Annotated in this window: 35 protein-coding genes and 1 tRNA gene (1 of these 36 running past the window's edge); 26 read left to right on the forward strand and 10 right to left on the reverse strand. The window is 47.8% G+C overall.

The genetic code is table 11. The annotated features are described in order from the left end of the window. Positions 1-215 precede the first annotated feature (215 nt). From C7379_RS05295 to C7379_RS05380, 18 genes are all read left to right on the forward strand, one after another. Complete coding sequence (locus tag C7379_RS05295; protein WP_116616337.1) at positions 216-1,523, forward strand: inositol-3-phosphate synthase; 1,308 nt, start codon at positions 216-218, stop codon at positions 1,521-1,523. A gap of 280 nt (positions 1,524-1,803) precedes the next feature. Then, positions 1,804-4,536: a substrate-binding domain-containing protein gene (locus tag C7379_RS05300; RefSeq protein WP_116616403.1), complete on the forward strand. Its 2,733-nt coding sequence runs from the start codon at positions 1,804-1,806 to the stop codon at positions 4,534-4,536. Positions 4,537-4,711: 175 nt separating this feature from the next. Continuing rightward, positions 4,712-7,828 carry a SusC/RagA family TonB-linked outer membrane protein gene (locus C7379_RS05305; protein ID WP_116616338.1) on the forward strand — a complete coding sequence of 1,039 codons (3,117 nt, stop codon included), beginning with the start codon at positions 4,712-4,714 and terminating at the stop codon, positions 7,826-7,828. A 22-nt stretch (positions 7,829-7,850) separates the two neighbouring features. After that, positions 7,851-9,590, forward strand: coding sequence for a RagB/SusD family nutrient uptake outer membrane protein (locus C7379_RS05310; RefSeq protein ID WP_116616339.1), 1,740 nt, complete (start codon positions 7,851-7,853; stop codon positions 9,588-9,590). A 174-nt stretch (positions 9,591-9,764) separates the two neighbouring features. Continuing rightward, positions 9,765-11,483 (forward strand): glycoside hydrolase family 32 protein, encoded by a 1,719-nt coding sequence (locus tag C7379_RS05315; RefSeq protein ID WP_116616404.1) that lies wholly within the window; start codon positions 9,765-9,767, stop codon positions 11,481-11,483. Between the two features lie 29 nt (positions 11,484-11,512). After that, positions 11,513-12,688, forward strand: coding sequence for an MFS transporter (locus tag C7379_RS05320; protein WP_036893791.1), 1,176 nt, complete (start codon positions 11,513-11,515; stop codon positions 12,686-12,688). Between the two features lie 164 nt (positions 12,689-12,852). Further along, positions 12,853-13,737, forward strand: a complete 885-nt coding sequence (locus C7379_RS05325; RefSeq protein WP_116616340.1) for a carbohydrate kinase family protein — start codon at positions 12,853-12,855, stop codon at positions 13,735-13,737. A gap of 1,041 nt (positions 13,738-14,778) precedes the next feature. After that, a complete protein-coding gene (locus tag C7379_RS05330; RefSeq protein WP_116616341.1) occupies positions 14,779-17,862 on the forward strand; it encodes a SusC/RagA family TonB-linked outer membrane protein in 3,084 nt (1,027 codons plus the stop codon). Between the two features lie 20 nt (positions 17,863-17,882). Further along, positions 17,883-19,787, forward strand: coding sequence for a RagB/SusD family nutrient uptake outer membrane protein (locus C7379_RS05335; RefSeq protein WP_165815029.1), 1,905 nt, complete (start codon positions 17,883-17,885; stop codon positions 19,785-19,787). Positions 19,788-20,011: 224 nt separating this feature from the next. Then, on the forward strand, positions 20,012-20,479 hold the full coding sequence (gene rimP / locus C7379_RS05340) for a ribosome assembly cofactor RimP (RefSeq protein ID WP_116616342.1): 468 nt from the start codon (positions 20,012-20,014) through the stop codon (positions 20,477-20,479). A 3-nt stretch (positions 20,480-20,482) separates the two neighbouring features. Then, the gene (gene nusA, locus C7379_RS05345; protein WP_116616343.1) at positions 20,483-21,757 is read left to right on the forward strand and encodes a transcription termination factor NusA; all 1,275 of its coding nucleotides are present in this window, start codon (positions 20,483-20,485) and stop codon (positions 21,755-21,757) included. Positions 21,758-21,934: 177 nt separating this feature from the next. Next, entirely contained in the window at positions 21,935-24,859 is a 2,925-nt protein-coding gene (infB, locus tag C7379_RS05350) for a translation initiation factor IF-2 (RefSeq protein ID WP_116616344.1), read from the forward strand. 199 nt (positions 24,860-25,058) lie between these two features. Continuing rightward, on the forward strand, positions 25,059-26,516 hold the full coding sequence (gene sufB / locus C7379_RS05355) for a Fe-S cluster assembly protein SufB (protein ID WP_116616345.1): 1,458 nt from the start codon (positions 25,059-25,061) through the stop codon (positions 26,514-26,516). A gap of 93 nt (positions 26,517-26,609) precedes the next feature. Beyond that, positions 26,610-27,374, forward strand: a complete 765-nt coding sequence (sufC, locus tag C7379_RS05360; protein WP_116616346.1) for a Fe-S cluster assembly ATPase SufC — start codon at positions 26,610-26,612, stop codon at positions 27,372-27,374. 132 nt (positions 27,375-27,506) lie between these two features. After that, a complete protein-coding gene (gene sufD, locus C7379_RS05365; protein WP_116616406.1) occupies positions 27,507-28,853 on the forward strand; it encodes a Fe-S cluster assembly protein SufD in 1,347 nt (448 codons plus the stop codon). 230 nt (positions 28,854-29,083) lie between these two features. After that, a complete protein-coding gene (locus tag C7379_RS05370; RefSeq protein WP_207773399.1) occupies positions 29,084-30,310 on the forward strand; it encodes an aminotransferase class V-fold PLP-dependent enzyme in 1,227 nt (408 codons plus the stop codon). Positions 30,311-30,336: 26 nt separating this feature from the next. After that, on the forward strand, positions 30,337-31,014 hold the full coding sequence (locus C7379_RS05375; protein ID WP_116616407.1) for a ribonuclease HII: 678 nt from the start codon (positions 30,337-30,339) through the stop codon (positions 31,012-31,014). Then, positions 31,004-31,909 carry a helix-turn-helix transcriptional regulator gene (locus C7379_RS05380; protein WP_116616348.1) on the forward strand — a complete coding sequence of 302 codons (906 nt, stop codon included), beginning with the start codon at positions 31,004-31,006 and terminating at the stop codon, positions 31,907-31,909. Before C7379_RS05375 ends, C7379_RS05380 begins: the two co-directional genes overlap by 11 nt. Before the next feature lie 624 nt (positions 31,910-32,533). Here C7379_RS05380 and recO read toward each other — a convergent pair. After that, positions 32,534-33,259, reverse strand: a complete 726-nt coding sequence (recO, locus tag C7379_RS05385) for a DNA repair protein RecO (protein ID WP_116616349.1) — start codon at positions 33,257-33,259, stop codon at positions 32,534-32,536. A gap of 107 nt (positions 33,260-33,366) precedes the next feature. On the opposite strand from recO, the gene C7379_RS05390 reads away from it, so the two are divergent. The 5 genes from C7379_RS05390 (at position 33,367) to C7379_RS05410 (ending at position 39,383) form a co-directional block, all read left to right on the forward strand. Beyond that, positions 33,367-33,441, forward strand: a tRNA-Glu gene (locus C7379_RS05390). 25 nt (positions 33,442-33,466) lie between these two features. Then, a complete protein-coding gene (gene rpsT, locus C7379_RS05395; RefSeq protein ID WP_116616350.1) occupies positions 33,467-33,721 on the forward strand; it encodes a 30S ribosomal protein S20 in 255 nt (84 codons plus the stop codon). A 282-nt stretch (positions 33,722-34,003) separates the two neighbouring features. Next, on the forward strand, positions 34,004-35,977 hold the full coding sequence (gyrB, locus tag C7379_RS05400; protein ID WP_116616351.1) for a DNA topoisomerase (ATP-hydrolyzing) subunit B: 1,974 nt from the start codon (positions 34,004-34,006) through the stop codon (positions 35,975-35,977). A gap of 134 nt (positions 35,978-36,111) precedes the next feature. Then, positions 36,112-38,460, forward strand: a complete 2,349-nt coding sequence (locus C7379_RS05405) for a glycoside hydrolase family 95 protein (RefSeq protein WP_116616352.1) — start codon at positions 36,112-36,114, stop codon at positions 38,458-38,460. Beyond that, complete coding sequence (locus C7379_RS05410) at positions 38,457-39,383, forward strand: alpha-L-rhamnosidase N-terminal domain-containing protein (protein WP_116616353.1); 927 nt, start codon at positions 38,457-38,459, stop codon at positions 39,381-39,383. The genes C7379_RS05405 and C7379_RS05410 overlap by 4 nt, the downstream gene beginning before the upstream one ends. A 157-nt stretch (positions 39,384-39,540) precedes the next feature. Here C7379_RS05410 and C7379_RS05415 read toward each other — a convergent pair whose 3' ends face one another. The 3 genes from C7379_RS05415 to gpmI are packed head-to-tail and all read right to left on the reverse strand — an operon-like array spanning position 39,541 to position 42,437. Beyond that, a complete protein-coding gene (locus tag C7379_RS05415) occupies positions 39,541-40,164 on the reverse strand; it encodes a DUF3109 family protein (RefSeq protein ID WP_116616354.1) in 624 nt (207 codons plus the stop codon). 38 nt (positions 40,165-40,202) lie between these two features. Further along, positions 40,203-40,865 (reverse strand): uracil-DNA glycosylase, encoded by a 663-nt coding sequence (gene ung / locus C7379_RS05420; RefSeq protein ID WP_116616408.1) that lies wholly within the window; start codon positions 40,863-40,865, stop codon positions 40,203-40,205. A 54-nt stretch (positions 40,866-40,919) separates the two neighbouring features. Next, positions 40,920-42,437: a 2,3-bisphosphoglycerate-independent phosphoglycerate mutase gene (gpmI, locus tag C7379_RS05425; RefSeq protein ID WP_116616355.1), complete on the reverse strand. Its 1,518-nt coding sequence runs from the start codon at positions 42,435-42,437 to the stop codon at positions 40,920-40,922. 91 nt (positions 42,438-42,528) lie between these two features. Between gpmI and C7379_RS05430 the strand changes: the two genes are divergently transcribed. Both C7379_RS05430 and C7379_RS05435 read left to right on the forward strand, forming a co-directional pair. Further along, complete coding sequence (locus C7379_RS05430) at positions 42,529-42,834, forward strand: hypothetical protein (protein WP_133241873.1); 306 nt, start codon at positions 42,529-42,531, stop codon at positions 42,832-42,834. 122 nt (positions 42,835-42,956) lie between these two features. Beyond that, positions 42,957-44,918, forward strand: coding sequence for an LTA synthase family protein (locus C7379_RS05435; protein WP_116616357.1), 1,962 nt, complete (start codon positions 42,957-42,959; stop codon positions 44,916-44,918). A gap of 88 nt (positions 44,919-45,006) precedes the next feature. Here C7379_RS05435 and C7379_RS05440 read toward each other — a convergent pair whose 3' ends face one another. Continuing rightward, entirely contained in the window at positions 45,007-47,196 is a 2,190-nt protein-coding gene (locus C7379_RS05440; protein ID WP_165815030.1) for a M6 family metalloprotease domain-containing protein, read from the reverse strand. A 271-nt stretch (positions 47,197-47,467) separates the two neighbouring features. Between C7379_RS05440 and C7379_RS05445 the strand changes: the two genes are divergently transcribed. After that, positions 47,468-48,595 carry an AAA family ATPase gene (locus C7379_RS05445; protein WP_116616359.1) on the forward strand — a complete coding sequence of 376 codons (1,128 nt, stop codon included), beginning with the start codon at positions 47,468-47,470 and terminating at the stop codon, positions 48,593-48,595. A gap of 452 nt (positions 48,596-49,047) precedes the next feature. Here the strand turns inward: C7379_RS05445 and C7379_RS05450 are convergent, their stop codons facing one another. From C7379_RS05450 to ftsA, 5 genes are all read right to left on the reverse strand, one after another. Beyond that, entirely contained in the window at positions 49,048-50,745 is a 1,698-nt protein-coding gene (locus C7379_RS05450) for a RagB/SusD family nutrient uptake outer membrane protein (RefSeq protein WP_116616360.1), read from the reverse strand. A gap of 28 nt (positions 50,746-50,773) precedes the next feature. Then, complete coding sequence (locus C7379_RS05455; RefSeq protein ID WP_207773400.1) at positions 50,774-53,995, reverse strand: SusC/RagA family TonB-linked outer membrane protein; 3,222 nt, start codon at positions 53,993-53,995, stop codon at positions 50,774-50,776. 1,567 nt (positions 53,996-55,562) lie between these two features. Next, the gene (locus C7379_RS05460) at positions 55,563-56,015 is read right to left on the reverse strand and encodes a GatB/YqeY domain-containing protein (RefSeq protein ID WP_116616362.1); all 453 of its coding nucleotides are present in this window, start codon (positions 56,013-56,015) and stop codon (positions 55,563-55,565) included. Between the two features lie 87 nt (positions 56,016-56,102). Next, positions 56,103-57,446 (reverse strand): cell division protein FtsZ, encoded by a 1,344-nt coding sequence (ftsZ, locus tag C7379_RS05465; protein ID WP_116616409.1) that lies wholly within the window; start codon positions 57,444-57,446, stop codon positions 56,103-56,105. A 25-nt stretch (positions 57,447-57,471) separates the two neighbouring features. Beyond that, positions 57,472-57,671, reverse strand: the 3' portion of a protein-coding gene (gene ftsA, locus C7379_RS05470) for a cell division protein FtsA (RefSeq protein WP_116616363.1). It continues 1,243 nt past the right edge of the window; the window shows 200 of its 1,443 coding nt (coding positions 1,244-1,443); its start codon lies off the right edge, out of view; its stop codon occupies positions 57,472-57,474.

Below are 57,671 nucleotides of genomic sequence, written 5' to 3' on the forward strand. Positions count from 1 at the left end.
GGGGCTTACTTTTGAAAAAATAAACCCCGAAGTCCAATTTTACTGGGCTTCGGGGAGGATATTTATGCTCTTTTGAGTTTTACCGGACAGCAATAATTTTTTTTGTTTTTTAACTTAAAGAGTTATTTATCTCAAATAATTTAGCTAAATTTGCTCAAACTATCATAATTGTTTTAGACTATTAACTATATTTGATTCTAAAAACTATAAATGCAATGAAAAACGAGAATGTGAAACCCGCAGAGGGCAAATTAGGTATCATGGTGGTGGGCTGCGGAGCCGTGGCCACGACTTTTATGACAGGTGTGCTCATGGCTCGCAAGGGATTGGCCAAGCCCATAGGTTCCATGACCCAATACGACAAGATACGTGTGGGCAAGGGAGAAGGCAAGCAATATCTTCATTATGGCGACATAGTGCCCTTGGCTAAGCTCTCTGATATTGTTTTTGGCACATGGGACCCATATCCACAAAACGCCTATCAGGCTGCCATGTACGCTGAGGTGTTGAGAGAAAAGGATATCAACCCCGTTCGTGACGAATTGGAAAAAATAGTGCCCATGCCAGCAGCTTTCGACCACAACTATGCCAAACGTATAGAAGGCGACAATATAATGAAAGGTGCCACGCGCTGGCAGATGGTGGAAAATCTGCGCAAGGATATTCGTCAATTTAAAGAAAAGAATGGCTGCGCGCGCATAGTTGTGATCTGGGCAGCGTCGACAGAAATATATGTTCCTTACGACGAGAAGTGGCACGGCTCTATTGCCAGCCTTGAGAAGGCTATGAAAGATGACGATCGGCAGCATGTGGCTCCATCGATGTGCTATGCCTATGCGGCCTTAAGCGAGGGTGCTCCGTTTGTGATGGGAGCGCCAAACACCACCGTGGATATCCCGGCAATGTGGCAAATGGCCGAAAAGACAAGAATGCCGATAGCTGGCAAGGACTTTAAGACAGGTCAGACACTCGTGAAAAGCGGTTTTGCGCCAATCATTGGCACACGCTGTCTCGGCTTGGACGGATGGTTCTCCACAAATATTCTTGGCAACCGAGACGGTCTTGTGTTAGATGAACCGGAAAATTTCCACACCAAGGAAGTGAGCAAGCTCTCTACTTTGGAAAGCATATTGAGAGCCGAGGATCAACCCGATCTGTATACAGACTATTATCACAAAGTACGCATCAACTACTATCCGCCTCGTAATGATAACAAGGAGGGATGGGACAATATTGACATTTTCGGTTGGATGGGCTATCCCATGCAGATCAAGATCAACTTTCTTTGTCGCGACTCCATACTCGCAGCGCCGTTGTTACTCGACCTGACACTGCTCTGTGACCTTGCTGCCCGTGCTGGACGATATGGCATACAGCGGTTCTTGAGTTTCTTCCTCAAGTGCCCCATGCACGATTTCACAAAAGACGAGCAACCTGTAAACAACCTCTTCCAGCAATACACCATGCTGAAAAACGCCATTAGGGAAATGGGTGGATATGAGGCTGACGAGGAGATAGATTAAGTTTTGTTACTTTCATAATTTTTTTTCATGGGGGAGGTCAAGGCCGTGGGCCGTGACCTCCCTTTTGATTGATGTGACATGGGCGTTAGCGAAGAGCATACGCCATGACCCGTTGGGTGGCTGTGACAAGTGTAATGATCGTATCAAGCAGTGACAGCAATGTGTCCACGACGAAGTTATGGCTTTGACAGGGCTTGTCCGGTTTTGAAAGTTTTTGGTGTGCTGGAATGAATTACCGCACCTTTTTGTTATCTTTGCAAAGATGATAAACCATGAGTCTATGCGAAAGACATCATTTGCCTTATTCCTTATATTGCTACTTATGGGTTGTGAAGACCATCATAAGAAATATGTGATAGGTGTCTCGCAGTGCAGCGAGGACATCTGGCGAGACAAGTTGAACAGGGAGTTGAAAACCGCTGAATACTTTAACGACTCGTTGGAGGTGGTACTCGCCTCTGCTAATGACAACAGCCAAAAACAGATAGCACAAATCAACCATTTCGTGAACGCTGGAGTGGACCTTATCATTGTGGCCCCCAACCAGTACAAGTCCATCACCACTGCCATAGAGAATGCGTATCGAAAAGGCATCCCGGTGATACTTTATGACCGCAAGGTGGACACTGACAAATACACCGCTGCTATTGGTGGCGATAACTATGGCATAGGTAAGGCTATGGGCAATTTTGTGGGACACAGGCTGCATGGTCATGGGCGTGTGGTGGAGATAAGGGGCTTGGAGGGCTCATCGCCTGCCACCGAGCGGCATAAAGGGTTTGTAGACGCGCTCAAAGCATTTGAAGACGTGCGCTTGGTAGCCTCGGAGGCGGGCGACTGGAAAGAAGAGAGCGGCACCAAGGCCATGGACAATATATTGGAAAGAACGCGCCAATTTGACTATGTTTTTGGACATAACGATCGCATGGCTTGGGGGGCATATGTGTCATTGCGCAAGCATGGTGTGGAGAGAATGCCCAAGTTTGTAGGCGTGGACGCTTTGGCCACGGAGGGAGGAGGATTGGAATTGGTGCGTGACGGCTTGTTCGAGGCATCATACGTGTATCCCACCAAAGGCGATGAGGTCATCGCTTTGGCCATGAAGATATTGCGCGGGAAGCCATACAGACGTGAAAATCCGCTCACGACTACCATCGTGACTCGTGAAAACGCAGAATTATTGCTCATGGAAGCCAAGGATATGGCACGACAAAATTCCAATCTCGACTTGATGCACAAGAAGGTAGATGCCTATTTTAACCAATACACCATGCAACGGTGGTTTATTGTGCTGTTAGCAGTGGTCCTGGTTTGTATAATCATTGCCGTTGTCGTGACATACAGGGCGTATTTGGACAAGGCTAAACTCAATGCGAAACTGACTGATAGCAATGCGGAGTTGCAACGGCTGAACGCTGAGGTGAAAGATATGACGCAGGCCCAATTGGCCTTTTTTACCAACGTGAGCCACGAGCTGCGCACGCCCCTCACGCTGATAGCCGATCCGATAGACCGCCTCCTCGAGTCGACCGGCATGCAAGTTAGCACAAGACAAACACTTGAGATGGTGCGCCGCAATGTGCGTGTATTGGCGCAATTGGTTAGCGAGATATTGGATTTTAGAAAGGTGCAGAGTGGCAAGATGGAGTTGCGGCTCGGTCGCTTTGCCATTGCTCGGGAACTGCGCGAGTGGTGTGCCGCTTTTAAGTCGGCTGCCGAGGCCAAAGGTGTCAGGTTGGTTATGGAATGTCATGTGGACGACGAAGAGACCATTATGGCTGATGCGGAGAAGATTAATCATCTCTACATGAACCTGATGAGCAATGCACTGAAATACACATCCGGGGGTGGAAGTGTAACCACAAGAATAAAAAGGCAAGGCGACCATTATATAATATGTGTGGAGGACACGGGCGTCGGCATGGCGAGAGAAGACCTGCCAAACGTCTTTGACAGGTTCTACCAAGCACATGGAACTGTCGGCGGAACGGGCATAGGGCTTGCCTTGGTCAAGGCTTTCGCCGAGTTGCACCAAGGAAAGGTTAGCGTAGAGAGCGAGATGGGCAAGGGAACTCGTTTTGTGGTGAAGTTGCCTGTACGGCAGGCGGGAGCCATCGTAAATGAAAGGACGAGCGTGGGAACAACCACCATGCCTGTTGCGTGGCGTGAAGAAGGGCCAGTTAACGTGGATACCCACTTGGACGACGTGGTATCGGCGGACAAAACAGCCAAACCCGAGATACTTGTCATTGATGACAACGACGACGTACGCTCTTATCTGAAGTCTATATTGAGAGGTCGTTACCATGTGATGGAGTCTGCTAATGGTAAAGATGGTTTGGCCTTGGCTCGAAAAATGGTGCCAGATGTGGTTGTTTGTGACGTGATGATGCCCGTGATGGATGGGTTGGAGGTTACCCGAGCGTTGAAGACGCACACAGAGACGAGTCACATTCCGGTAATTTTGCTCACGGCAAGGACGTTGGATGACCAGATGACTGAAGGCTATAAGACGGGTGCAGACTCGTATATCACTAAGCCGTTCAGTTCCAAAGTGCTTTTGGCTCGTATCGGCAACCTGTTACAAAACCGCGAGCGACTGCGCCAATTGTTTGCCAAAGGCGAGACGGCAGAGTTTGGGCGGGGAATGGAGACCAAAGCTCCCGAAGCGTCTGCGAGACCATTGATGGGCGACAGGGATACCCGTTTCATCGCCAACCTGCGCACTATCATACAAGCGTCGCTGTCAGATCCTGACCTTAACGTTGAACGTATAGGCGAGGAGGTAGGACTGAGCCGGGTGCAACTTTATCGCAAAGTGAAAGCCCTCACGGGTAGATCGCCAGTGGAGCTCTTACGGACGGCCCGACTTCTGCGTGGTAAAAAACTACTCGAGACCACGGGACAAAGCATCTCAGAGGTGGCTTACGCCGTGGGTTTTACGTCGCCTTCTTATTTCACCAAGTGTTTCAAGGATGAGTTTGGCGCGAGTCCGAGTGAACTTATGAGTTGAGGCGCAAAGGCAACAAATAGTTTTCCTCAAGTGCAAAAAATCTTTCATTGAATAACAAAAATGTTACGTGGGTTACGTTTTTGCTATTCAATGAACGATATTTTAATGACGGCTTGACAACGTTGCGCTAATTTTGTGAGCGTTAAACCTAAGTACTAACGTAAACGAACATTCGATGGAAAACCTAAAAAGGACAATCATGAGCCTTGCGCTCATAATGGTTTGCGCGGTCACGAGCGCGCAACAACTCAAGGCTTCGGGCTCTATTGTCGATGAGACAGGCTTGGAGGTAATCGGTGCAACGGTCATGGAGAAAGGTACAAATAACGGTACAGTGACCGACATAGACGGAAAGTTTAAGTTGGAGGTGACTAAGGGGGCAACGCTTGTCATCTCTTATATAGGCTATCGCACAATGGAGTTTCCTGCCGCGGTGGCTATGAAAATCATCCTTAAGGAAGATGCCAACGATCTCAACGAGGTAGTAGTGACGGGTTATACCACCCAACGCAAGGCCGACTTGACCGGGGCGGTATCGGTAGTGAAGACCAATGCCATAAGGACATCGCCCGATGCGGATCCAATGAAAGCGCTTCAGGGACGTGTGGCAGGTGTTACCATCACAGACACAGGGTCGCCTAGCGGTACAGCCACGGTTCGCGTGCGAGGCATAGGTTCTTTCAACTCTTCGCAAGAACCTCTGTATATCGTGGATGGTGTTCCATTAACATCGGCCATGAACACTTTCAACTCAAACGACATCGAAAGCATGCAAGTGCTCAAAGATGCTGCATCGGCCTCTATTTATGGTAGCAGGGCCGCCAATGGCGTGATTATTATCACGACAAAGCAAGGCAAGAAGGGAGACAAAATAAAAGTGGACTTCTCGGCTAACCTCACCGCACAGTTCTACACGCCACAGTCAAAGATGAAACTGTTAGATACCAAGGGATACGCTACGGCTATGGCACAAGCCGCCCTGAACGACGGGATGGATCCTGTGGCTTATGCCGCCAATTATGGTTTAAACCTAAAAGCGGAAAAAGGCGTGGATATTACGGCATGGAATCCTATAGCCAAACGTTATGAAAACTTTACGGTAAATGGTCGCTATGATGGCTATATCAACTCTAAACGTAGTATGGTTTGCTCAGATACTGACTGGATGGGAGAAATCTCGAGAGTGGGTTTCTCGCGCAACTACAATGTATCTCTATCAAGTGCGACGAATAAAACCACTTCCATGTTTTCATTGGGGTATAAGAAAAACGATGGGATCTTGAAATATACCGATTTTCAAAGTATTGCGGCTCGATTGAACAACTCTTATCAAATAAACAAAATGGTGAAGGTAGGAGAGAACTTTACATTGTCGTATAATAAGCAAGTGGATAGTGCACCCATGGAGAACGCACTCAAAATGTCGCCCACAGTACCTGTCTATGAAAAAGATGGGGTGACATTCGCAGGACCTGTGGGTGGTATGAGCGACCGCCAAAACCCTATGCGAGAACTGTATCATAATAAAGACAACCATTTGGACTTTTGGAAACTCTTTGGCAACGCCTACGTGGAAGTTACACCACTGAAAGGTCTCTTGTTCAGATCTAACTTCGGTTTGGATTACACCACGTCGTTTATCAATGCCTTGACGCATACCTATGCTTCTGATATTGTGAACAACAATGTAGCCAAAACAGATCTGGGACAGACTAATAACACCAATTATACATGGTCTAACACGCTCAACTACCTATTTGATTACAACAAAAACCATCATTTTAACGTGCTACTTGGCTCAGAGATCAACAAGCAGAGCTTGGTGGATTTTCACGCCCTTTCCGAAGGGTACGCTTTAGAAACCAAGCACTATATGTGGCCTAATGCAGCCACGGGAGCTGCGCATAATACGGGAGCGAAAGTGGGATATCGTCTTGCGTCGTTCTTCGGAAAGGTAGATTATAACTATAGAGACCTGCTATTGGCTTCGTTCACGTTACGTCATGATGGCAGCTCTCGATTTGGAGAGAGGCACCGTTGGGGCGATTTTCCCGCAGCCACACTCGGTTTTCGCTTTTCTGAACTAATGCACGCGAGATGGATAGACGATTTGAAACTGCGCCTTTCTTGGGGTAAAACTGGTAATCAGGGTATTGACAATAATGCACATTACGGCCTTTACGTAGCCGACTATGGCCTTGATCGCACCACGTCCACGGCTTACGACCTAAGTCTTGCAGGCAGTGGCACGTTCCCGTCGGGCTATAGAGCCATACAAAGGGCTAACGAAAACTTGAAGTGGGAAACCACCACGCAGTATAATATAGGCTTGGACTATATGTTTTTTGATAATGCGCTATATGGCACGGTGGACGCGTATATCAAGAATATCACGGACATGCTCATCAATCCAGCGTATCTGGCGGTGATGGGTGAGGGTGGGGCACAATGGTCCAACGGCCCATCGCTACGCAACTGGGGTATGGAGTTTATGATGGGCTATCGCCAAACCTTGGCTAATGGGTTGGAAATAGACATAAACGGAAATCTCGATTTCTTCCGCAATAGGGTAACACAACTACCATCTTCGACCACAGGCTCTTACGCACACACTACAAAACAAAACTTAGTGGAGGCGCGCAAACCTTATGGATCCATCGTCGGGTATGTTACCAACGGATTGTTCCAAACGAAAGAAGAGGTGCTTGCCTCAGGGCAACCAAATGCTAGACTTGGCGGCTTGAAATATGCGGACTTGGATGGAAACGGGCGAATTACCGAGGCAGACCAAACTTGGATATTCAATCCTGTGCCTGCTTTCTCGTATGGCTTGAACGTAGCCTTGAACTATAAGGGGATAGATTTAAGCATGTTTTGGCAGGGCGTGATGAACCAAGATGTGTACAACAACCAAAAATTCCAAACAGATTTCTGGAGTGTTACGGACGCAGGCTCCAATAAAGGTAACCGAATGCTATCCGCTTGGACCACCGATAACACTACCTCCACCATCCCTGCGCTTACCACCAATAACACGGCCGACGAGGGACGTGTCTCCAATTACTATGTGGAGAATGGCTCATATCTCAAGTTGCGAACTTTGCAGGTAGGATACAGCCTTCCACAAAATATCGTCTCCAAGTGGCGCATGGCAAGTGCTCGAGCTTATATTTCTGGGCAAAATCTGCTGACCGTGAAGAGTAGCAGTCTCACATGCTCAGACCCAGAGAATCCCAACTGGGCTTACCCATTGGCCACATCAGTATCGTTTGGTCTGCAAATTGGTTTCTAACAACTTTTTATCTCTTTCTGAAATGAAAACAAATATATTATCCTCCATATTTGCAATTGCTGTCGCGATGGTGACAATCGGTTGCAACGACTTTCTTGATTACAAACCAACAGCTATCGTAGACGAGGATCTGGCATTCTCAGACCCTGATGGTATGGTGACGTCGGCCTATGCTATCCTGGGCGACGACTGGTACACTTATCCATTTAACCTTTGGCCTTACGGCGATCTGGCCTCCGACGATTGTCTCAAAGGTGGATCGGGTACCACCGACACGGAATATCATGCTGTGGAGGTGTTCAGCGCATTGACACCAACATTGGGACATTTGGACGAGTTATGGTATCGTCTTTACGTAGGTATTAGTCGGTGTAACAGAGCTTTATTATCGTTGGACACCTATGGGAAATCCAAACTCGGTGAGCAAGTCACAGCCCAAAGAATAGGCGAGGTGAAATTCCTAAGGGCGCATCTCTACTACAAACTATTGATGGTTTTTAATAAAATACCTTGGATTGACGAGATGGTCTATAAAGAAGGCACGCAAGAGCAAATAAGAAACGACGCACTCTCCCATAAACAATTGTGGGACAAAGTTATAGCTGATTTCCAGCATGCATACGACGTTTTGCCCGCCAACCAGTATGAGGGTGGGCGAGCCAACAAAGTGGCGGCAGCGGCCTATTTGGCCAAATGCTACCTGAACATAGCATGGGGCAATGGTTACGAGGACAGCACCGGTATAAAATTCATCAACAAAGACTATATGCAGAAGGTGGTAGAATATACAGACGTAGTCAAAAACTCCAACTATGGATACCTCGATGATTATGGCGACATATTTCTTCCTGAGCATAAAAACAGCAAAGAGTCGGTGTTTGCGGTACAACATTCCAATTACGAGGATGACAATACGAAATACGGCAGGGCCAATTGGGCTAACATGTTGAATGGCATGTGGGGCATGTGGTCGTGCGGATGGGATTTTCACAAGCCATCGCAAGATTTGGTCAACGCCTTTAAAACCAAGGACGGGTTACCCTTGTTTGATGATTATAACCGTTCCAACGACCATCCAGTCAACGGTTTCCCAACCGCACAGAAGTGGGACCCGCGCTTGTTCCACACGGTGGGCATGCCCACGTTTCCTTATAAATATGAGCAAAAATATATGCAGACGAAAGCCAATTCACGCACCCCAAACACCTATGGCTACTATTCTTCCCTGAAAGAGGTGCCGCAACGTGGCAAGGGCGAGACATACAACACGCCGTGGCAGGCTTTTGCCATGAATGATTATGTCATTCGATACACAGATGTAATGCTTGACAGGGCCGAGGCACTTATAGAGATTGGGCGTCTCGCTGAGGCCAGAATTATAATTAACCATATACGGCAGCGTGCGGCAAACTCTATCAATAAGCATATCAATTATGCCGCAAACCAGTGCGAGATAGCACTTTACCCTGACAAATATTTCGCCACACAGGCTATGGCCCGTGAATGCTTGAGATGGGAGCGACGTGTGGAGACGGGTATGGAGCACGCGCGTTTCTTTGACCTCAGGCGTTGGGGATTGCTCTCTAAGACACTCAACGAGTATTTCAAGCGTGAGGTAGAAGACAACTACGAGGGGCAAACTTATGCCAAATACTACAGGGATGCACACTTCACGCCGGGTAAGAACGAATATTTCCCGGTACCATACAATCAGCTTTATTACATCCCTGGCCTCTACTCACAGAATAAAGGATATGAATAGGGGTAATAAAGTTGGACCCTATATCCCATTTTGTCGCATGCGTGTCAGGCGTTTAAGACGTGTTTAGCCATAGGCTAAGAGAGCGTTTAAATAGCATGAGAAAATGTCATTGCCATGACAGACATGCTTTGGCCACATTTTTAAAAAAAAGAATGACTCATAAAAACCTATATGATGTTTAGCACACTTAAAACTACGATTGCCACTATGACGTTGATTTGCCTCTGCGTCATAGCTAACGCACAGCCTTTCGAGACTATGTTTCTCGGCTCTACCCACGCCATGCTGCGTGTGAGCGCTACGGCTAAATACCTACTTTTGCCTGTAGAGGAAAGTCAGGAGAACGCACATCTACGCCTCATCAAAGGAGATAGGGTGGTCAGAGAATTCAATTGCAAATTGGCTGTGAGCAAGGTGGACTATGTTGTACCGCTCCCTCTCGATATTCTGGGCTCATCCCAGGGAATACTTGACATCAGCTTTCCCGATAAGAACGCCAGGACAGAGATGGGCAATGACATACCAATAAACGAATACGTTTGCTGGAAACAGGTACGATACACTGACACTTTCGACACCACCAATCGCGAGCGTCATCGCCCAAGATACCACCACACACCTTTGTGGGGATGGATGAACGATCCCAATGGTATGTTTTACAAGGACGGTACGTGGCACCTTTACTTCCAGCACAACCCCTTCGGATCACAGTGGGAGAACATGACTTGGGGTCATTCCATCTCGCGCGATTTGGTGAATTGGACTTTCGAGGGCGACCCTGTGCTTCCTGATGCGTTGGGAACCATCTTTAGTGGCTCGGCTGTTGTTGACAAGGATAACACAGCAGGATTTGGCGCTGGAGCTATTGTGGCCATGTACACATCTGCCGCTCGCAGCCAGACTCAGAGTTTGGCGTACAGCGTTGACAACGGCAAGACGTTCGTCAAATATGCTGGTAATCCCGTGCTCGTTTCCAACACCCCCGACTTTCGCGATCCGCATGTATTTTGGAATGAGGAGATTGGCAAATGGAACATGATCTTGGCCGAGGGGCAGCACATGAAAATATACACTTCGCACAATCTCAAAGAGTGGACTTTCGAGAGTGATTTTGGCGAGGGCTACGGCTGCCACGGCGGCGTGTGGGAATGTCCAGACCTGCTGAATATGGGCGATCGATGGTTGCTCATCTGCAACATCAATCCCGGAGGTCCCTTCGGTGGCTCGGCCACCCAGTATTTCGTGGGCAGTTTTGACGGTCGCAAGTTCGTGTGTGAGGACACTCCGGGCGAGATCAAATGGATGGACTGGGGTAAAGATCACTATGCCACCGTCACTTTCTCCAACGCTCCCGACGGCCGTCATGTGGCCATGCCATGGATGAGCAATTGGCAATATGCAGGGCAAGTACCCACGCGGCAGTATCGATCGGCCAATGGCTTGCCGCGTGATCTCGGCCTGTTCACCTATCGAGGCGAGAGCTATTGCAGTGTGAAACCATCCCCCGAGGTGTTGCGCGCATTTAGGGACAAACCATCGAGAAAGCTTGCCGATGCCTGTCGCATAGACGTGAAGCTGCGCGGAAACGCCACCATCACGCTGTCTAACGCCAAGGGAGAGTGTGTGGTGATGACCTACGACGTAGCCAACGAGACATTCAGCATGGATCGCTCCAAGAGCGGCGATACCGCTTTCTCTGCCGATTTTGCTGTCGTGACCAACGCACCCACGCGAGGACGCATACGCCAACTCCAAATATTTGTGGATAAAAGCAGCATAGAGGTGTTTGACGCAGATGGCAAAATGGCCATGTCTAACATCGTGTTTCCATCGTCTCCCTATACCTCACTTGTAGTCAATGGTGGCAAAGCCCGCGTCTACGAATTGAGATAAATCATCCAAAGTCTCCAAAAACTTAAATCATGAGTAAAACTAATAAAATAGCCTTCATACCCGTGATGCTCTGCTTCTTTGTCATGGGCTTCGTGGATTTAGTGGGCATCGCATCCAATTATGTCAAGTCAGACTTAGGACTGACCGACTCGGTGGCCAATGTACTGCCATCGTTGGTGTTTTTCTGGTTTCTTATTTTCTCCGTACCTACGGGTGTATTGATGAACAAGATAGGGCGCAAGAAAACGGTGCTACTCTCGCTTGTCGTCACTATCGTGTCGTTGCTGCTGCCTATTTTCTCAGCGAGCTTTTACGTCATGCTTGTCGCTTTCTCACTTTTGGGCATAGGCAACGCACTCATGCAAACCTCACTCAACCCTTTGGTGTCCATGCTTATCAGTGGCCATTTGGCCTCGACGCTCACCTTCGGTCAGTTTGTTAAGGCCATCGCTTCGTTCATGGCACCCTACATTGCCATGTGGGGAGCCACTGCCGCCATCCCTTGTTTTGGGCTGTCGTGGCGCGTGCTTTTTCCCATCTATATGGTTGTGGCCATTGTGGCCATGCTGTTGCTGGGGCTTACACCTATAGACGAGGAGCGAGCCGACGAGGGGGCAGATACGGAAAACTCTGTGTTGAGGCTTTTCGCAGACAGCTTTCGTCTTTTGGGCATGCCGATTGTGTTGCTCAGCTTTCTTGGTATCATGTGCCACGTGGGCATTGATGTGGGCACCAATACCACGGCACCAAAGATTTTGATGGAGCGCTTGGGCATGTCGCTCAACGAGGCAGCCTTTGCTACGAGCCTATATTTCATCTTCCGAACCGCAGGTTGTCTCACTGGTAGCTATTTCCTGCGCATTATGTCTATCCGATCGTTCTTTGTCATCAGCGTCTCCATGATGGCGTTGGGCATGGCAGGATTGGGTGTTGGCACAGAGCGATGGGCACTCTATGTTGCCATTGCGCTGCTCGGCTATGGCAACTCCAATGTGTTTTCCATTATCTTTTCTCAGGCTCTTCTCTCGGTGCCCACCAAGAAAAACGCGGTAAGCGGCTTGATGATCATGGGGCTTTTTGGTGGTACTGTTTTCCCGCTGTTCATGGGTTTTGCCAGCGATGCCATCGGTCAGGTTGGCGCAGTAATGGTGATGGCGGTAGGCGTGCTGTATCTGTTGAGTTATATAGGTCGTATCAATAAATAATCTGCTACCATATACCGTTCGATCAATAGCGCGCACACAGTGTATGAAAACATTTTCTGAAATATTACAAACCATATAAATTAAGTTCCGCGCAGGCCTTTAGATTACCATATCGCATTTGCTATCGATGAGGCTCGGAGGCCTCGCGCGGACAATCTATCATTATGAAACAATATATAGTAGGACTTGGAGAGGCGTTGTGGGACATGCTTCCGCAAGGTGCCCAACTTGGCGGTGCGCCAGCAAACTTCGCTTATCATGCTGGTCAGTTTGGTCAAGATGCAATCGCTGTCAGTGCATTGGGTAACGATATCTTGGGCGACGAGACTCTCAGGCAGCTTGATGGCAAAAGACTTGATTACATCATGCCCCGCGTGGGCTATCCCACAGGTACCGTAGGCGTAGAACTTAACGACGATGGTATACCCACTTACGACATTAAAAACAATGTGGCATGGGATAACATACCATTCACGCCCGAGATGCAAGATGTGGCGGCCAATGCCCGGGCCGTGTGTTTTGGTACGTTGGCTCAACGTGATGCGATCTCGCGCGGCACTATTCACAGCTTTTTAGATGCCACGCCAGAGAGTTGCCTTAAGATTTTTGACATTAATCTGCGTGGCAATTTCTATACCAAGGAGATCATTCGAGACAGTCTGAGACGGTGCAACGTGTTGAAAATTAACGATGAAGAATTGGTTATAATCGGTCGCATGTTCGATTATCCCGGGCTTGACATGGAGAACAAATGCTGGCTCATCCTTGGCAAATACGACCTTGATATGCTGGTGCTGACATGTGGCACCAATGGCAGCTATGTCTTCGCGCCCGGTACCAAGAGCTTCAAAGAAACACCGAACGTTAAAGTAGCGGACACTGTTGGGGCTGGCGACTCATTCACGGGCAGTTTCACGGCCGCTATTCTTGCGGGCATGTCCATTGCCGAGGCACACAGTTTGGCCGTGGACGTGAGTGCTTACGTGTGTACGCAAAAGGGCGCAATGCCAACGTTGCCCGCCGAATTGGTGAGTCGCGTGCAAGGTTGATAGTTTGGTTTCTTGACGCTTGCATTTTTCAGCAAGCGGCTATAGAGTATGTCCATAATGGGTTTATGCCCATTATGGACAATCCCCCATGCCTTATAAAAAATATCAAAAAAAACTGACAAAAGGCGGTTTGTGCCTCGCGTATTTGAATTTTTTCTTGCATTAACTCGGAATATTGCGAAAATGGATAGATTTTTGCAACTATCTTGTTGATAGCGTTTTATAGCGTTTTTACGTTATTTTATATCTTTGCGTTCGTTTTTTATTTTCGGATTAAGGTCTAAAGCCGACGCGATTAAGCCTTAAACACGTCTCGTTTAGTTCTTAAACGCAGGGTGTATAGCCTCTAAACGTCACCTGATAAGTGCTCAGACGCGTTGCGATTGAGATATTTGGGGTGTCATTATTTTATTTTTTTTGAAATATTAAGAGGTTTGGCGATTATTGAAGGCTTTGCCTTTCTCTAAAATGACAAGTATGGAAGCACATTTTTTTGTGACTTTAATTTTACACATACACAATCTACGTTGAGAAATAAGACGATATAGTAGCGTTTTTTGCAGCGTGATCGAAAAACGGTTATGGGCATGGCTTGGTTATCGACAATACTGTGTCATGTGGGTAGAGAAGAGTTGGTATGGATATCATGAGGTCGTGGAGACAATTTGTTAAAAATAAATAAAAACAAACATAAATTTTTGCACGAGCCTGTAATTTAAAGAAAATAAATTAATTTTATGTCCTTGTAAGCGGTAGAGAGTATTTCGCTAAAACAAATTAACAAATCATTTCTGTAAGAGGGAGTATAATACATAAGGATTTAGATGCTTCGTTCGCATGTTACTTACATAATAGTGAAGTATCATGCGATATGTTCAAGTCTAAGATCTTGGTAGAGCAAAGATGTGGCGTAGTTACAATCGCGAGATAGATGACGCCTATCATTTTAAAAAAAAACTTGTCTTTACGATGCGCTCCAGTCTCCTTTTTTGTGTATTAAGCACATAGGTTATATTCTTTAAATTTATAAAACATCCATTTATGAACACAAAAAGACTTATTTTGTTTGTCTCGTTTGTATTCTCCATGCTGTCTGTTATGGCACAAAACAAGACCATAACAGGTGAAGTTCGCGGAGAAACGGGCGAAACAATTGTAGGCGCCACGGTCAGATTGAAATCTGACGCTCGGATGGCTACCATCACAGACGTGAATGGTAAGTTTAGCATCAAGGCCAAAGAAGGGGACAAACTCTTGTTCTCATATGTTGGCTATAAAACCACTGAGATGCCTGCTCATGACGGCATGAAGGTGGAGCTTCGCCCTTCTTCGACAGAATTGAATGAGTATGTGGTCACTGCATTTGGAACGGGACAAAAGAAAGTTTCCATCGTTGGGTCTGTGCAGACCATCAGGCCACGTGAGTTGAAGATTCCCACTCCCAACCTTTCGGCGGCGTTCGCCGGCAGAATAGCTGGTATGATAGCTGTGCAACGGTCTGGCGCGCCAAGGTCTGACGGAGCCGACTTTTGGATAAGGGGAATGTCCACGACGAGCCCGGCCACATCGCCGCTAATCATATTGGATGGTGTGCAGATTACCGCGGACGACCTCAACGCGCTCGACCCAGAGGTGATAGCTGAATTTTCGGTACTCAAAGACGCCACGGCCACGGCCCTCTATGGCAGCAGAGGCGCCAATGGCGTGATAATAGTGACTACCAAAACAGGTGAGAACCAAGCTAAACCATCGGTCAGTATTCGTGTGGAGGGGTATGTAAACACGCCTACGAGATTGCCAAAATTTGTGGATGGACCACGTTTTATGGAACTGTTTAACGAGGCGATAGCCAATCTTCCCACTGGTGCCACCCCATATTCGAAAGAGAAAATAGAGGGCACGAGACAAGGGCTCGACCCATACGCGTTTCCAAATGTGAGATGGTATGACGAACTGTTCAGAAACCATACGTTCAACCAAAAGGTAAACATGAACATCAGTGGTGGAGGAAAAAGGCTCAACTACTTCATGTCTGTGACAGTGGACCACCAGACTGGCATGCTTAAAAACGTGAGTCAAAGGTACTATGGATATAACAATCAACTGGATTATTGGCGCTACGCGTTTCAAAACAATATACAAATGAATCTCACGAAGAGCACGACGATAGCGCTCAGGCTAAATACGCAGATAGGCAATTCGAGAGGCCCAAACAGTAATGTGGGTGGTATTTTCAATGCTGTGATAAACTCAAATCCTGTTGATTTTCCTATCAACTATCCGGCAACAGACTATCAAAACTACGTGAGATGGGGTTCCAAAAACTTGGGATGGATGGGAGCGCAAAACCCCATGGCCGACGCCGTAAACGGCTACACCAACAACTTCAGCTCCACTGTTATCGCCAATTTGCAATTGGACCAGGACCTCTCGATGTTGGTTCATGGACTAAAGCTCTCGGCGCTCGCCTCGTTCAAGAACTGGTCGTACACCGACACGGAAAGAATGAGAGACCATAACTTTTTTGAGCTTAGGAGCTACACTAAGAAACCTGACGGCACGTATGACCTGAACCTTCAACCCATAGGCAGGGAGCAGGACACAAGCCTGCGTTCCAATGGGTGGTCACAAGGAAACAGGTCTGTTTATTTCCATGTCATGCTGCTGTGGAATCAAAAGTTTGGCGAGCATGAACTGGGCGCCATGCTCAATTATAACCAAGACGAACTGGCGAGAAACGTGACCGATCGCAACCTGCTCGGCAATCTACCTTATCGTAAACAGGGATTGGCAGGCCGCGTGACTTATGGGTACGCGAACAAATACTTGTTTGAGGCCAACTTTGGATACAATGGCTCCGAGAATTTCGCCAAGGGCAATCGTTTCGGATTTTTCCCCTCTGTGGCTGTGGGATACAATGTTTCAGAAGAGCGTTTTTGGACACCTTTAAAAAGTTACATCTCATTCTTCAAGTTGAGAGCAAGTTACGGATTGGTGGGCAATGACCAAATAGGTGGTACTCGCTTCGCTTACATGTCTAATATTTATATGACCGGCGGTCCGAGCTATACCACGGGCATCAACCAAGACTACTCTAAGTCTGGCCCGAAATACGAGCAATTTGAGAACAAAGGCATTACATGGGAAGTGGGCCAAAAGCTTAATTTGGGATTTGACATGCGTTTGTTCGATGGTTTGTCATTGAGCGCGGACTTCTTCAGGGAGTATCGCAAAAACGTATTCCAACGCCGTGGCGTGGTGCCAAGCTACATGGGCACGCTCCGTACCAAGCTCTATGGCAACCTCGCAGAGGTTAGCAACAAGGGCGTGGACATGTCGCTCGACTATAACAAACAGGTTACGAGGGATTTATATGTAGGACTCCGTGGCACTTTCACTTATACGAAGAACAAGATAGAAAAATGGGATGAGCCTGCGTACCAAGAATATCCACGACAAGCGTATATTGGAGCGTCGCTGCAAACCATATACGGGTATGAGGCCGAGCGGTTGTTCATTGACGAGGCGGACGTGAAAAACAGCCCGTCGCAAAAGGCGTTGTCACCTAACGTGTCGGCTGGTGACATCAAATATAAAGACCAGCCCAACGTGGACGGTAAATGCGACGGCAAGATAGATGGAAACGATGTCGTTCCGTTGGGATATCCTAAAGTGCCGCAAATGGTCTATGGATTTGGAGGAAATGTCAAGTTTAAGAAAATAGATTTTGGAATATTCTTCCAAGGCGTGGCCCAAACGTCAATGTTGCTCAACTATTTTCATCCGTTCGGGTCGTTCAGTAACAGGAACGTGCTAAAATTTATAGACGACGACCACTGGTCACCAGAGAACAAGAACCCATACGCCGCATACCCTCGCTTGACCAAGGACGACATGCCCAATAATACCCAAGCGTCTTCTTATTGGCTTCGTGACGCTTCGTTCCTGAAACTCAAGAATGTGGAGCTGGGCTATTCTTTTAAGCATGTCCGTGTTTACTTGTCGGCCATCAACGTATGTACGTTCTCTAAGTTTAAATTATGGGACCCCGAGATGGGTGGTGGCAATGGGTTGGCTTACCCCACACAAAGGACATTCAATTTAGGTTTGCAAATGAATCTATAATCAAGAAATGGCATAAAGATATGAAAAAGAAATTATTATATTCAGTATGTAGCCTTGTCATGGCGTGTGCGCTGGCAAGTTGTGACTACTTGGACATCGTACCGGATGGTACACCGACGGAGAAAGACGCTTTTGCCAATCAGGGCACCACAGAGGGTTACCTATACAGTTGTTATGGCTTTATTCCCAACAACGGCAACACGCAAAGTGCCATCGATTTCTTGTCTGGAGATGAGGTGGTGACCGCGTTTGAGTCTGACCCTTTCGCCGCGTTCTCGCAGGGAACGTACACGGCCATTAGTCCCCATATGTCTTATTGGGACGAGTTGATGGGTGGCATGCGTTATTGTTACACATTGATTAATAATGTTGATGGCGTGCCAGGTATGAGCAAAAAGATGGCAAGTGACTATAAGGCGCAAGCCAAGTTTCTTGTAGGCTATTTTTACTATCTGCTCATACAGAGCTATGGACCGGTCATAATAGTTAAGGACGTGGAGGATGTCAATGTGCCTATAGACAAATTCAAGGCGCGAGCGCCCATGTCGGAATGTGTGGATTTCGCCGCCAATATGTTGGACGAGGCTGCCATAGATTTGCCTCCCACACGAGATGGAGACGAATATGGACTGGCTACAAGCGTGGCTGCCAAAACTTTAAAAGCCAAATTGCTGGTGATGGCCGCCTCGCCTTTGTTTAACGGCTACGCTCCCCATAAAAACATAAAAAACGCTGACGGTGCTTTTCTGTTCGAGCAAAAGTTTGACCAGTCCAAATGGGACAGGGCGTACGAGGCTTGCCAGGAGGCGGTGAGGATAGCGGAGAAATCTGGCTTTGCGCTTTATAAGGCTGTTCCGGGCACTAATGTGAACGCTCCTGAGCCTGCCGACATGACACAGCGAAGCCTGAGATTTGCTATCATTGACAAGGGAAACTTGAGCGAGACAATATGGGGTAACACCAAGGGACAATCAAATAATGACATACAAGCCAAGTCGGCGCCATACGCCCAAGGTGACAAGGGACGATTTGCGCTTAACGCCATCGCCCCCACGCTTGCCATGATGGAGCGCTTTTACACCGACAAGGGGCTGCCCTTGGACGAGGATCCATCGTTCCCGAGCAGAAACGATTGGTGGAAAGTGGTCGACGCACCAGCTGGTTGCGAGTACGCCGAAGGCAAAGTGCCCGCTTTTGTCTGTCGCCGCGACCCACGAATGTACGCTTGGACAACCTTTGAGAATGGATATTACGAGATAGCTGGCGATAAGCCCGAGGGAAGTAATTATGACAAAAAATACCGTAGGGGCAAGGCTGAGGGCAAAATTGTGATGAAAATGATGATAGGTGAGCCGAGCGGAAGAGGTGCCAACCTGAACACGTTGCGCAATAACAACTACTCGCCAAGTGGATTTTTGAACAAGCGTTTGGTGGATCCGTTGAAGCCAGCGTCATCCCCCAAAATCAATTATATACATCCATATCTCACCATGGCCGACTTGTACCTTCTGGCAGCTGAGGCTGCGGTAGAAGTGAACAAACTTGGAGAGGCCAAGACTTACCTTGACAAAATAAGGTCAAGGGCAGGGCTTCCCTCAGTGGATGCCGCTTGGGCACATGCCGCACATCCTGATAAGGCCAACGGCAAAGAAGGTATGCGCGAAATAGTTAGGCAGGAGAGACTGATAGAGATGTACATGCTCAATCAAAATTTTTGGGATTTACGTCGTTGGCTCATGGCCGAGAGGTGCATGGACAAAGCCCCTGATGGAGTTAATATTCTTGCCGATAATATCGACGCATGGTGGAAACCAACTCAGGTACAAGTAAGTAGGGCTTTCACTGCGCCGACCAATTATCTCATGCCAATACCTCAAGAAGAAATAAAGAAAAATCCAAAAATAGTTCAAAATCCTGGATATTGACAATCAAAAAAGATGAAAGGTATACTTTAAAGATAGAGAAACGTTCATCAACTATGCTCTAAGGCGTATTTGATAGCTGTTTTGGAGATAGCGTGGAAAAGTCTGCGTAAACAAGAAAAAGCCAGAAAAATTCTTGCATGAACGTTTTTTTTTTAGTAACTTTGCATCGTTCAGTGGAATGAGGGGCTCCGAGAGAGCTCCTCATTTTTTATAATAACAGGTTTATGATAGACAAAAACGTCGTAAGAAACTTAGTGGATGAATGGCTGACGGACAAGGAGTATTTCTTGGTGGATGTGATGGTCAGCCCTGATAACAAGATCGCGGTGGAGATAGATCATGTTGATGGCGTGTACATCAACGACTGCGTGGAGCTCAGTAAATATATCGAGAATCATCTCGATCGCGAGAAGGAAGATTTTGAATTGGAAGTAGGCTCCGCAGGTTGGGGACAGCCTTTCAAGGTGGAGCAACAGTACCATAACTATGTGGGGCAGCCAGTGGAGGTGCTGGACGACAGTGGAAAGAAAGTCAGAGGCACGCTCAAAAGTGTGGACGGCCGCGACTTCGTAGTGTCGGTAAAGGAGAAAGTAAAGGTGGAAGGCAAGAAACGCCCTGTGATGATGGATGTGGACCACCAATATAGCATGGACAATATAAAATATACTAAATACTTAATAAGTTTTAAATAAGCTATGGCAGCAAGAAAAAAAGACGACGAGCAGATGAGTATGATCGACTCCTTTCGTGAATTTAAGGAGATGAAGAACATCGACCGCACTACGTTGGTAAGCGTGCTCGAGGAGACATTTCGCAGCGTGCTCGCAAAGATATATGGCAGTGACGAGAACTTTGACGTTATCGTTAACCCAGACAAAGGCGACTTTGAGATTTATCGCAACCGTGTGGTGGTGGCCAATGGCGAGGTGGAAGACGTTAACAAGCAGATAAGTTTGGCTGATGCCCAAAAAATAGAAGACGACTATGAGGTGGGTGAGGATGTGTCTGAGCCAGTGAATTTTGCAAAATTTGGTCGTCGTGCCATACTTACATTGCGCCAAACTTTGGCCAGTAAGATATTGGAGTTGGAACACGACTCACTCTATAACAAATATAAGGATCGTGTGGGGCAGCTCATAGCGGCCGAGGTTTATCAAGTGTGGAAACGAGAGGTGTTGTTGGTCGATGATGACAATAATGAGTTGATCTTACCCAAATCGGAGCAGATCCCGGCCGATCAATATCGCAAGGGCGAAACTATACGCGCCGTCATTGAGCGCGTGGACAACGAAAACAACAATCCCAAGATAATACTCTCGCGCACCAGTCCAACGTTTTTGGAGCGTCTCTTGGAGCAGGAGGTTCCCGAGATAGCCGATGGTCTTATTGCCATTAAGAAGGTGGCGCGCATGCCCGGAGAGCGTGCTAAGATAGCGGTAGAGAGTTTTGACGAGCGCATAGACCCTGTGGGGGCTTGTGTGGGCGTGAGGGGTAGCAGGGTGCACGGTATCGTGCGTGAGCTGTGCAACGAGAACATAGATGTGGTAAACTGGACAGCCAATACCAAACTGTTTATTCAGCGCGCTTTAAGTCCTGCCCAAATATCAAGCATAGCCCTTGATGAGGAAAACAGAAAGGCCGACGTGTATTTGCTGCCCGAAGAGGTAAGCTTGGCTATTGGGCGTGGCGGACTGAATATAAAATTGGCCTCGATGCTCACCGAATACACCATTGACGTGTATCGTGTGGTGAGCGATGGTGAAACGAACCATGAGGAAGACGACGTGTACTTGGAGCAATTCAATGACGAGATAGACCAGTGGATTATTGACGCTATTAAGTCAATAGGGCTCGATACGGCTAAGGCGGTACTTAATGCACCACGTGAAATGTTGGTGGAAAAGGCCGATTTGGAAGAGGAGACCGTAGACCACGTGATAGAAGTGCTTCGCAAAGAGTTTGAGAATTAGGCCATGTCGAATTGACAAAATGAGCAATCCTTTAATCCCAAGATAACCATGTAAAAGCGAGTAGTGAAAAAAGGTGGGAAAAAGACGATTAATAACAGAGACAAAAAACAGATAAGGTGAGGAAGTGAGGGTTTTACCTTTTTGCCCTTTAGCTTGCTCCCTTTCAAAGTAGAATATATGAGCATCAGATTAAACAAAGCGTTACGAGAATTAAACATAGGACTCCAGACGGCAGTTGAGTTCCTTGAGAAGAAGAGTGAGCTTGGTGAAGTGAAGGCGGAACCTACCTTCAAGCTGAGCGACGAGCAGTATCACGCCTTGATAGAGGCGTTTAAACAGGATGCCGCCGTTCGCAACGAAGCCGAGAAACTCTTTAAAAAACCAAAAGAAAAGAAGCGTGCCCCACAACCCAAGAAAGAAGACCATCGGGCGGAAAGCTTGTTGGAGAGCAATCGGCGTCAGCAGTATCGGCCATTAGGCAAGATAGATCTTGACCACGTGGGAGATAAACCTGCGCCCCAATCATCTGATGCCACCCAGCCCGCCAATATGCCTCAGGACAAGGTTGCTGCCGTCAGCCCTGACCCTGAAAAACAAGAAGTGGAAGAGACCACCAAACATACTACATTGGAGAATACGGAAAAACCTGAAAAAGAAATAAATACTCAAGAAGAAAAACTACCGGAAGAGGTTCAGCAAAAAGCTGAAATAACGACTCCTCCTACGCCTAAGCAAACAGAAGAAACGAAACAAGAAGAAAACGTGAAAGTAGTAGAACGTCCTCAGGAGACGAGTCAGGACGAAAACACCGAAAACGTGTCGGCCACACCAGAGACAACTAATAAAAAGACGGAGAGCTCCGAAGAGGAAGGCGATGGTCCGAAGCTGTTCCAGTTGAGAAGTGAAAAGAAAATTCTTAACGCACCCAAAGTAAACGTTGTGGGAAAGATAGACCTTGACGCCCTCAACCAAAACATGCGCCCTCGGAAGAAGACAAAAGAGGAGCGTAGAAAGGAGCGCGAAGACAAGAATAAGCAACAAGGAGGTGGCACGCGTCGCAAACGCCAGCGCATTAACAAAGACAGGGTGGATATCAACGCGGCTGCCAACCAGCAAAATGCCAAGACTGGAGGTGGCAGCAAGGCTAAAAACAATAATAACAAGAACAGAAAACGCTCGCAGAAACCCCTCGAAGTGAACGACGAGGATGTAGCACGTCAGGTAAAAGAGACTTTGGCCCGCTTGACAAGCAAGCAGAGCCAGACCAAAAAGGGCGCCAAATATCGTAAAGAAAAACGAGAAGCTGCTCAAGAAAAACTATCTGCTGAGGCCAAAGCGGAGCGCAAAGAGAGCAAGGTGCTGAAGATAACCGAGTTTGTGACGGTATCAGAATTGGCTACGATGATGAACGTGGGTGTTACCCAAGTGATATCAACCTTGATGAGTATAGGCGTGATGGCATCCATCAACCAGCGTCTTGATGCGGAGACTATCAACTTGGTGGCCGATGAGTTCGGCTTCAAAACTGAATATGTGAGTGCCGAAGTGCAAGAGGCTGTGAACGTGGAAGAGGACGACGAGAGCGACCTTGTGCCTCGTTCGCCTATCGTGACGGTAATGGGACACGTGGACCACGGTAAGACTTCGTTACTCGACCATATACGTAACACCAATGTTATCGCTGGCGAGGCGGGCGGTATCACACAGCACGTGGGTGCCTACAGCGTTACCCTTAACAACGGCCGGCACATTACATTGCTCGATACGCCGGGTCACGAGGCCTTTACGGCCATGCGTGCTCGTGGCGCACAGGTTACGGACATCGCTATTATCATTATTGCCGCAGACGATTCTGTCATGCCTACTACCAAGGAGGCAATAGCCCATGCGCAAGCGGCAGGGGTGCCAATGGTGTTTGCCATTAACAAAATAGACAAGCCGGGAGCCAACCCGGATAAGATACGCGAAGATCTTTCGCAGATGAACTTGCTGGTAGAAGATTGGGGAGGTAAGTACCAATGCCAAGAAATCAGCGCGAAGAAAGGCATTGGCGTGGAGGAATTACTTGAGAAAGTGCTTCTTGAAGCTGATATGCTCGACCTCAAAGCCAATCCTAATCGTTTGGCCACGGGTACTGTGATAGAGAGTGCCTTGGACAAGGGGCGCGGCTATGTCAGCACGGTATTGGTTAGCAATGGTACGCTGAAAGTGGGCGACTTTATCATCGCTGGCACAAGCTGGGGACGTATCAAGGCCATGTTCAACGAGCGCAACCAGCGCATAGAAGAGGCCAAACCCGCCGAGCCATGTGTTATTCTTGGCTTGAATGGTGCTCCGACGGCCGGCGACCAGTTCCATGTGCTGGAAACGGAACAAGAGGTTCGTGACATCGCCAACAAGCGAGAGCAGTTGCAACGTGAGCAAAGTTTGCGCACGCAAACACGTCTCACGCTGAGCGATATATCTCATCGTATAGCCCGTGGCGAGTTCCACGAGATGAATATCATTGTCAAGGGTGATACCGATGGTTCAATTGAGGCGTTGAGCGACTCGTTTATTAAACTCTCCACGGAGAAAGTTCAAATCAACGTTATATTCAAGGCCGTGGGACAAATCTCTGAGAATGATGTGACGTTAGCCGATGCGTCAGACGCAATTATAGTGGGTTTCCAAGTTCGCCCGTCAGCTGCGGCTCGTCGTTTGGCAGACGCTAATGGTGTTGAAATTAATACATACTCTGTGATTTACGACGCCATAGACGATGTGAAAGATGCCATGGTGGGCATGCTTGACAAAGTGAAGAAGGAGATTGTGACAGCCCAAATTGAAGTGAAGCAGGTTTACAACATCTCGAAAGTGGGTGTTGTGGCTGGAGGATTGGTGATCGAAGGCAAGGTACACAACAAGGACAAGGCTCGCGTTGTGCGTGAAGGTATCGTAGTCAAGACGGCTCCCATTGCGGCGTTGAAACGTTATAAGGACGACGTGAAAGAGGTGGCGACAGGCTTGGAGTGCGGTGTCTCTTTGGCAAATTGCAATGATATCCAGGCGGGTGACATACTCGAGACATTCACGGAGATAGAGGTTGATCAGAAACTTTAAAAGGGATGTGACATAAAGAATGACATGCTGACACGGTTCTTGAAAGTCACAGCTAATGGCTTGATGACGTAAGGGCGGTCGTGGCAGCATTTCTTCCTTATAATATATAGTGACATCCCTGTTCCGGGGTGTCACTATTTTCATAATAAATGTAAATATTGTAAAGTGTGGCATAATCCTTGCGCGATTATGAATAGATATGAAAGCAGAGCAAAACAAACAAGAAAAAAACAAGTTTGTCAAGCAAGTTGCGGAGCAGAAATATGAGTTTGGTTTCACCACCGACGTGGAGACAGAGATTATTCCCGTGGGTTTGAATGAGGATGTGGTGCGGCTTATCTCAAAAAAGAAGCAAGAGCCTGACTGGCTTTTGGATTTCCGTTTAAAATCTTTCCGCTATTGGCAAACTCTCTCGATACCCACGTGGGGGCATCTCCACTTGCCCAAAATAGATTTTCAAGGTATATCTTATTACGCTGACCCGATGGCTAAGAAGCCTGCCAACAAAGAGATTGACCCCGAATTGGAAAAAACTTTTGACAAGTTGGGCATACCTTTGGAGGAGCGTTTGGCTTTGAGTGGAACGGCCGTGGACGCCATCATGGATTCGGTATCTGTGAAAACCACGTTCAAAAAGCAGTTGGCCGAGAAAGGAGTCATTTTTTGTTCCATCGGCGAAGCTGTACGCGAATATCCCGATTTGGTACGGCAGTACCTTGGAAGCGTCGTCCCTTACCGTGATAATTTTACCGCCGCACTCAACTCAGCGGTGTTTAGCGATGGCAGTTTCGTGTACATTCCCAAAGGCGTGAGATGCCCCATGGAGCTGAGCAGCTATTTTCGCATCAACTCAAGAAACACCGGGCAGTTTGAGCGCACGCTCATTATCGCTGACGATGAGGCATACGTGTCATATCTTGAAGGCTGCACGGCGCCCATGCGCGACGAAAATCAGTTGCACGCCGCCATTGTTGAGATTGTCGTGATGAACAATGCCGAGGTGAAATATTCCACCGTGCAGAATTGGTATCCGGGCGACGAGCGGGGGCGTGGCGGCGTGCTCAACTTGGTGACCAAGCGTGGCGACTGTCGTGGCGTAAACTCCAAACTCTCGTGGACGCAGGTTGAGACGGGCTCGGCCATCACGTGGAAATACCCCAGTTGCATACTTCGTGGGGATAATTCGCAGGCCGAATTTTACAGCGTTGCGGTCACTAACAACTTTCAAGAGGCCGACACGGGAACCAAGATGATACACATAGGCAAGAACACCACTTCCACCATTATCTCCAAAGGCATATCCGCTGGGCATAGCCAAAACTCTTATCGTGGACTCGTCAGGGTTGCCGCCAATGCCGAGAACGCGCGAAACTACAGCAGTTGCGACTCGTTGTTGTTAGGGTCGGAATGCGGCGCCCACACATTCCCTTACATGGACATACACAATCACACCGCCATCGTGGAGCATGAGGCTACCACTTCCAAGATATCCGAAGAACAACTCTTCTACTGCAATCAGCGAGGCATACCCATGGAAGATGCCGTAGGGCTCATCGTCAACGGTTATGCCAAGGACGTACTCAATAAGTTGCCTATGGAATTTGCTGTTGAGGCTCAAAAACTTCTTAATGTCTCGCTTGAGGGAACGGTAGGGTGATTTGGTGCGTAATTATTCGTCAAGACATACAAAACCATTTGAATTATAAAGTTTAAGATAGTTAACCTCTGGTTAATCCAAACAAAATACAATATGCTACAAGTCAAGAATCTTCATGCCACCATAGCGGGCAAACAAATATTAAAAGGTATCAATCTAACCGTCAATGATGGAGAGATACACGCCATCATGGGTCCCAACGGCTCAGGAAAATCTACGCTTAGCGCCGTGCTTACCGGAAATCCACTTTATACCGTAACCGAGGGGTCGGCTGTGTTCAACGGCAAGAATTTGTTGAGCATGCCACCCGAGGACCGTGCGTGCGAGGGGCTTTTCCTTTCATTTCAATATCCTGTAGAAATACCGGGTGTCTCAATGACCAATTTTATGAAAGCGGCTGTCAATTCACGTCGTAAATATCATGGCTTAGAGCCTCTGAAGGCTGCCGAGTTCATGCAGCTCATGCGCGAAAAACGCGCTATTGTAGAACTTGACTCCAAACTGTCGCGTCGCTCTGTCAACGAGGGTTTCTCTGGCGGAGAGAAGAAACGCAACGAGATTTTCCAAATGGCCATGCTCGATCCGCAGCTTAGCATTCTTGACGAAACCGACTCCGGGCTCGATGTCGACGCCATGCGCATTGTTGCAAACGGCGTGAACAAGCTCTTCACTCCACAAAAATCTATCATCGTCATCACTCACTACGAACGTCTGTTGGAGATGATACAACCACAGGTTATCCATGTCTTGTATAATGGTCGTATTGTAAAAACTGCTGGACCAGAGCTTGCGCAAGAAATAGAGAAACGCGGATACGACTGGATTAAGGAAGAGGCCGATACCCTAAACAATAAATAAAATAGCATAGAGGCGAATGGTTGACGTGAACGAAAAGTCAACTCCACCACCACACGTCGTTACACGGCAGGGTGCCGTCTTAATTCTACGGTGCGACAACACTTCACTTCTAAATACAAAAAAGCCAGTTTCATGAACAGTGAAAAACAATATATAGATTTGTACTCTCAAGCCAGACAGCTCATCTTCGACCATTCCGCAGTGGTGATGAATGCCGTGCGCGACAAGGCTTTCGAAGACTTTAAGGCACAGGGTCTGCCCAACAGAAAAGTTGAAAACTACAGATACACTGACATGCAAAAGATTTTTGAGCCAGACTATGGCCTGAATCTTAACCGTCTCGACATACCCATCAATCCCCACAAGACCTTCAGTTGCGATATTCCCAACATGAGTACGTCGCTCTATTTTGTGGTCAACGACTCGTTTTACAACAAAACTCGTCCCAAGGTAGACCTGCCAGAAGGTGTCGTTTTGGGCAGTCTGAAAGAGGCGGCCGAGCTTCATCCTGAGTTCATTGCGCAATATTATGCCAAGATTGCGCGCACGGAAAAGGATCCGTTGACCGCCCTCAACACCATGTTGGCACAAGATGGTCTGTTTGTCTACGTGCCGAGTGGCGTCAAAATAGAACGTGCTATTCAAGTTGTCAACATCCTTCGGTCAGACGTGGACCTTATGGTCAACCGTCGCGTGCTCATTGTTTTGGGCGAGGGAGCCGAGGCGAAGTTCCTTTTTTGCGACGATTCCGCCGACGACCGCAATTTTCTTGGCACGCAGGTTATAGAGGCTTACGTGGGCGAGGGAGCGTCGTTGGATCTCTATTGCCTCGAGGCAACCCACCGTAAGAACGTAAGGTTGTCCAATGTCTACATAGAGCAGCAGGCGCACAGCCGTGTCAATCATAACGTCATCACGCTGCAAAACGGCATCACCCGCAATATGCTTCAGCTCGTGTTCAAGGGTGAGGGGGCTGCCTGCAACTGCAATGGGTGCGTCATTGCCGACCAAGACCAGCATGTGGACAACAACACGTTGATAGACCATCAAGTGGGACATTGCACGTCAAACGAACTTTATAAATATGTGCTGAATGGCAAGGCCGTTGGTGCTTTCGCTGGATTGGTCCATGTTCGCCACGACAGTCAAAAGACCGAGTCGCAGATGACCAACCAAAATCTGTGCACCACCAAGACGGCCCGAATGTTCACCCAGCCTATGTTGGAGATTTACGCTGATGACGTGAAGTGTGCCCACGGTTCCACTGTGGGCCAGCTCAACGCAGCCGCCATGTTCTATATGCGCCAGCGAGGCATTTCGGAGAGCGAGGCCAAGCTCCTCCTTGAGTTTGCTTTCATCGGCGAGGTTATAGATCAAATCAACCTCGAGCCTCTGCGAGACCGTCTCCACCACTTGGTCGAAAAGCGCTTCCGTGGAGAGCTTAACACTTGTGAGGGGTGCAAACTGTGCAAAGATTGATTTACGAATGTGGATCTTTTAATGTCAAATGACGGTTTGCGAGTGTCAAATCCCGATATGAACAAATGGCAAATGGGTGGATATTCCAATTTTGAATCTTGAGTTATGAATTTTGGGTTGCACACGCTTTCATTTTTATTGTTTATCTAATTGTGGATTGAAAATTGTGCAATGTGAGTTACAACCCTTTCATCTTGCCTCGCTATAACTTCAATTATGTATTTTGAATTATGAATATTGAATTGTTAAGGTCAGATTTTCCCATTCTTTCTCGCAAGGTTTACGACAAGCCTTTGGTTTATCTTGACAATGCAGCCACCACGCAGAAACCCTTGGTGGTGCTTGACGCCATGCGCCAGGAATACCTTAATGTCAACTCCAATGTGCATCGCGGCGTTCACTGGATGAGCCAGCAGGCCACTGAGCTTTATGAGCAAGCCCGCCAAACTGTATGCCAATATATCAACGCGCCGAGTGTTTCAGATATTGTTTTCACACGTGGGACCACCGAGGGTATCAATCTTGTGGCACACGGTTTTTGCCAATCGTGCATGCGTGAGGGCGACGAGATTATTCTCTCCACCCTCGAGCACCACTCCAATATCGTGCCTTGGCAGTTGCAAGCCGAACGTTTGGGGCTTGTCATCAAGGTCATACCCATCACCGACGATGGCCAATTGGACATGCAAGCCTTTGTTAATCTCATCACTGAGCGCACGCGTATCGTCGCTGTGACGCATGTGAGCAATGTGCTCGGCACGGTCAATCCTGTGTCTCGCATCGTACGCGTGGCTCACGAGCGTGGCGTGCCCGTGCTTGTCGACGGTGCGCAGAGTGCGCCCCATTTCAAGGTGGACGTGCAGGCCATGGATTGCGATTTCTTCGTCTTCAGTGGCCACAAGGTCTATGGCCCCACCGGTATAGGCGTGCTCTATGGCAAGGAAGAGTGGCTGGACCGGTTGCCACCCTATCAGGGAGGTGGCGAGATGATAGTGCGCGTCACGTTCGAAAAAACCACCTTCGAGCGTCCGCCGCTCAAGTTTGAGGCTGGCACACCCGACTATATTGCCGCGCATGGGTTGGCCACGGCGCTCAATTATGTGTCCCAAATAGGTCTTGACAATATCGCTAAGCACGAGCAGGAGCTGGCTCGCTACGCCATCGACCGTCTTCGCACCATCGATAGTGTCAAGATTTATGGCCATGCCGATGGCGAGACAGCCCATGTCCACGAGCCTGTTGTCAGTTTCAACGTGGCCGATATACATCACATGGATATAGGGACGCTGCTTGACCGTCTTGGCATTGCCGTGCGCACGGGGCACCATTGTGCCCAACCGCTGATGGACAGGTTAGGTGTCCTTGGCACCGTCAGGGCGTCGTTCGCGCTGTACAACACCATGGAGGAGGTGGATTGTTTGGTCGATGGCATTGAGCGCGTGGCCAAAATGTTTTGAATGTCAAAACCTTGAACACTGCATTCATGCTTAAAAACCATTTTTTTACAGATCTTGTCGAGGCTGGATGTGACGAGGCTGGTCGTGGCTGTTTAGCCGGCAGCGTCTATGCCGCGGCCGTCATCTTGCCTTACGATTATGACAATCCCGCTCTTAACGACTCCAAACAGTTGTCGGCCAAATGTCGAGAGGCATTGCGCACGCAAATCATGCGCGATTCCGTGGCTTGGGCTGTTGGCGTGGCTACGCCCGAGGAGATAGACCGTTTGAACATCCTTCACGCCAGTTTCTTGGCCATGCACCGCGCCATAGACCAGCTCACCACGCGCCCGCAAGCCCTCATCATAGATGGTAACAGGTTCGATCCATACAAACCTGTGTCCGAATCGCCTTTCGGGGGCAGGATAGAACGTGTCGCAGCGCACGCTGACGACCGAGATACATTGCCTTTCGAGTGCGTTGTCAAGGGCGATGGCAAGTACCAATCTATAGCCGCGGCCAGCATTTTGGCCAAGACTTTTCGCGACGACTATATGATGGGGCTGCACGCTCAATACCCTGCTTACCATTGGGATAGCAACAAGGGCTATCCCACCCGTGACCATCGCGCAGCCATCGCGACGCATGGGATAAGTCCCTATCATCGTCGCAGTTTCCATCTCCGCCAGGCCACCCAACTCAAAATAGATTTCGATGGCAAGTAGCCCGGCAAGATTTGAGCGTTGGTTTCAGCTTATTCTCACCATGCTCGACGGCCATGACCACACGGCTATTGAGCTCGCGGGCACGCTGGGTACCACCCGACGCAACCTATATTATGTGTTGCGGCTGTTTCGTGGCATGGGATTTCGAGTGGTGCACGATCGCACCTTTTATTATATAGACCCACGCTCCCCCTTCCTTCAGCGTGTCGCTTCGGCTGTCGAGTTTGCCGACGACGAGGTGGTTTATCTTCACGCTCTGATGTCGAAGCTGGCTGGGCAAGACGTGATGGCCAGTGTCGTCAAGCACAAATTGGAGCGATATTATGACATAGACCATCAAGATGGCATGCGCGACATGCGCCATTTGTCAGACAACATCGAGGCCCTCGAACGGGCCATGGAGCAGCGACGAGTGGTCATTCTGCGCGACTATTCGTCTCCTCACAGCCATAGCGTCAGCGACCGCGTAGTGGAACCTTTCTTGTTTCAAGGTGCGAAGACTGACGTAAGGGCTTTCGAAATCAAGTCTAAGCAAAACAAGACGTTCAAAATAGCGCGGATAGGGCGGGTGGAAGTGGTGGACACGCCATGGTTTAACACCGATCGCCATCGAGAGGTTTTCACGGATATGTTCATGTTTAGCGGCGAGGAGCAGTTACACGTCAAGTTGCGTCTTAGCTTGTTGGCGCACAATCTCATGCTTGAGGAGTACCCACGCTCAGCGCCAATGCTCTCGCGCGAGGACGACAATCATTGGATTTTCGAGGCCACTTTGGTCAACTACGTGGGTATCTCGCGTTTCATACTCGGCCTGTTCGACGAGATAACCATTCTTGGCGACGAGGGGCTGCGATCCTACGTGAGACGAAAAATTGCGTACATGTCAAGATATTGACACCATGTACACCATCCATCCGGCTATGTGCTTTGCCCCAACCTTTGCAGCCCTCAGGGTTCCGATGCGCCTCTTGCGGCAGTACTACGCCATCGGATATAAGCCCTTGACAAACAATACCGAGCTGTAGGCAAGCCAAAACGTGAAGGTGCGCCGTCAAGGAACGAGATGATATAAGGGGTGAACACTTCTCATTGTGTTAACCCAAATAGGCTGAATATATTTTATACTCTTTGTAGTCTATACTAATCTTGTGTTTTCTTTAAGTATTTGATTTACAATTATGTAAGAGAGTAAATAGCTGCTCGTTTTCCAAAGTCAGTATAGGGCGTTTGCCATTAGTGCCTATTCACGCTGCGATTAGTACTTAATCAGCGTGCGATTAGTACTTAATCACGTCGCGATTAGTACTTAATCACGTTGTGATTATTACCTAATGCCACTCCCGTTATCCAATTGTTTGCCTTTTCCTGAAATCACATGCCATTTTTTTTGTTATTTTCTGCTTTGCTTGTCATCATTTTGCGTGCATTGCGAAACGCTTGATACTGCCATCCATTCCTTACCCAAATACTTGATTTGAACGATCATTGGCCCATACACAGAGGAGCGACAGCCTGTTTGTTACGCAAAAAGCGCGCGTAACACATCCAGCGATTTCAGCTCTGGAAAATACGGCACGTGCAACCTGTAAAAATGGAGTATAATTTCGACGCATCGTGCGCGCTGTGCTTGTGTCATGCGAAAAAGGCGCATATTGTCAAAATTCATGCGCATTAGCAAACCAATCATCGATGCCTCGGATGGTCTTACAAAGTCGGGGTGGGGTGGCTTGACGAGTGAAAAGGCCCCGTTGCGTAGGTCAAACCACATGCCCGGCGCGTCGTTGGACAGGTTAGGAAAAAAACCAACAAAACGCGTTAGGTGCATCATAAAAACCAAGTGGAAGTTTGAGAAAGGAGATGTCACGTTGTCAAGCCATGCCAAGCTGCTCTCCACATAGTCGAATAGCGACTCATTGCGTTGTTCGTTGCGCGTGGCATGCGTCAAAAATTCTGCGACGAAAAGTGCGATAGCCAGTTTGTATGCGTCAAAGGGTATGGATGTGTAAGGGCGTGTCAATCGTATGTCAGAAAAACGTTGTAAATTGCGATTGGGTCGTTCGGTATAAACTATGTATAGCAATGTCAATGGTTGAAAAAATTGTTTCCTAAGTTTTCCTTTGCCAGTTTTGGGTATATGACAAATAAATGACATCCTGCCTCGCTCTCGCGTGAGTAGGTCTACAATCATTTGTGAGTCACCATATTTTAGTGCATGAAGCACTATCGCCCTTGTCTTAACTTCCATACATGGGCAAATTTACGAAAAGTCAGGCGTTTAGCGAAAAAATATTCACAAAAGTTTGGCAGAGCAAATAAAAAGCGTTAACTTTGCACCCGCAAAAAATAACCAATGGTCGGTTCATCTAGCGGTTAGGATTCAAGATTTTCATTCTTGCCACACGGGTTCGATTCCCGTACCGACTACCATAAGAATAAAAAAGCATAATTAAAGATGGCAAACCACAAATCATCAGAAAAGAGAATTCGTCAGACGAAAGTCAAAACTTTGCACAACAAGTATTATGCAAAGACTATGCGTAACGCTGTTCGCAAGCTGCGCTCAATCACGGATAAAGAGGAGGCTGCAAAGTTGTTCCCCGCGGTGCAAAAAATGCTGGACAAATTGGCAAAGACCAATGTTATCCATGCCAATAAAGCCGCTAATCTAAAATCAAGTTTAGCTTCGCACGTTAACAAGCTCGGCTAATAAGCCTTTGCTTTTAACATTCCTATACAAAGGTCGTATGCTGTTAAGCATGCGACCTTTGGTCGGTTTGTGGCAAGCGATTACCGTTAGCCATTTTCATTGTTTTCGAAAATCATCATTTCAAGTTCAGGCGCGTGGTGTGTTCGCTTTTGTATGACTGGTTTTGAGTGACGGTCCTGTATGGAGTTCGTGTGTCTTTTTATTATGATTTTTAGGCTATAAACGTTTCAAGATGTCATGTTTTTTTAGTATCTTTGCAACACAACTATTGAATTTGAACAAATGGTAGAAAATCTCAAACAAGGAGATCAATATTCAGCATCCAACATACAAGTGTTGGAGGGTCTTGAAGCCGTGCGTAAACGCCCGGCTATGTATATAGGCGACATTAGTGAAAAAGGACTGCATCATCTCATCAATGAAACCGTGGACAACTCTATTGACGAGGCCATGGCGGGCTATTGCAGTAACATAGAGGTGACCATCAACGAAGATAACTCTATCACCGTGGAAGACGATGGTAGAGGTATACCTGTTGACAAGCACGAGAAGCTGCACAAGAGCGCATTGGAAGTGGTAATGACAGTCTTGCATGCCGGCGGCAAATTTGATAAGGGCTCGTACAAGGTCAGCGGTGGTTTGCACGGCGTGGGTGTGAGTTGCGTCAACGCTCTCTCTTCACATATGACCTCACAGGTATTTCGCGACGGCAAAATCTATCAACAAGAATACGAGCAAGGACGACCCCTCTACCCCGTGAAGGTGGTAGGTTCTACTGACAAGCGCGGTACCAGACAGCAGTTTTGGCCTGACAGCTCCATATTCACCACCACCACGTATCAATGGGATATCGTGGCTCGCAGAATGAGAGAGCTGGCCTATTTGAACGCAGGCATCAGAATTACACTGACCGATCTTCGCCCAAATGAGGATGGAAAGACTCGCCAAGAGGTATTTCATGCTAAAGACGGGCTGAAGGAATTTGTGCGCTATGTGGACCGGCATCGCACGCATCTCTTTGACGACGTGATCTATTTGAAGACCGAGAAGCAAGGCTTTCCCATTGAGGTAGCCATCATGTATAATACCGACTACTCTGAGAATTTGCACTCTTATGTCAACAATATCAATACCATAGAGGGTGGCACACACGTTACCGGATTTAGGCAGGCTCTCACCCGCGTGTTGAAAAACTATGCTGATGGGGACGCTCAAATAGCCAAGCAAATAGAAAAAGCCAAGATTGAAATCGCAGGCGAGGACTTCCGCGAGGGCCTTACGGCCGTTTTATCCATCAAAGTGGCCGAGCCACAGTTTGAGGGACAGACTAAAACCAAGCTCGGCAACAGTGAGGTGACTGGAGCGGTGAACCAAGCCGTGGGCGAGGCGCTTACCAATTACTTGGAGGAGCACCCCATGGAGGCCAAGCAAATATGCGAGAAAGTGATATTGGCGGCTACCGCCCGAGTGGCAGCCCGCAAAGCCCGTGAGAGCGTTCAGCGCAAGAGCGTGATGAGCGGTGGCGGTTTGCCGGGTAAACTGGCCGACTGCTCAAACAAAGATCCAAAGGATTGTGAGATATTCCTTGTGGAGGGTGACTCGGCCGGTGGCTCAGCTAAACAAGGGCGTGACCGGTACACGCAAGCTATCTTGCCACTGCGAGGCAAGATTCTCAACGTGGAAAAGGTGCAATGGCACCGTGTCTTTGAGGCCGAGTCGGTGATGAATATCATTCAAAGTATAGGCGTGCGTTTCGGCGTGGAAGGCGAGGATGACCGTGAGGCTAATATAGATAAGCTGCGCTATGACAAGATTATTATCATGACGGATGCCGACGTGGACGGCTCGCATATAGACACGTTGATCATGACATTGTTCTATAGGTTCATGCCGAAGATTATAGAGGAGGGACACCTTTACATAGCGACCCCGCCACTTTACAAGTGTACTTATAAGGGCAAGACAAGCGAATATTGCTATAACGAGGCACAGCGCCAGGCGTTTTTCGACAAATATGCCGACGGAAACGAAGACGCGAAAAGCATTCACACACAGCGATACAAAGGTTTGGGAGAGATGAATCCTGAGCAACTTTGGGAAACGACGATGGATCCAGCCAATCGGTTGCTCAAACAAGTAACAATAGAAAACGCCGCCGAGGCAGATGAGATATTCTCCATGCTCATGGGCGACGACGTTGAGCCACGGCGCGATTTCATAGAGAACAACGCCGCATACGCCAATATTGACGCATAAGCAAGAAAATAAGCAAAGTCTTCCAATAGGTGAGATAGTTCGGCTATCCGTGAAAAACCTATTAGGAAGACTTTCTTTTTTTTGCTATATGTTCTTTCTTCCCTTTCTCCATATCACTTAACTACTTAACTATCATGAAAAAAATCTTTCTTCTAATTTCTGTCTGTGCTGTCGCTTTGCAAACGCAAGCGGAGCAATTGCCCATGCGATTGTGGTACAATACCCCAGCCACTAAGTTTGAAGAGTCTCTGCCTTTAGGCAATGGTAAGTTGGGAGCGTTGGTTTATGGAGGTGTAGATAACAATATCATTCAGCTTAACGACATTACGTTTTGGAGCGGAAAACCTGTCAATCTTGACTTGGACAGCAAAGCGTATCGCTGGATTTCGGAAATAAGAAAGGCTCTTTTCAATGAAGATTACTGTACGGCCGATTCTTTGCAGCATTATGTGCAGGGTGTAAACTCACAATATTATCTACCCCTTTCCACGCTCCGCATCAAGGATTTGAACACTGGCCAATACACCAATTATCACCGGCAACTTAGTTTGGACAGCGCGCTGTGTTCCGACAGTTATACGCGTGCAGGTGTAGTATACACGCGAGAGTACTTTGTCTCTCATCCCGATAATATTATTGCCATACGGCTGAAGGCATCGAAGCCCACCAAACTCAATTGTGTCATTTCAATGAGTTCGTTGGTAAATTCGGGCGTTAAAGTTTCTGATCGACAGATTACAATGACTGGAAACGCTACTGGAGATCCTAAAGAGACCATTCATTTCTGCTCAGTCTTAAGGGTGAAAAACGCAGGAGGGTCAGTGAGTAGAACCGATAGCACTCTTGTTGTCAAAGATGCCACAGAGGCTATTCTATACATTGTCAATGAGACGAGCTTTAATGGGTACGACAAACACCCTGTAAAGGAGGGTGCACCTTATATCGAAAATGCTATGGACGAGGCGTGGCACATTGTGAATTTCAACTATCCAACTCTGTTGAAAAGGCATGTCAATGACTATGGCAAAATATTTAACCGAGTGAAATTCAATCTCATTGGAGCCGAACTCAATACCAAAGAGACCACTGAGGATATGCTCAAAAGCTATGGCAAAGGCCGTGCGCAAGATAAATATTTAGAAACTTTGTACTTTCAATATGGGCGCTACATGCTCATATCCTGTTCTCGTACAGCTGGCGTCCCAGCCAATTTGCAGGGACTATGGAATGAAAAACTAATGGCTCCATGGCGTGGTAACTATACCATTAATATCAACTTGGAAGAAAACTACTGGCCATGTGACGTGGCCAACATGCCTGAAATGTTCATGCCCTTGGCCACGTTCGCACAAAATTTGGCCGCAACGGGTGTGCGAAGCGCCAAAAACTATTACGGTATTAGCCGCGGATGGTGCTGCGGCCACAATTCGGACATATGGGCCATGACCAATCCTGTGGGTGAGAAAAAGGAGAGTCCAACGTGGAGTAATTGGAATATGGGAGGAGCTTGGCTCATGCAAAACATCTACGACCACTATCTCTACACTCAGGACATCGATTATCTGCGCTACACCGCATACCCGCTGATGAAGGGCGCAAGCGATTTTATGCTTGATTGGCTTGTGCCCAATCCACACAACACCAAGCAGCTAATCACCGCTCCCAGCACCTCACCTGAGGCATATTACATCACCGACAAGGGCTACAAAGGGGCTACCATGTACGGTGGAACGGCTGATTTGGCCATTGCCAGAGAATTGCTTACCAACACTTTGGAGGCTGCCAAGAAACTTAAGAAAGATAGAGCTTACCAAAAAATACTCAAGAAAACCATCGCCCGCTTACGCCCATACACCATTGGAAAACAAGGAGACATCAACGAATGGTACCATGACTGGGCTGACGAAGACCCACAACACCGTCACCAAAGTCACCTAATAGGGCTTTATCCTGGCCATCAAATCACACCCTCTAAAACACCGTTGTTAGCTCATGCGGCAGCACGTAGCTTGGAAATCAAGGGGGATATGAGCACCGGCTGGAGCACCGGTTGGCGCATTAACCTATGGGCAAGACTGCACAATGGTGAAAAAGCTTACAACATATACCGCAACTTGTTAAGCTATGTGTCGCCCATCCAAACGCAAGGAAAACAGGGAGGCACTTATCCTAACCTCTTTGATGCCCATCCACCATTCCAAATAGATGGCAATTTTGGTGGTACGGCAGGCGTGTGTGAAATGCTCATGCAGAGCCATGGCAACACCATCGAGTTGCTTCCTGCATTGCCCCAAGCGTGGGCTACGGGCAGCATGCGAGGCCTTAAGGCGCGTGGGGGATATGAATTGAACTTCAGTTGGATGGATGGCAAAATCTCCACGGTTGAGATTGAAAGTCCATCAAGGCGGAAAATCGCACTTAAATGCAACGGCATCACCAAGGTGTACAAACTCAAAAAAGGTAAGAACAATATCCAACCATGAAACTAATTGTCCTCTTGTGCTGGTTGTCAGCATGGGGTACCACCCTTTTTGCCCAAGCGTTTAACACCCATTGGATAGGTGTGCCCGAACCTGACAGCGTTTCACACTTTAGGTTTCGACAAACCTACATGTTTCAGGGCCGACCACAAGAGGGACATATCACTATCGCCTCAACAGGCCTTTATAAAATCTACGTCAATGAATGCAACGTGGGGACGGCCGTGTTCTATAGTACAAACCAACCAAGCAAGACCAACATTGTAGCTAAGAACTTTGACGTAACGCCCTATCTTAAGGCTGACACCAATGTCATTGCCGTGCTCTATGCGCCGAGGTACCCACATGTGGAAAACCGGCAACTGTCTGTAAACTTCTATGGGTGCGATGTCAATGGTCAGCGCTTCTCATACCACACGGATGAAAACTGGTTGTGCCAACAAGCCAATTCCACAATAAACACAAACGGCGGAGAGAGCATCGACGGCCGAAAAAACAACCTAATATGGAAAGCTGCTACCTTCGATTTGGCTCTTTGGCGCAACGCGGAGCGTTTCAAGGACAGCCCGCCGCTGGCAATTGCTTGTGTCTCTGTCGACCCAAATGTGCTAAAAATTGTATCAAGGAGAAACTACAAATTCTTTGATTTGACACCTAATGGCGTGGAATACGAGTTTGGAACTGGCTTTCACGGCTATGTCAGGCTCACCCTCCGAAACGCCAAAAAAGGCCAGCGCATACGTTTCGGCAACCATGTTTATATATGCAATGGTGAACTTGATGAGCAGGCGGCGCCTCAATTCGCCATTGGTAATTACCGGCGCGTACTGGTAAGCGGCGACAAAGACTTTGCTCGTGAGCTAATCACGGATATAGAAGCTATAGGAGTGGCACCAAAAATCGACGACGCTGTATCGCCATTCTAAACATGCGCGTGCATCTCTTAACAGTCGTGCATAACGAAAAAAACAAAAACGGATAAGCGATACAATTTCTTTTTCTAAAATATCCAAGCACGTATGCCATGGAAAAAACTTTGCGTGACTGACAAAACACCCTGTTATGCGTTGGTAGGATCGTACTCTATTCCAGTCCTTCTTTTTCTAATTCTTCCGCCACTTGGCATAATTCATCATACCACGCTTGCCCGAACCGCCTGACAAGAGGGTTTTTCAGAAAGACGTAGAGCGGCAAGTCAAGTTCCTTTCCCTTCTTGATGGCAGCTTTACAGATGTCCCAACGGTGGTAATTGATGCCCACCAAACCATCTGCAAACTGTTTCTCCCTGATAGGATAGAGCGCGCATGATATGGGTTTGGGCCACGTAGTTTTGCCAGCTCTAAAAGCCCTCTCGAATGCGCATAGGCAACAATGGCTGATGGTATGGCCGTCAGAAAAGTCGGGCAAGTCGTGGTAACACGTGAACACGCAGTCCTTGCCCCTCACTATGCTCGTCACCAATTCGCCGTCAGCATCGTTGTAAGCCACGCCTTGTGCGTCTATGACATGCTGCGCCGAGGCTGAGAGTCCTTGCCAAACGGTGTCCAAGTTTTCTTCAATGGCCGCTATCTCATCAAGCGTGACAGGCGCTCCGGCGTCGCCCTCTATACAGCATTGCCCCTTGCACACAGCGAGGTCGCAACAAAATCGTTCGGTGAAAATATCAGGAGAAACCAATACGTTTCCCACTTGTATAATATGTAGCATGACAAAAAAACGGCAGTGCGCACGGCGTGCGTAGCTTTCTACCAGTCTATTTCTTTTATATTATTAGCCCGGAGGTAATCGTTACATCTCGAAAACTGTCTTTGGCCAAACCATCCGCCACGGTTGGCCGATAGTGGCGAGGGATGTACCGACTCAAGCACCAAGTTGCGTCGTTGGTCAATGAGATACCGTTTGCCGCGAGCATAGCCACCCCATAGCATGTAAACGATGTGTTGCCGCTCCTCGCTCAACGCCTTGATAGCTGCATCGGTGAATACGCTCCATCCGAAACGCTGATGGCTGTTGGCCGCATGTGCCCTTACGGTGAGAGTGGCATTGAGTAGCAACACGCCCTGCTCCGCCCATCGAGTCAGGTCTCCATTGGATGGCATGGGTTTGCCCAAATCGCTTTCTATCTCCTTGAATATATTGAGTAGGGAGGGCGGCATGGCCGTCCCTACGGGCACGGAGAAACTCAGCCCCATGGCCTGTCCGGGCTCATGGTAGGGGTCTTGCCCGATAATCACCACCTTGACTTTGTCAAAAGGACATAGATTGAAGGCGTTGAACACGAGTCTGCCCGGTGGGAAGCACGTCTCTCGCCGATATTCTTCCCTCACCTGCTCGGTGAGTTGTCCGAAATATGGCTTGTCAAACTCTGTGGCCAAATGCTTGCCCCACGAAGGTTCTATCTTTACCATAGGATGTTTTTGGCAAGCCATCCCGCCGTCATAGCGACAGGATGGCTTGTTTTGTCAATCCGTGATGAGGCACTCGCCAGTCATGTCTGCAGGCTGCTCCAATCCCATGATGTGCAGGATGGAGGGAGCCACGTCGGCCAGACGGCCATCCCTGACGGTGGCACTATTGTTGTTGGTCACGTATATAAAGGGTACGGGATTTAGCGAGTGGGCGGTGTTGGGCGTGCCGTCTTCGTTGATGGCGTTGTCCGCGTTGCCGTGGTCGGCGATGATGATAGCCTCATAATCGTTGGCCTTGGCGGCCTCTATCACGGCCTCAACACATTTGTCTATGGCCCACACGGCCTTGGCGATGGCGTTGTACACGCCTGTGTGCCCCACCATGTCGCCGTTGGCAAAGTTCACCACGATAAAATCGTAGGTGCCAGTGCCTATCGCGTCCACCAACTTCTCTTTTACCTCGTAGGCGCTCATCTCTGGTTTCAGGTCGTAAGTGGCCACTTTGGGCGATGGCACCAAGATGCGGTCCTCGTTCTCAAAAGGAGCCTCGCGGCCGCCGTTGAAGAAGAATGTTACGTGTGCGTACTTCTCTGTCTCGGCCGTGTGCAACTGTTTCAGGCCCTTGGCAGAAAGGTATTCGCCAAGCGTGTTTTCCACGTTCTCTTTCGGAAAGAGCACGGTCACGTTTTTGAAGTTAGCGTCATAGGGTGTCATTGTGAAATAACGCAACCCTTTCACGATGTGCATACCCTCGCCGGGCATGTCCTCTTGGGTGAGCACTCGAGTCAACTCCTTGGCGCGATCGTTTCGGAAGTTGAAGAAAATTACTGCGTCTCCTTCTTCGATGGTGCCATTTGCCTTGGCGTTGTGAATGGGCTTGATAAACTCGTCGGTCACCTCTTCAGCGTAACTACGCTCCACAGCCTCGACCATGTCGTCAGCTTGGTAGCCCTTTCCCTCCACAAGCAGGTCGTAAGCCTCTTTCACACGGTTCCAACGCTGGTCGCGATCCATGGCGTAGAAGCGACCCACGATGCTTGCGATGGTGGCCCCATTGGCGTCGCAATGTTCTTGCAACTGCTTGATAAAGCCTGCGCCACTCTTGGGGTCGGTGTCGCGTCCGTCCATGAAGCAGTGCACAAAAATGTTGCTCAAGCCATATTCCTTGCCTATCTCAACTAACTTGAACAGGTGGTCAAGGCTGGAGTGCACGCCGCCATTGGAGGTCAAGCCCATGAGATGGAGCTTCTTGCCGCTCTCCTTGGCGTATGTGTAAGCCTCGACGATGCCCTTGTTTTTCAGTATGTCGCCGCTCTGACATGCCTTGTTTATCTTGACCAAGTCTTGGTACACCACCCTGCCTGCGCCAATATTGAGGTGTCCAACCTCAGAGTTGCCCATCTGTCCGTCGGGCAGTCCCACGTCCTCGCCGCTGGCTTTAAGCTGGGCGTGCGCGCTCGTGGCGTTGAGATAGTCCAAGTAAGGTGTTGGAGTGTTGTAAATAACATCACCTTTACCATGTTTGCCGATTCCCCATCCATCGAGAATCATCAAAAGAGCCTTCTTACCCATAATTATATTTCTTAACGTTATTATAAATTTTTTATTAACACATTACTACATGCAAAGTTACCACCTTTTCGGCTATTGGCAAAGATAAGTGTTGAAAAACAACTGCTATATTGACAAAATAGCGTTCCGCCCAGCGTTGCGCGCTGTTCGAGAAATGAAGAAGCCGCCTGTTGCCATCGAATTTAAAGGTGTCGTTCGGCATGTATCCAAATTGAAACGTATGCTTTGTTCTCCTGATACTTTTGTGTGGCGCCACCATCGTGCCCTCTCCTTTGTGCTGCCACGCCTCCGTTTCTTATCTGTTGCGCAGCTCTACATCCTTGGCTTTCAAAATAATGACGTGAAAGAAAAAATGGGCAAAGGCATGCCACCTGTTGGTTTTAAGGGGGGCGCTTGAGCTATCAAAAAACATTCGCCCTTAGCTTATAACGCCTTGAAAAGAAACAAAATCTTCTCACTTGTTACAATATCATGACGAACTGTCCGTTTTTTTTAAAAAGTCATCATCTAACACAGCCTATGGCACCAATCCCCACTGCGCTGAAGAGGCTCGCCGAACACGCTTTGGTCATCATCTTTATTTTAGCCGTATTGCGCGCGACCTTTGTCTTGTTTTTCGTGCAGTGGCAAATCTTTGATGGGCAACAGTCCGTTCTTTCGCGCATGGTATTCAACGCCTTGCGATTTGACTTGCAAGTGACCGCCTATGCTGTCGCATTGCCTTCGCTGCTATCCTTGGCCGTTTCGGCGCGCCCCATGCGTCAATGGGAGGTTGCGGTGGCAAGGTTTCGCAAGTGGTATTTTGCGGTGGTGGAGACGTTGGTGGTCGCGCTTGGATGCGTGGATTTGGGATTTTATGCCAATTTCCAGTCGCATATCAACATTGTTTTTTTCGACTTTTTCAACGAAGGCCCGATAGGATTGTTGCAAACTGTATGGGAAGAATACCACTGTCTGTGGTATGGCTTTGCGCTTGTCGTGACGGCATGGCTGCTCTTTGTCGTTGCCCAACGGATAGAGCGTTGCCCAATGCCGGTGTCACGACGGTGGCAACAGGCATGGTGGATTCCGTTCCTGTTAGCCTTGGCCGTCTGTATGCGTGGCTCGGTGTGGCGCTTCCCGTTGCAGATAGAGGACACTTTCGTTTCTGACAACAAGACGATTAACGACATCGTGCCTAACGCTCCCTATATGCTGAAAAAGGCTCTCAAGGAGAAACGAGACGCGTTCAAGCTCAGAAGTGCGAGCGATGTCTTGGCCCAATATGGTTTTATCTCGCTCGGCCAGGCCCTCGAAATTTACACAAAGGGAGCGGTGAGTGTGGAGTGCGGGGACACGATGGCGGCGTTGAGGCGCGCGCTGTTCGTCCGAGCGCCAAGGAAAGCGATGCTTCTCAAGCCAAATGTCGTGATAATTTATGGCGAGAGTTGGAGCAACTACCTGTTCGAATTGGATGGGCCAGGCTGCGACATGTACATGGGCTTGCGCAAGCATTTCGATGCCGATCTGTTGTTCAGGCGTTTCCAATCTGTGCAAAATGGCACGATAGCCTCTATCGAGAACCTGACCGTGGCAACGCCTTTCCCGCGCTTCTTCGCCTCCAAATACCGTTTGGCGCAGTTGCCTACCTCGTTGGCGTTGCCTTTCAAGAGTTGTGGTTACGACACGGAGTTCATGTCGGGCATGGACATGGCTTGGGAAAACAGCGCCGAAGCGCTGGCGTGCCAAGGCTTCGATCGAATTTACGACAAGTTCCATATTCTGAGAGACGATCCACGGGCGCGGTACAACAGCGTTGGCGTGTACGACGAGCATCTATTCGATGCGCTGCTAAGGCAGATGGGCGAGAAACGCGCGAAGCCCATAATGACTGTGGTGATGACCACCACCAACCACCCGCCTTTCGAGTTTCCGGAACATTTGTGCTTGCCGCCCATAGCCGCCGATACCTACAAAAAATCGTGCTTCGCCGAGAGAGATCACAAGGTCTTGGGTAAGTATCTCACGGGTTTCAGGTATTACAACAGGGCGCTGGCTCGATTCCTGGACCGTTTCAAGGCTTCCAAGGCAGCCGGCAATACTATCCTCGTCATCACGGGCGACCATAATGTAAGGTCTATCCTCAACTACGAGGTGGTGGATAGACGCTGGCAATACTCCGTGCCACTCTACATATACTTGCCGCCAGCGTTGCGCCGCGCCGCTTACGGCCGCCTGACCGACCGTTGGGGCTCGCACGACGACATTCTGCCAACGCTGGCCCCCTTCGCCCTCGGCGGAGCCGAATACATGCGAATGGGCAACAACTTGCTTGACACCACCGCCGCGGACCATTCCTATTATAGCTATAACGTGGAGCGACTGCTCGCCGAGAACGCGTGCGTGGAGCAACTTCGACGACACGTGAACGCGCGAAATGCTTTGCGCGAGGTATACTTTCAATTGTTGTTGCGACAATGGGACAGGCGAGCCGCGAAATAAACCTGTCTAAACCTAAAATTGAGCGCGCGCCATGACGCTAATTGTAAATTGAAAAATGTGAGTTGTGAAGTAGCAATATTTTTTCTTACTATTTCTCCTTAACCACTTTTTTCCCATTCACAATATATACCCCTCGTGGCAAAATCAAGTAGTCTGACCCTACATAGCGGCCATCAATGCTATATATTCTCTTTGATTTGGGCAAATGCCCCCCTATGCACTTGATACCTGTGAGTGGCTGTTCACCAGACCGTGTTATCTTGACCTCGTCAAGAAAGAAGCGTCGATAGGGCGAGAATGTGAGCGTGGCACTGCCCTTACCCACCATTTTCAGCGTGTAGGTGGTCCATGCGCCCTTGGCCATAGTGAGTTGGGAGCTGCTTGCGTCAGTATCGACAAACTTGGCTTTGGCACCTCTCAGTGTTAAGAACAAATTGTTTCCGTCACCTTTGGCATCCCAACAGGCAGCCTTGAACGTGAGCGTGGCGGTGTCACCCGCAAGAACGAACGTAGGTGTGACAGCCACGCCTGTGCCGTTTTTCGATTTGCCAAAACGCGCACAATGGTCGCCACCATATCCATAATCGGCCGCCCAACCTACATGATCGGGTTGTAACTTGCCTATGGCCACGGAGCCTTTAAACTTGCCATCGTTGCCACCCGAGCCGACGCATTTGTCAAAAGACTCATAGAACAATACCGACTCGTTGTGGTTGGAATCGTCTGGCGGCGTTTCGGGAGAAGCGTTATCCTCTCTAAAATGGAATGATATGGTGCCATCGGCATGCTCCGTAATATCAAAAAAGCCAAACGGTGGATTCTCGCCATATTGCGGATCAGCGTTGTAAAACTTGGACGCTGGACTGGAATCTTTGCACAAGCGGTTGTTGTCATGGTAGGGATAGGCGTCGTCCCCCTCGTCATAAATGCTGGGAATGTTGTCGGCAGGGAATATGGTGAGCCGTTGATGAGGGTTGTCTTTGTTGGGGTCGTCGCTCCAACAGATGGTGTTGACAATGTTATTGTCCCATGCGTTTTTGTCATAATCCACGTGAGTGATGAGCAGCCCGTGCCCAGGCAGGGCGATGTCGTAGCCACGTTGTTGCCGATTGTCCAATATATAGTATTCGTTTCGATTGGACGAATTGTAGTATATGTAGCTCTGTCCTTGATCTGCCAACGACTGCATGCCACTTACTTTGGTTTCGGTGGCAAGTTCCACGGGCGACGCCCAGCCACATATCATCTTCTCGTAGCCAGAGTATCCGCATGGCGTGAAGCCGTTATCGTTGTAAGAACCATAATCCATCAGGTCCCAAGAGCCCATGCCAAAGTTGCCACCTCCAGACGTGTCGTACATGTCAGGAAACCCCATGCAATGCGAAAACTCATGGCAAAACGTGCCGATGCCGTTGAGCTTGTTGTTGTTCGCCAACTCGTTAGCGCAGGCGTAAATGTCTATAACGGTGTTGTCAAGCTTGAGATTTCTGACGGAATGATTGGGACTGCCAGACAAAGCGAACATGTGCGGCCAAATGTAATCGTCAATTTCGGAATGGTCAGACTGCCCATAGCCTGCGTAGAGCACAAACACTTCTTCGGCCTCGCCGTCGCCATCCCAGTCGTATTGGGAGAAATCCACCTTAGCGTCAACGGCTACACATGCGTCGCGAATCATCTCACCCACATTGGCATCGTTGTTGCGTCCATAGTAAGAATAGGGATGAGGCATTGACACGGGGCCGACCACGTCGAACGACAAATTGAACATGCCGTGACTTTGCGCCAAGAAATAGTCGCGCACGCTGCCCTTGAAGCCGTTCTCACGGTAACCCTCGGCGTTGGCAATTTGGTCGTAGACGCGCTGTGGGTTGGGCATGCTGAATGTTTTTCCTCTGAAATCCACAAGGATGATAAGCCCGCGTTTCATGCCCTTGAAGAGGTTACCACTGCCTGCTTGACAGCGACGATCGGGTATGCGGTGGGCACGCGGGCGAACGATAGCACCACGCTTGGCAAGGGCCTTGGCACCCAAGGTGGTGGCGTCTGTCTCACGATAGAGGCCTGTAAGGCCATCGGGCACGTAGCAAGTGCCATCGGCCGACTGCCAATAGTGCGTGTACTCGTCGCCCCGAGCCTCTACTCTCACCGTGCTTCCATCAATGAGGCGTATGGTCTTGAATTGACCTCGACGCACTGGTATGGCCGTAACGGTCAATGAAAAAAATAGGAACAACAGCTTAAGAAAAAAAAATCTGTTGGGTGAGTGGTTATTCATTGCTATGATATTTATTAACCATATTTTACAAAAATACGCTGTTTGGGCCATTTATCCAAAGAAAAAAACATTTTATTTCAATTATTGTCGAAAAAAATGACATTACGCATTTTACGTTTTTTATACGTTACAGAACAGTCCGTGTTGCAAAAGAATGCGCTGGACGCGTACCGAGGTGTATAGGCACAGTGCCAGAATATTTTATGATAGATGCTTGGCGGAATAAAAAATAAGTTGTAAATTGCACTTCATAAAACATATAGCATAAAACATGAAACCGCTTAACAACCCATTCGTGGAATATGGATACAAGGGTCCTGAATACTTTTGTGACCGCGAGGACGAGACTGGACAATTGATCAACGCACTGTATAACGAGAGTAACATAGCGTTGATATCACCGCGCAGGATAGGCAAATCTGGATTGATAAAGCATGTGTTCAACAGGATGGAAGCCTCAGGCAAGGACGTGGCGTGCATCTACATAGACATATTGAACACACGAAACCAGCGCGACTTCATAGACGTGATGGCTACGAGCGTGGTGCAAAAACTTGACAACAACTGGCAATCAGCCATGCGAAAAGTGTCGGAGATGTTCAAGGGCTTGCGTGTCACAATAAGCATGGATGAGTTTACGGGGTTGCCCACGTTGTCACTCGACGTGGAAGAACGCAAGCAAGACAGTACCGTGGAACGGATATTCGAGTATGTCAGGCGCTCGGGCAAGAGGTGCTATATAGCTTTTGACGAGTTCCAGCAAGTCACGGAGTACCCCGAACGAGGGCTTGAAGCTTTGCTAAGGTCGCAAATACAGTTTATCGACAACGCTTATTTCATCTTTTCCGGAAGTCAACAACACTTGATGTCGGAGATGTTCCTGTCGGCCAACCGACCATTCTACATGGCCTCACAACTGATGAGCTTGGACGTGATTAAGGAGGACAAGTACTTGGATTTTGCCAACCGTCACTTTGCCAAACAAGGCAGAACAATGCACGCTGATGACTTTGCCTATCTCTATGATATGGTGGATGGGCAGACGTGGTACGTGCAGACCATGTTGCACCAGCTTTACACCATGACAGACACAGAGCTTGACAAAGATGCCGTGAGCCGGGCTTTTGACACGATATTGAACAAGATGTCCACGGCGTTGTCCTCCATCTACCTTGCCCTGACCGACAACCAAGCCTTGCTGCTCAGGGCCATTGCCAAGGAGCGAGTGGTGAAAGAACCGTTGTCGCAAACCTTTATGACCCGCCATCGGCTGCCAGCGGTGAGCAGCGTGCGTCTCGCGCTTGGCGCGTTGGAGAACAAACAGCTGGTATACCGCCAGCCTGACGGCTACATAGTGTATGACCGTTTCTTGGGATTGTGGCTGAGAAACAAGGTGTGAAATCGCTGGCACGACTTATGCCACCATGCCCATATCTATCGTTCTTCATTTTGCAATCCATCTCCTTTCAACTGTATTGTCGCAAGCAGAGACTCTATTTCAAGATAAAAGGCTAACTGGACATATTTTGGAAAAAAGGTTACAATAAATTCTTAACATATCCTTATCCCAGCATTAGCAATCGATTTGGTATTGGTAGTGACAAGAAAGAAAATTACGTTATCAAATTTTACCGCAATTTTTAAACTTCGTATTATGCACAAGACGAGGTGGAAATGAAAAAGGAGCTTTGCGTTCGTTAGAATACAAAGCTCCTACATTTTTATCAGGGAGTGTTGCAATGGTAGAAACCAAGCACACTTTTATTATTTTTATACTAAGTCAATCAAATGAGATTAAAAATGTTTTGATAATATATCCCTATAATGATTGCGTAGCATAAAAATCCCATTTTACCAATTAAACTCTGGAGAGTTGCCCTCTGGAGATTGTGGTGTTTCGTTCTGCGTCATCTCATAGTTGTAATTCATCTCCTGCAAGCCAAAGACATTTGTCATGACAACTGGCACCTTCTCAGAGTTCCAACGATACAAATCAATATGGTTGCTCTTGGGATAGCTGCGAATCACACCCTTATTCAGACGTTTGATATCGAATGTGGCGAAACCCTCGCCCCAAAGTTCAACTCGACGCTGCCACCATACCTCATTTCTGAACTGAGAAGTGGATTTGTTGTAGTAAGCGTCATTATGTGTTCCATATACAAACTTAGGATCACGCGACTTGGCAAACTCGGTGAGCATAGCAATGCCACGAGCTTCATTTTGCATGCCGACAGCTTCTATCTCGATGAGTTTCATTTCCTCAACGCGCATGAAAGGAACCGATACTGCAAATCCGATGTGTTGGTTTTCGTGACCAGCTTGGCCACCAATAACACGGAACTTCATGCCCAAGCCACCTACATTGTTCACACCCTTAATATCAGACGGCGTGTCGTAAGCGGAGCCATGTACCCAATCTGGATAGTTGGAATAAGCTTTCAGAGCTTCCACTTTCTCTTTGGCGGTTTTGCAATTTTCGTCTATCTTGAAGTCGACGAAGCATTTTTTCCTGAAGTCTGAATAAGGTATGGTTTCATAAAGATGGCGGTCTATAAACATTTGCTGACCATAGTTGGCAGCGTATCCGCAACCTGATTTGTCAGGGTCGATTTCGAGGCACATCATGGAAGCCCATGAACAGTCGCCGTCGTTGTCACGAATGTTCGGGTCTTCTTCCTTGTATTTAAATCCGAACATCCATGCTTCGTTGGGCGTATTGAAGCCAGTCTCACGGCTTGTGTACTGAGCCTCGTCCATTATTTGGTAGCCTTGCTGAGCCAGTTTGGCGTACTTCTCGGCGTTAGCCCAATCTTCCATGGTGAGGTATGTACGGGCTTTAAGTCCATAAACGACAGAGAGGTCAGGCGTATAAATATCATTGCGCTTGTAATCAGCCAACTGTTTCTCCGCGATGTCCAAGTCTGACAGAATAAATTCAAACGCCTCTTTGTTCGTCATGCGCTTGTTGTGCGCCCATTCTTCCTTGGTCATGCCATTGATAACTTTGGGTACCGTTAGCGCCTCTTTGTTAAGCGCGTAGGTAGTGGGGCAATACATTCTGGCCATATCCAAATAGAACATCGCACGCATGGCATGTGCAATGCCAGCTCCATGTACCTTGGCGGGCTCTGGTTTCTCACCTGCGATATCAAGAACAGTGTTACAATTTCTTACCCACTGGTAATAATAGGTCCAAGGCATCTGTGTATATGCGTATGAAGGACCAAGGTATCCACTCCACGTATACCATGCGTCAAACCAGTTTAGGTGTCCCTGAAAGATATCCTGCCCTTCAACATCACGCATGATAAAGAATGCTGGATAACCGAAATCATTGGCGTTCCAATTAGATCCACTGTAAGTGAACTGTCCCGCAAGAGAAGATGTGATTGCACTTACAAAGTTGTCATATGCCCCCGGGGCATTATATGCTTGATCTTTCGTGACCGTTGTACTCTTCGGATCGAGTTCCTCTATACAACCTGTCAAACCCGAAAGCGTGAAGCTCGCTATAGCTAATGCTATTATATGTTTGTTCAGTTTCATTGTCGTAACTTTCTATTAATGTTTTTTTTTAGAATGACACCTGGATACCTCCGGAGATATTTCTCGTTGGAGAATAAGGCGACACGGTTGTATTGCCATCGTATGAATAACGAGGATCCAAGCCCTTGCGTTTTGAGATGAACCCAAGGTTCTCACCGGCGGCATAGATTCTGAGCTTAGAGATAAACGGAATCATACCCTTCTTGAAAGTATAGCCAATCGTGAACGACTGGAAGTTCAGGTAAGAGGCATCAGTAAGGAAGCGGTCTGACACAGCTGTAGTGTATTTATCACCGTATTGCCAGCGTGGGATATCAGAGCCAGTGTTGGTTGAAGACCATGATTTGACGTAATCTTTATGGATATTATGACCAGCATCTCGCGGACTTGCACTCGGCCTCATCAAGTTGGCGTATCGTATATCATACACCTTGCCACCAATCTGATAATCGAATGATAAACTGAGGTCAAAACCTTTATAACGGAAAGAGGTGCCGAATCCACCAAAACAATCTGGCAATACCGAACCATGTACATAGCGCGAAGCCTGGTTGGGGTCTGTGGTCTTGCTCGAATAGTTCTTTCCGGGCTTAGACAGAGAGCCTTTCAGTTCCTCGTCCACCCAGTATGTGGCTTCGCCCTTTTCGTTTACGCCAGCATAAGATGGCATGAAAGCGTTGTAAAGCGAACCGCCCTCCTCGAACCAGTTTTGATATGTGCGAGGACCGTTGCTTTCGGAAAATCCTCCATTAATTTCAGTCTTAGACTTAGGCAGGCTTAGAATCTTGGTGGCATTGTGTGATATATTCACATTCAGATCCCACTCCATATCATGAGTTTTGATGATAGCACCAGCTAAATTCAGCTCGACGCCAGTGTTTCTAATGTCACCCAAGTTGCCGTAGTAACCTCGAGTTCCAGCCGACTCAGGTACTGAAAGCCAGAAAAGCAAATTGGAAGTCTTCTTTGAATATACATCAAGACTACCTGTCAAGCGGCTCTTCCAAAGGCTAAATTCCAATCCAACGTTAAAGTTGGTTGTTGTCTCCCACGTGATATCCTCGTTGCCGAGCCTATTGAACTTAGGAGCCATCTGCGTGTCATTAGCTTTGATAATTCTGTAAGTATCAATGTAGGCGTAGTTAGGAATGTTGTCATTACCCTGCTGACCGACAGATATTTTGAGTTTCAATTGATCAAGCCAATTAGCTGTGTTCTGCATAAAGCTCTCTTTAGAGATGAGCCATGCACCTCCGACAGACCAGAAATTACCCCATCTGTGATCCTTGGGCTTTGATGCGAATCGGGATGTGGCGTCGCGTCTGAAAGAAGCGGAACCATAGTATTTCTCATCAAAATTGTATAGTAAATTAGCGAAATATCCCTCTACATTATATCCTGTTTCGTAAGAACCGGCATCGACAACTTTCGCAAAAGCGTTCAACTCGCGAATATCAGGATTGAAACATCCCGTTCTGTTACCACTCAAATCATTAAGCGAACTCTTATAATACTCATGTCCTAACATGGCTGTCAAAGAGTGTTTGTCAAACGTATTGTTGTAAGTCAATGTCTGAATATGGTTTTGGCGCATGCTATGCTCAAATTCCTTTTGCAGTCCACCATTGGTACTCACGCCAGGGCCATAGAATGGATTGGTAAACCACGAATAGCGAGTCTGTCCCCAAGTGATACTACTTGTGGCATTAAACTTTAGTTGCTCGGTAAAATAGATATCAGCAGCGAACGTACCATTGAGCTGGTTGAAATCCGCAAGGGTTTCATTGTATCTGTTGGCACCAAGCGGGTTACCCGTGGACAAGAATGGGCGTGTTATGCCACCATATCCATTAGAAGGCACACCATAGTCGTAAGCATCATTCCCATACTGGTCCTTCTTTATCATGACATTGCCGTTTGCATCTTTTACGCGCACGTAAATGGGGTAAATAGGTGCCATCATCGTAGCGTAATACATCAGGTTTGTTGAGTTATAGTCGGTACCCATATTTGGGTTAGATTTGGTCTTGCTTGACACATAACCCACGTTGGCACTTGTTCTCAACCATTTTTTAGCTTGGTAATCAGCTTTGAAACGAGCCGTGAAGCGGTCGTAGCCAGAGTATTCTACCACACCATCGTCTTTCAAATAGCCTATGCTTGTATAGTATGAAATCTTGTTGTTACTACCCTTTACATTGACATTGTATTCTTGTCTGAAAGAGTTTTTGTAGGCAGTATCAAGCCAATTGTCGGGCAAGAGGTAATAGTTCACACCATTATATTCGTAACCATGCCCTAAAGTAGCATTAGGATTGAGCTTGCCGTTGGCACCAATGAGCGTCTCACCATTTGGGACGGTGTAAAGATTATACTTCAGCTGTTTTAAAAGTTGCGTGTTGCTCCATGCCAGAGGGTCTTTAACTCCCTTTTCCATAGCATAATTGTGTAGTTGGGTATAATAGGCCTCATAATAAGCTCCGGGGTCAGTTATATAATCATAATCCTGAACAGCACGTGAGTTTGAACCCATTTTGATATCTACACTCACTTCGGCCTCTGTGTTTTTGCCGGTCTTGGTAGTGACAATAATCACACCAGAAGCGCCACGTGCACCGTACAATGCTGCAGAAGCGGCATCCTTCAAAACGGTGACAGACTCAATGTCGTTAGGTGAAATGTTGGACAGGCTTGCTGGATATGGAGCTCCATCCACAATAATCAACGGTTCTGTTCCGGCGTACATGGAGGATATACCACGAATATTCATTGCACCAGTACCAGACCCAGGCTGTCCTGTTCCACCACGCATCTGCAAGCCAGAGACTGTACCGACCAAAGCATCAGTCACATTTGTTGTGATGTGTTTAGCCAAATCTTCTGATTTTACGACAGCCGCGGAACCCGTAAAAGCTGATTTCTTCTGGGTACCATAGGCCACAACCATCACCTCGTCCAGCTGGGTGTTGTTTGTGCTGAGGACGACTTTAACATTCTGACCCGCTTTCACCTTTTTCGGAAGCATTCCGATGTAGGTAATTTCCAATTGGGAATTGGCAGGGGCAGAAAGTACAAAACGCCCATTTCCGTCAGTTACTGTTCCCGTTTTGGTACCTACCACGCGAATGGCCGCGCCCACTATGGGTTCGCCATTCTCGTCGGTAACGGTACCCGAGACTTGAGACTGTGCCAGCGCTACACCAATTGTGATGAATAAGCCGGCTAATAACATAGTAAGTCTTTTAACCATAACTTCTCTCTTTTAATAAAAATAATATAAATAATGATTAAGATCTGATGACAAAGTTAAAAAACATTTCGATACGTTCCAAATAATAAGTGCAAAAATTTACACATTTGATTAAAAAAGTTATACAATTCCTTGTTTTACACATATTGCTGTTATGTTTACAAGAAAATTCTTAGGTTTGTGTGTGTGTTTATTACAAACATACATAAAACCGGTGTTATTAGATATTAACATAACAAACATTAATCGTTTTTTAATGTGTTAATGATGCTCAAAAACCTAATCAAAATGCCATGAACATGATAAGGCTGATGCCAATAATAAAGTGGTTTGATATTTGTGTATGTTCATGCGTACAGCGTGTTGTCTCAAAAAAAGAGCATAGCGTATGTCTGAATATTGGAAGATATGGGCAATAAAAAAAAAGATACTATTTTAGCAATCGTTTCAACATTAGAACTCAATTACGACGCCATTGGTATCTAATTCAATAGGGTGTGGTTGAGAGCCGTTTCCATTATGCTAACCAAATAGCTTAGGGCTCTCTATGCTTGCCGCTACTATATGTATAAATTATGGTGGAATGTTGGTAAAATAAACGGCTCAGTGGAAAAAGTGTGGCGTTTCATTTTGCTATTGAGATTAACCCATTGGTACAATAAATGCCCGTGCGTGTTTTGAGGAGACGCTCGCCATGTTACAACATAGGTGGGGGCGAATGGGGAGTGTGTACGCTTCGAGATGGCGACAGAATATTTACGCATTTTCGGTTTTTCTCTTTAAAAACTTGCTTGTCCTGAACACAGTTTTTGAAAAATTAGAAATAGTCAATTATTTGAACAAAACGCCCTCTCAAATTCGCTTATTTAAAAATAAGTTTGCTTTCGTCCGAAATACGCAAAAACTGCGATAGTTTGTAAATGGCTGAGATTCAGCGTCTTTTAAAAAATAGCCTTTATTCTCCTATTTTGTGGTCTGCGGTTGAGTATCAAATGGCATGATGATAAGGTTGTAATCACAGTGTGATTAAGGCTCTTCCGCGCTGCGAATAAGGCCTAATCATGCTATGAGCAAGCACCAATCGCAGCCCTCTTATGATTTTTGGTAACGCTCTACTTGGTTTTGACAAAAAAAGATAGCCCTTTTTGCTCTGGATGACTCAAAAATAATGATCAAAAAAACAGTAATTATATTTTATAAAATGAAGAATAAGGAGTAAGGAGAGAAGAGTGGGGAGCGAAGAATGAATGAAGACAGCAGCACCGGATTCGAGAGGCGTCTGAGCGCGGTAGAAATTTGCGCGTGTGAACTTTTATGCCAACATCATGCCTTCCTGTTTTTAATCCTAATTGCGGTTATACATGGTTACCACACTTGTAGAGACCTACGGTGCCCACCAAAAGTGAATACTTACTGAGCCTTTAGCTCTCCCATTAAATATCAGTTGAGCCAAAGAAACATCTATCGTGTACTATTAATAACTATAAAATATATGTCTCGAACATTCCATTGGAATGTTCGAGACATATAATATTGGCAGTTTTGCAGGGCAAGTATGGCCCAACGATTAGCTTAGCAACTTTCGAACGATAGCCGAAATGGCTTTGCCATCGGCCTTCCCTGCCATTAGTTTGGTGGCCATGCCCATCACTTGGCCCATAGATTTCATGTCGACGGCACCTGTCTGGGCGATAATTTCCTTGACCTTGGCCTCTATTTCTGCTTCTGAAAGCGGCTGTGGAAGATACTCCTTGACAACAGCTACCTGTGCCAACTCCTCATCCGCGAGATCGTTTCTGCCAGCTTGGGTGTACGTGTTGGCACTTTCTTCGCCTTGCTTGGCAAGTTTTTGGAGTATTTTGAGAGCGGTATCGTCGTCCAGAGTATCGTTGGCACCGGGTGCGGTTTTGGCCTCGATGAAATATTTTTTAATGTTGCGCAAGGCCTCGGTGCGAACTTTGTCTCGGGCCTTCATGGCGGCTCGGATGTCGCCGCTAACTTTGTCGAATAGTGTGGCCATAATTATTGGTATTTAGTGTAAAATTGAAAATGCTGATGTTTCTTTTATCAATATGCAAGTATTGGCAACGAGCGTGATCCAATCTATCTATACGAAGCTGATCATTCCCTGTACGGTGTCTTGACTTGGCTCCGTGTCTGACGGGGCATTTTGACCGTTTGCAAGATTGCGTATCTCGTCAAGCATTTGCCTTGTGCGTTTGTAGGTGGGCGAATTGTCCACAGCAAGTATCACGTCTTCGTTATCAAGATCATCTTGGCTGAACAGATAGAGGTGTGGGCGACGTTTGTATTGTTTGTTTCCGGAGTCGCTACCATAATATCTATTACGCCGCTCTTGCCGCTCGGCGGCTTTCTCTTCCTCCTCAGCTATGCGGTTAGCCTCTTCTTGCGAGTGCCTGCCGCGTCGATCAATGGGTTCCACGTCTTCCACGCCAAAGCCTGTGGCAAGGATCGTAATCTTCACTTTGTTGCCCAATTCTGGATCGGTGGCGATACCCCATTTTATCTCAAAGTCTTCTCCAAACTTGGCCATGAAGTCGTTCACGTCGTTCATCTCCTCCATCAGTAATCCTTGATTCTCGTCTTTCTCATCGCAGAAATTGATGAAAAGCAATATTTTTTTGGAGTTGAAGACATTGTTGTTGTTAAGTAACGGGGAGTTGAGCGCGTCTTCTATAGCTTTTTTCACACGTCCGTCGCCCTCGCCGTATCCTGTGCTCATGATGGCAACGCCTCCATCCTTAAGCACGGTTTTCACATCGTTGAAGTCTACGTTGATAATACCGTGTATGGTGATGATCTCGGCTATGCTTTTGGCTGCCACGCTGAGAGTGTCGTCGGCTTTGCCAAAGGCGTTTACCACGGTGAGGTCGGGGTATATCTCACGCAATCGCTCATTGTTGATAACAAGCAGCGCGTCCACGTGCTTGGCCATTTCCTCTACACCGTCAAGCGCTTGGTCTATCTTTTTGGGGCCCTCAAAGCGGAACGGTATGGTGACGATACCAACGGTCAGAATGTCCATTTCCTTGCTCACTTGGGCTATGATGGGGGCAGCGCCGGTACCAGTGCCGCCACCCATTCCTGCAGTGATGAATGCCATTTTGGTGCCGTCGCTGAGCATTCGGCGTATGTCGTCCATGCTCTCCAAGGCTGCCTCCCGGGCACGAGCAGGCCTGTTGCCAGCGCCTAAGCCCTCACTACCCAGCTGCAAATGCACTGGAACGGGAGAGTCGTTGAGGGCCTGCGCGTCGGTGTTGCACAATACAAATGACACGTCATGAATACCCTCGCGATACATGTGGTTCACGGCATTGCCGCCTCCACCTCCAACGCCTATTACTTTGATAATACAATTTTCTTGGGTTGGCGCGCCAAAGTCGAGGATTGACGGCTTATTGTTCTCGATGTTATTGTTGTTGTCTGACATAATATCTGTTGTTTGCTTGGGTTCGTTATTTGTCATCATCTTCTTCGTCTACCATTTTCTTGAAGAAGTTTTTCATGCCCTTGATGGTTTTGTTGACGAATGAGTTCTCACGTTGAGCCTTACGGTTGGCTTCTTCTTCCTCTTCTATTTTCCGTTGTCGCTCACGCTCTTCTGCCTCTTTTTGCTTACGCTCCTCCTCGGCAGCCTTTTCAGCCTCGGTCTGAA

Origin of the sequence: Hallella colorans (genome assembly GCF_003096815.1) — a bacterium.
GTDB classification, from domain to species: Bacteria; Bacteroidota; Bacteroidia; order Bacteroidales; family Bacteroidaceae; genus Prevotella; species Prevotella colorans.

Excerpts from the sequence above, each read along its gene's own strand:
- C7379_RS05295 (WP_116616337.1), top strand. The coding sequence starts at position 216 with ATGAAAAACGAGAATGTGAAACCCGCAGAGGGCAAATTAGGTATCATG.
- C7379_RS05300 (WP_116616403.1), top strand. The coding sequence starts at position 1,804 with ATGCGAAAGACATCATTTGCCTTATTCCTTATATTGCTACTTATGGGT.
- C7379_RS05305 (WP_116616338.1), top strand. The coding sequence starts at position 4,712 with ATGGAAAACCTAAAAAGGACAATCATGAGCCTTGCGCTCATAATGGTT.
- C7379_RS05310 (WP_116616339.1), top strand. The coding sequence starts at position 7,851 with ATGAAAACAAATATATTATCCTCCATATTTGCAATTGCTGTCGCGATG.
- C7379_RS05315 (WP_116616404.1), top strand. The coding sequence starts at position 9,765 with ATGTTTAGCACACTTAAAACTACGATTGCCACTATGACGTTGATTTGC.
- C7379_RS05320 (WP_036893791.1), top strand. The coding sequence starts at position 11,513 with ATGAGTAAAACTAATAAAATAGCCTTCATACCCGTGATGCTCTGCTTC.
- C7379_RS05325 (WP_116616340.1), top strand. The coding sequence starts at position 12,853 with ATGAAACAATATATAGTAGGACTTGGAGAGGCGTTGTGGGACATGCTT.
- C7379_RS05330 (WP_116616341.1), top strand. The coding sequence starts at position 14,779 with ATGAACACAAAAAGACTTATTTTGTTTGTCTCGTTTGTATTCTCCATG.
- C7379_RS05335 (WP_165815029.1), top strand. The coding sequence starts at position 17,883 with ATGAAAAAGAAATTATTATATTCAGTATGTAGCCTTGTCATGGCGTGT.
- rimP (WP_116616342.1), top strand. The coding sequence starts at position 20,012 with ATGATAGACAAAAACGTCGTAAGAAACTTAGTGGATGAATGGCTGACG.
- nusA (WP_116616343.1), top strand. The coding sequence starts at position 20,483 with ATGGCAGCAAGAAAAAAAGACGACGAGCAGATGAGTATGATCGACTCC.
- infB (WP_116616344.1), top strand. The coding sequence starts at position 21,935 with ATGAGCATCAGATTAAACAAAGCGTTACGAGAATTAAACATAGGACTC.
- sufB (WP_116616345.1), top strand. The coding sequence starts at position 25,059 with ATGAAAGCAGAGCAAAACAAACAAGAAAAAAACAAGTTTGTCAAGCAA.
- sufC (WP_116616346.1), top strand. The coding sequence starts at position 26,610 with ATGCTACAAGTCAAGAATCTTCATGCCACCATAGCGGGCAAACAAATA.
- sufD (WP_116616406.1), top strand. The coding sequence starts at position 27,507 with ATGAACAGTGAAAAACAATATATAGATTTGTACTCTCAAGCCAGACAG.
- C7379_RS05370 (WP_207773399.1), top strand. The coding sequence starts at position 29,084 with ATGAATATTGAATTGTTAAGGTCAGATTTTCCCATTCTTTCTCGCAAG.
- C7379_RS05375 (WP_116616407.1), top strand. The coding sequence starts at position 30,337 with ATGCTTAAAAACCATTTTTTTACAGATCTTGTCGAGGCTGGATGTGAC.
- C7379_RS05380 (WP_116616348.1), top strand. The coding sequence starts at position 31,004 with ATGGCAAGTAGCCCGGCAAGATTTGAGCGTTGGTTTCAGCTTATTCTC.
- recO (WP_116616349.1), bottom strand. The coding sequence starts at position 33,259 with ATGGAAGTTAAGACAAGGGCGATAGTGCTTCATGCACTAAAATATGGT.
- rpsT (WP_116616350.1), top strand. The coding sequence starts at position 33,467 with ATGGCAAACCACAAATCATCAGAAAAGAGAATTCGTCAGACGAAAGTC.
- gyrB (WP_116616351.1), top strand. The coding sequence starts at position 34,004 with ATGGTAGAAAATCTCAAACAAGGAGATCAATATTCAGCATCCAACATA.
- C7379_RS05405 (WP_116616352.1), top strand. The coding sequence starts at position 36,112 with ATGAAAAAAATCTTTCTTCTAATTTCTGTCTGTGCTGTCGCTTTGCAA.
- C7379_RS05410 (WP_116616353.1), top strand. The coding sequence starts at position 38,457 with ATGAAACTAATTGTCCTCTTGTGCTGGTTGTCAGCATGGGGTACCACC.
- C7379_RS05415 (WP_116616354.1), bottom strand. The coding sequence starts at position 40,164 with ATGCTACATATTATACAAGTGGGAAACGTATTGGTTTCTCCTGATATT.
- ung (WP_116616408.1), bottom strand. The coding sequence starts at position 40,865 with ATGGTAAAGATAGAACCTTCGTGGGGCAAGCATTTGGCCACAGAGTTT.
- gpmI (WP_116616355.1), bottom strand. The coding sequence starts at position 42,437 with ATGGGTAAGAAGGCTCTTTTGATGATTCTCGATGGATGGGGAATCGGC.
- C7379_RS05435 (WP_116616357.1), top strand. The coding sequence starts at position 42,957 with ATGGCACCAATCCCCACTGCGCTGAAGAGGCTCGCCGAACACGCTTTG.
- C7379_RS05440 (WP_165815030.1), bottom strand. The coding sequence starts at position 47,196 with ATGAATAACCACTCACCCAACAGATTTTTTTTTCTTAAGCTGTTGTTC.
- C7379_RS05445 (WP_116616359.1), top strand. The coding sequence starts at position 47,468 with ATGAAACCGCTTAACAACCCATTCGTGGAATATGGATACAAGGGTCCT.
- C7379_RS05450 (WP_116616360.1), bottom strand. The coding sequence starts at position 50,745 with ATGAAACTGAACAAACATATAATAGCATTAGCTATAGCGAGCTTCACG.
- C7379_RS05455 (WP_207773400.1), bottom strand. The coding sequence starts at position 53,995 with ATGGTTAAAAGACTTACTATGTTATTAGCCGGCTTATTCATCACAATT.
- C7379_RS05460 (WP_116616362.1), bottom strand. The coding sequence starts at position 56,015 with ATGGCCACACTATTCGACAAAGTTAGCGGCGACATCCGAGCCGCCATG.
- ftsZ (WP_116616409.1), bottom strand. The coding sequence starts at position 57,446 with ATGTCAGACAACAACAATAACATCGAGAACAATAAGCCGTCAATCCTC.